Below are 53,654 nucleotides of genomic sequence, written 5' to 3'. Positions count from 1 at the left end.
GGTAGTCCAGCCCGAAGTCGGTAAAGGCCGGGCGCAGCGCTTCCGGCCCCTGCTGGCCCAGCTGGGTCAACGCCTCCGGCAGCGACATCCCTGCCCGGATCGCCGAGCGCAGGTGGTCGACGACGTCTGGCCACTGCTCGCGCAGGTTCGCCGCGCGCTTGGTGGCCTGGTGCGCCACGAGCACCCACGGAGCACCTGTCCCGAACCCGGCGAAGGTCAGCGCAATCAACGGCGCGCCTGTAAGGATTAGGACGATCAGCCCGACGATGACACCGGCGGTGATCGAGGCGGAAATGAATCCTCCCCGGGTGACCTTGTCCAGGCCCGCACGCAGCAACAGGATTTCGATCCGCCCGTTGGCGGCCCGGTTTCCCGCCCCCGCCACCGCGGTGAAGGAACGGTAGACCAGCAACAGACCGAAGCCGAGGGTCAGACCCAGGAAAATGCTCATGCCACCAGCCGCCCCAGCTCCGCGACGTCGATGCCGGCGTCGAGCAACTTTGGGTGCGCCAGGTCGGCGGCGGGCTGAAGTTCAAGCACTCCTTCGACGTGTTCAAACAGCGTCGTGGTCTCGATCGCACCGTTTTCCACGCGGCGCCCCAGCGCCATGATCTCCCCGACGAAGCGCCTACCCGCGGCATCGCGCCGGCAATGGACCACCAGGTCGATGCACGCGGCGACGGTTGGAACCACGAAGGCCGAGGAAATGTTTTCCCCGGCCAGCAGCGGCAGCGTGCAGATCTTCGTCAGCGCGTCGTGCGCCGAGTTGGCGTGGACCGTTGCCAGCCCGGGGATTCCGGCGTTCAGGGCGATCAGCATGTCCAGGGATTCGGCCTCCCGCACCTCTCCGATGATCAGGCGGTCCGGGCGCATGCGCAGTGCCTCCTTGACCAGCCGCCGCATGTTGATCTCGCCGTGCCCCTCCAGGTTCTGTTGCCGGGTCTGCAGGCCCACCACGTCGCGCAGGTTGATCTTGAGTTCGAAGATTTCCTCGATGGTGACCACGCGCTCGCGACTGCCGATCGAGGAGGCCAGGCAGTTGAGCATCGTCGTCTTCCCCGCCTGGGTGGCGCCTGAAACCAGCACGTTCAGCCCGGCGCCGACCGCGGTGTCCAGGTACAGCGCCGCCTGCCGGGACATCGAGCCGAGCTCCACCAAGTGGTCGAGCCGGGTGGCCCGCGCAATGAACTTGCGGATGTTCACGGCCCAGTGCCTGCGGGTGATGTCGGGGATGACCACGTGGAGTCGCGAGCCGTCGGGCAGCTGGCAGTCAACGAACGGCTGGGAAAGGTCAAGGCGCCGCCCGGACGACTTGAGCATGCGCTCGACAAGTGCCGGGATCTCGGCCTCGGGGAGCCTGATTGAGGTTAGTTCCGAGGTTCCTCCGCGGGCAGCAAAAACTTCGTTCGGGCCATTGATCCAGATTTCCTCGACGTCGGGGTCATCGATCAGCGGTTGAAGTGCGCCGAGTCCGGCTACTGCATCCATGACCCTGCGTCGGGCGATGCCCAATTCCCCCAGTGCCGGCAGAACCCCGAGCAGGGATCGTTCATCGTAGTCGCGGACGACCTCGTCAACCAGCCGCCGGACCTCGCCCACCTGCGTGGTCGGGTCAAGCCCGTGCCTGCGGATGAGTTCGCGTACCTCATCCTCGACTATCGCCAGTCCGTCAGCCATCGTGCTTCCCTACCGTGAACCGCGCCCGGTGGTCACCGGGTGAGGCGCCGTTCGCCAAGGCATGCGGGGAGGCGATGCTGGGGGTGGCCTTGCGGCGCGCCCCCGGATGGCTCGTGAGCGGCGATATCCAGTTAGTTGCTTGACGCAATACCGCGACCATACCCGCGCGCCGGGCATGCTTCAAGGTTCCTGCCAAATATGTGGATAAACGGCCAGGGCCCGCACCCGTTCCGTCCACAGCCGGGCACGGAACCGGCGCCGGTGCGCCGCCGGAAACCCTAGATTGGGAGCGGATCCGGGGTACGCCGGGGACCCCGGCAGCCGGTGATGGCCGGAGCGCTCCGGCACAGGCGCAACTACCAACGTCGGCAGTAATAAGGCGGTGCACGTGGCAGGGAAACTCTTCATCCGGCTGTCCTCCCCGGCCCTTGCCCAACCGGTGCTCCTGGAGCTGTCAGGCGCCGAGGAGATCGGAGGGGCACGGCTGGCCACTGCACTGGCCCACCATTGGCCGGGTATTGTCTGGCATCTGGCCGGGCGGGCTCTCGAGGACGTGGCCCGGCTGCCTGCCAAGGGCAGGCTATTGCTTTGCGATTCACCGGTGGATCCGGACCCGCACGACCGCCGGGTCGGCGGCAACGATCCCGCCATGCTCGTGGTGATGCGCGGTCCGGATCCCGGCGGGATGCTGTCGCTGCGCCGCGGCGTCTACGCGCTGGGTCGCGGCGACGTCGATTTGTCCGTCGGTGATCTGGGGCTCTCTCGCCGACACGCCCTGCTGCGGGTGACCGACACCTCCATCGTGCTCAGTGACGAGGGATCGGCCAACGGGGTGTGGTTCGCCCAGACGCCGATCCTCGAACGGCGCCTGCTCATCGGGGATACCTTCAGCGCAGGGGAAAGCTGCTTTGCGGTGCTTCCGGCACGCGGGCTGGTTCCGGGCCCGGCACGGTGGCCATTGGATCCGGTCCCGATTGCCGAGGAGGAACCGGGAAGCCGGCTGGCGATGTTGCTGGTCGGGGCCCTTGCGCCGCTGGGCTTGGGCCTGGGACTGTTCCTGATGACGCGCAGCGTGTTCTTCCTGGCCTTCTCCGCGATTTCGCTTCTCACCGGCGGGTTGCCCGCCCTGCTGGTCCTTCGGGCCAAATCCCGTTTCCGACGTGCCTGGGCCCGTGCCACGGCGGAAGATGCGAAACGGCGCGAGGACCTCGCCCCGCCCCTGGGCGCGGTGTCGGCCGGGCTGGCCGACGGTGTTGCAGTGAATGGGGAGGGATTCCCTGCGCTGGTCATCGGGCATGCCCGCCTTGCGGCATGGCTACGCACCGGTCCGGGCGCCGATCCGCCAGTCCCAAGGCCCGTGGGCCGAACCAACCACGAGGCCGCCGAACGTCGCATCGGCAGGCGGCGCAATGGGAAGCCATCAAGTGCCCGCGGCACCGGTTCCGACGGGCGGCCCACGGAGCCCGTGGACCTGGGGATCTTGCCCGACTCCCCGGTTCAGGTGCTCCTGCACGCCGGGGCCAACGTGTGGTTCCAGGGGCAGGAGTCCAGTTGGGGCCCGGTGCTGCGTGGCGTCCTGGTTCGATGGCTGCCGCTGCTGGGTGCGGGCTCGCTGCAGGTCGTGGTGCTGGGGCAGGCCGGATTCCTGCCGGCCGAATTCGCGATGCTTCCGGGAGTCGCGGTGCAGCCAGGTGACGCGCCGCTGGACTCCTTCACGCGCCCGACGGTCGTACTGTGCACCGAGCCGGGTGCGAGACGGCAGGCCCACCCGGCGCCGCAGGGATCCGCTGACGCAGGCTTGGCCGTGTGGTTCCACTGCGGCGGCCCGGCCCCGGCCGGCGATGGAACCGAGGTGCACATCGACTGCCAATCCCGCCGTCTGGTCCTGCAGCCTTCGGGCCGGGAGCAAAATCCATGGCTGCAGCCTGCACCACCTGCCCGCGACAATCCGCGGCGTGGCGCCACGCGCGCGGCGGGCAGGACTTCAACGCGGGGAGGCGCGTCGACGGAGTACCCGGTGCCGGCGGGCCGCCCCGGGCGGGGCGGATCCCCGGGAAACGGGGGCCGCGACCATGACCTTCCCGTGGCCCTGGAAGGGATCGGATTCGAGACCTTGGCGCGCGCTGTCCGGCGGCTGTTGCCGATGGAAACCGCAGCGGCGGATCCCGGCCGGGATCCGCTCCTCTCAGGCACGCCGCGCACAGTCCCCCGCACCGATGCCGTCATTGGCGACACAGCCGAGGGACGGCTGCGCCTGGATCTCGATGCGGACGGGCCGCACCTGCTGGTCGCCGGAACCACCGGCTCGGGAAAATCCGAGTTGCTCCGTTCCCTGGTGCTGGGATTGGCCGCGGGAACCGGACCGGATGCGCTGGCGTTCATGCTCGTCGACTTCAAGGGCGGTGCGACGCTGGCCCCGCTGTGCGGGCTGCCCCACGTCCAGAATTTCGTTTCCGACCTCGATGCCGCCGCCGGGGAACGGATCCTGGACCTGCTGGGGCACGAACTGCATCGGCGCGAGGCCTTCCTGTCGGACCATTCGGCCACCGACCACCGCGACTACCTGCGCTCACGCACCGCCACCGATCCGCCGCTGCCCAGGCTCGTGGTGCTGATCGATGAATTCCGCGTCTTTGCCACCGAGCTTCCCGAGGCGCTGGAGAAGGTGGTCCGCATCGCCACCGTTGGCCGTTCGCTGGGGATCCATCTGGTACTCAGCACGCAGCGGCCGGCCGGGACGATCAGCGCGCCGCTGCGTGCCAACATCGGATCGGTCATCGCGCTGCGCACCATCGGCGAATCGGAGTCCAACGACCTGATCGGCTCGGCCGCGGCGGCCCGGCTGGACGCGTCGACGCCGGGCATGGCGTATTTTCGGCGCGGCGGCGAAACCCCGGTGAAGTTCCGCGCCCGCGTCAACGCCCGCCCCAGCATCCCTGCCCGCCTGCGGGGATTCGGTGCAAGCCTGGGCGGTGTGCTGTTCGGCGAGGATTTGCCGGCCGATGGACATTCCGCGGCAGCCCCAGACGCTGCGTCAGGAGAAGACGCCGGGCAGGCCGGGATCGATGGGGAATTGGCCGCGCAGGTGGACTGCATCCGCGACCGGCAGCGCGACATCGAACCCGCCCCGAACCCGTTTTCCGCGGCGCTCCCGCAACGCCTTCCCGCCATCCCGCGTTCGGTGCTCCGGCAGGTGCCGGGGGAACAGGGCGTGGTCGGGATGCTGGATCGCCCGCACCTGCCGCAGGCCTGCCCCCTGGTCTTCGACCCCCAGGCCACGGCCCGGCTCATGGTCTGCGGGCTGCCGGGCTCCGGCATCGAGCAGGTGCCCGAGCTGCTGGTCCACGCCGTGAACCGCGGGGCATTCCGGATGCCGGCCCTGGTGCTGGACGGCAACGGGACCTTGGGAGCGCTGCGCGGCAATCCGGCGGTGTCCGGCTACTTCGGTCCCGGTGACCCATGGCGCATCACCGAGCTGATGCTACAGCTCGGGGACCCCGGGTGCGTCCAGCCGCTGCTCCTGGTGGTGTGCGGGCTCGGCGGGTGGGCCCAGGCGCTGGACGGCAACGCGTTTCTGGGCCTCGAGGCGTTGCTTGCAGGTTTTGCCCGCACGGCACCTGGGCTGGGACGCGCCTTGGTGGTGTGCGGGGACCGGGACCTGACAAGTTCGCGGGCGGCTTCGCTGTGCGAGACCCGATGGTTTTTTCCGCGCGGAGCCGGCCCGGAGGTGCTCATGGGGTGGCCACAGCTGCGCAAGGTCTCCTCCCACGTGGGCAGGGGCGTTCTGCTGGCACCCGACGGCCCCTCGCGCGGCACCGAATTCCAGTTGCTCGACGGTGCAGAGTCCATGCCGCTGCCTCCCGGGCCTGTGGCCGAGAACTGGTTGCGCTCGCTGCCGCTGCCCAAGGTCTTGTCTTCGGAGGACCTGGCAACCGGTGACTCAGTGCCGGTGGAGGGGCACCGTGGTGCCCCGGGGATGCCGCCAGCATTGGCAGTCGGGGTCTGTGGCCCGGACAACCGGACCTTCCTGTGGTCCCCCGGCCCCTGCGGGTTGGTCATTGGGCACGAAGGGGCAGGCAAGAGGACGCTCTTGGAGCACCTCGCCGCGCTGGAAGGTCCGGGGACGGGGCACACTGTGCTTCTGGGTCTGGACGACGAGTTGCCGACACAGGCCGAGGAATTCCTCGTACGGCACCCGCTGGCGGCGCGCGTGCTGGTGGACCGAGCCGACCTGCGCGCCGCCCAGGCCACACGGGCCGCCGAGGTACTACTGGGCGCCCGTCTCCAGGTGATCCTCAGCGCCGAACCGGCCGCCCGCCTGCTTTTTGAACTGGGACTCTCGGCTGTGCTGCGGGACCAGCGCTCGTTCCTGGTGCTCGACCCGCAATTCGGTGCGGATGCCGATCCCAGCGGGTTCAGGCTCCCTGCCTCCGCCACGAGCGTGCGCGGACGTGCCGTGGCCATGGATCGCGGAACGATCCGACAGATCCAGTGCGTGAACATCACACGCTAATCCAACCGTGTTGGGCCGTTCCGTCCCTGGATTGCGTCGCGGGTCAGCTCTCGGGCGGTGCGTCCGGTGCCGGGCGATCGCCCAGGAACGCGGTGGTGCGGGGGTCGAAGAGCAGCACGACGACGAGCGCCGCGGGAACCAGCCACAGCCACGCCATCAGCGCATCGCCACTTTGGAAGTAGGGAATGGCCAGGATGATCTGGAAGACCTGCCACATCAGGGCGGCCGCCCGCGTCCAGGCCCGTGCCCTGAAGAAGTGGTGCGCCACCAACAGTTGCCAGGCACCTGCGGCGGCGATCAACACGAGCATGAAGATGCGCGCCCCCATGCCCAAGGCGCCGGCCTGGCCCAGCGCCATGGCATAGGTCAGTGCGTAGAAGAGGACGGCGAGTCCTTCAAGGACCAGAAGCCCCGAAATGAGCAGCACCGAGATTGGTCGGCGTTGGACCGCGGGGCGGACGGGCTTTGACGCTGGCTGGTTCATCACGACACAAATCTAGTACGGGCACCATCCCTGAGGCGAAAGCGGAGGCATGGTCCGGTGTGACAAATGACCATACAACGAGCCAAAAAATACCCTTGTCACGGCCGGGGAAACCTGTTAGCCGGAGTCAAAATTCGGGCGCTTGTGACCAAGCACTCAAGGATGCGGAGGTATTTGCAACACAGGACTCTTGTTTACGTGAACGTAACATGAAAACCTTGTTAGGCAGTCGTTCGGGTATGGCAATTTTCCCGCCGGACTGCTTTTGCCCCGGCTTTTATGCTGGGCGATCCCCCTCACTTTTCCTACACCCAAGGAGCATCAACAAGCATGGATTGGCGTAGCCGCGCGGCCTGTCTGGACAAGGACCCGGAACTTTTCTTCCCGGTAGGAAACACCGGACCGGCCCTGCTCCAGATTGAAGAAGCCAAGAGTGTCTGCCGGCGGTGCCCCGTCGTGGACACCTGCTTGGCCTGGGCCATCGAATCCGGCCAGGATGCAGGTGTTTGGGGCGGCATGAGCGAAGACGAGCGCCGGGCGCTCAAGCGCCGGGCAGCACGGGCTCGTCGAGCCTCCTAGGTAGATCGGTGCCTTACCGCACCTCGAGGTGAGGGGTCGGTTCCACGGGAACCGGCCCCTCACCTGTATTTTGGCTTCAAGCCGGGCAACACGGGCAGCGCAAGAACCTCACGGTCCCCGTGTTGCGGACTCCACCCATCCCCCAACCACTGGTTACGATCGATAAGTGACAGAGCCACACACCGACCCCCGCATAGGCACGACGCTTGATGAACGCTATCGGCTCGATGCCCGCATCGCCGACGGCGGCATGTCCACCGTGTACCGCGCCATGGACGTGAGGCTGCACCGCACCGTCGCCGTGAAGATCCTGCATGCGCACCTGGCCTCGGACCCGGTCGTCCTGGAGCGATTCGCCTCCGAGGCGATCATCGCTGCCGGGCTCACCCACGACAACATCGTGGGGATCCGCGACCACCATGTCTCGGGCACCACCGCCTATCTGGTGATGGAATTCGTGCGCGGGCTGAACCTGCGCGAGTCCCTCGCGGAGCGCGGCCGCTACACCCCGCGCCAGGCGCTGGTGGTGCTGCAGGCCATTTGCACCGGGCTATCGGTGGCGCACGAGGAAGGCATCGTGCACCGCGACATGAAGCCGGCCAACGTGCTGATTTCCGACGAGGGCCGTATCAAGGTCGCCGACTTCGGGCTGGCCCGGGCAGCTTCGGCTCACACCAATGCCACCAACTTCTTCGGCACCGCCGCGTACATCTCCCCCGAGCTGGCCAAGGGCGAACCGTCCGATGAGCGCAGTGACATCTACGCCGTCGGGATCATCGCCTACGAACTGCTCACCGGGCGCCAGCCCTTCACCGCCGAGAGCGCCTACGGGCTGGCCTTCAAGCACATCAACGACGATGTCCCGCCACCGTCCGCGCTCGTGCCCGGGCTCTCCCCGGAGCTCGACGAGCTGGTGTCATATTGCACCAACAAGGATCCGGAGGATCGGCCGCAGAACGCATCGTTCCTGCTCAGCGACCTGAAGCAGATCCACGATTCGCTCTCCAAGGACCAGCTCGATCTGGGCTCCGAAACCCTGGGTGGGCTCAAGGACCTGATTCCGCCGGCAACCACCGCCCACACCACCGTGCACGACCGTCTGGCCCTCGCGCAGGAGTACCGTGATTCGGCCGCGGCCGGACGAGCCTCCGGCGACACCACGGTGGCACTGCCCCCAGGGTCCGGCGACGGGGACCTTCCCTCGACCGAGGATCCCACGCGGGCCCTGGGACTTGATGAGCAAAGCACCACCGTGCTGGGGGCCGGTCCGGACCACACCCAGGTTCTGTCGGGCGCCTCCGATGCCGCCGTGCAAGCGGACAGCGGCCACACCCAGGCACTGCAGGTGCAGCCCCAGCGGCCTGTCTCCGCAAGGCAGGCCAAGAAAACTGCCAAGGCGGCCGAGCTTGCCTGGCGCAGGGACGCGCAAATACCGACCCGGCAGTTGGCCCCCAAGTCCCCGGCCCGGCGCAAGTGGCTCATCGGGATCCTGCTGACCCTGTTGGCTGCACTCGTTGCGGCCGTCAGCATCTTCTTCGGCATGGGGCCCGGAGCCCCGTTCACCATCCCCACGCTGACCGGCGTCCATGGCAGCGAGGCGGTGCAGCGGCTGGCGGCCACCGGCGTGCAGGCCGGCACCCGCGAGGTATTCGACGAAAAACTTGAGCGCGGCCTCGTGGTTGGAAGTGAACCCGCCGCAGGGGAAACGATCCGCCGATTTCAAGGTCTCCAACTTCTTGTTTCCAAGGGTCCCGAACTCTTCTCCGTCCCGAACCTGACCGGCCGCACGCAGGCCGCGGCGGAAAAGGACCTGAAGGCCGCGAACCTGGCCACCGGCAAGGTCACGAAGAAGTACTCCGAGGAAGTCGACGAGGGCGTGGTGCTGGGCCATGACCCGGAGACCGGGAAAAAACTTCGGCGCGGCAGCAAGATCGCACTTGTCGTGTCCCGGGGGCCCGCTCCGGTGGATGTTCCCTCGCTGGCCGGGCTCACCGCCAAGCAGGCGGAGGACGAATTGAAGCAGGCCGGGCTGAAGGGCAAGTCCTCCGGCAAGGAATACAGCACCACGGTTCCCTCCGGGCAGGTCATGTCCCAGACGCCTGCCGGCGGGCAGGCCGAGCGCGGCACAACGGTTCAATACGTCGTCTCGCGCGGTCCACGGATGGTCAAGGTGCCCAACATGCAGGGCAAGCAGCTCGATGAGGCCCTCCGGGAACTGGACTCCCTGGGCTTCGAGGTAGAGGTCGAGGAGTTCCTCGGCGGCTTCTTCGGGACCGTGCGTTCGCAGAGCCCGGCCGGCGGCAGTGCGCCCGAGGGTTCGACGATCAGGCTGGTCGTGGTCTAGCACCGGGCCCGGCCGGCCGTGCTCCGGGAATCATGCCGGTCCATGGCAGGGGCAACGCCCGCAGAAAACGGCAACGGCCGGGTTCCATCCCCTGTGTCTCAGGGGAAGGAACCCGGCCGTTGCCTTGTGGCCGGTCGGCAGGCGTGGCTAGCCGCGGACCCCGCGCTTGGCCAGGGCGCCGGAGACCAGGAAGGCCATTTCCAGGGACTGCTTGTGGTTCAGGCGCGGGTCGCAGACCGATTCGTACAGGTCGTCGAACTGTTCCTGGCGGATCGGGTCGGCGCCTCCCAGGCACTCGGCCACGTCGTCGCCGGTCATTTCCACATGCAGGCCGCCCGGGAAGGTGCCCAGCGAGTCGTGGACCTCGAAGAAGCCGCGGACCTCGTCCATGACGTCGTCGAACTTGCGGGTCTTGTAGCCGTTTTCGCTGGTCACGGTGTTGCCGTGCATCGGGTCGGTGACCCAGAGGACCTGGGCTCCGGAGGCGGTGACCTTTTCGACCAGGTTCGGCAGCTTCTCACGGATGTTCTTCGCGCCCATGCGGGTGATGAAGGTCAGGCGGCCCGGCTCGCGGTTCGGGTCAAGCTTCTCGATGAGCGCCAGGGCGTCCTCCGGCGAGGTGCTCGGGCCGAGCTTGACGCCGATCGGGTTGCGCACCCGGGAAAGGAAGTCGACGTGCGCGCCGTCGAGCTGGCGGGTGCGCTCACCGATCCACAGGAAGTGGCCGGAGGTGTCGTAGGGCAGCTCGGTGCGCGAGTCGGTGCGGGTCAGCGCACGCTCGTAGTCAAGCAGCAGGGCCTCGTGGGAGGCGAAGAACTCGGTGCGCTTGAGCGCCTCGAAGTCGGCGCCGCAGGCGGACATGAAGCGCACGGCGCGGTCGATCTCGCCGGCAAGCTGCTCGTAGGCGGTGTGCGCCGGGTTGGCCATGAAGCCGGCGTTCCAGGAGTGCACGGAGCGCAGGTCGGCAAAGCCGCCCTGGGTGAACGCGCGGATCAGGTTCAGCGTGGCCGAGGAGGTGTTGTAGGCCTCCACCATGCGGCGCGGGTCGTGGGCGCGGGATTCGGGGGTGAACTCGTAGCCGTTGACGATGTCGCCGCGGAATGCCGGCAGGGTCACCCCGTCGCGGGTCTCGTCGTTGGAGGAACGCGGCTTGGCGAACTGCCCGGCCATGCGCCCCATCTTGATGACCGGCATCGAGGCGCCGTAGGTCAGCACGACCGCCATCTGCAGGATGGTCTTCACGCGGGCGGAGATCTTGTCGGCGGTCGCCCCGTCGAAGGTCTCGGCGCAGTCGCCGCCCTGCAACAGGAAGGCCCGCCCCTGGGCCGCCTCGGCCAGCCGCTCGCGCAGCACATCGACCTCCCCGGCAAAGACCAGCGGGGGCCGGGAACCGAGCTCGGACACCGACTTGGCATAGTGCGGGTGCTCGCTCCACGTCGGCTGCTGGGCGATGGGCAGGGTGCGCCAAATGTCCAGTGCGGGGTCGGCGGCGGGACCGGCCGGTGAACGTCCGGGCATTGAGGAAGTCGAAGATAGCTGAGTCACCCTCTAAGGGTAAACCGCTGCGGGGCCCGCCGGGGATTCCCGACGTAATCCGCGGTCGCATCGGGTTCACAGTGCGCCGGGGCCCGGGGGCGGAACCGGCTACTTCGGGTGTTTCCCTGCCTCGCGGCGCTCGGCATCCAGCTGCGCCTTGACGGTGGCGGCGTAGGTGTCGGCGTATTCCTGCCCGGAGAGCCGCATGATCGCGTACATGATCTCGTCGACCACCGAGCGCTGCACGAAGCGGTCCTCGCTCATCCCCGCGTAGCGGGAGAAATCGAGCGGTTCGCCGATGATCATGCCCACGCGGCGGATGTTCGGGAGGCGCTTGCCGATGGGCTGGACCTTGTCGGTGCCGATCATGGCGATCGGGATGACCGGCACCCCGGCTTCCAGGGCCAGCTTGGCGACCCCGAGCTTGCCGCGGTACAGGCGCCCGTCCGGGCTGCGGGTGCCCTCGGGGTAGATGCCCAGCAAGCTTCCGTCCGCCAACGCCTGGGCGCCCGCCCCCAGGGAGTGCGCGCTGGCCGCCCCGCCGGAGCGGTCCATCGGGATCTGGTTGATCATGCGGAAGAACCAGGCGGTGATCCGTCCCTTGGGGCCCTTGCCGGTGAAGTAGTCCATCTTCGCCAGGAAGATCACCGGGCGGCTCACGGCCACCGGCAGGAAGATCGAGTCGGAGACCGAGAGGTGGTTGCTGGCCAGGATCGCGCCGCCCGATTCGGGAATGTTTTCCAGCCCCTTGACCCAGGGGCGGAACAACACGTTGACGAGCGGCCCGACGATGAACCTCTTCATGAATTGGTAGAACATGCTTGAAGTGCCTTCCGGGCCGAGGATGCTGCGGGCTTCCACCGAGTCCAGCGCGTGCGGTGCCCGGAACGTGCCCGGAGACCTGGTGTTGATCACCTGGTTCTCAGTTAGGCTCTAACTGTAGGCAAAACTACGCCATCGGTCATACTCGGCGCGACGCGGTGCAGGTGGGATCCGTCGCCCCGTTCCCCTCACGATCCACGCAGGAGCACGCACCCCCATGCCAGAGACACCCACGGCCACCGACCCCAACGCACCGTTCCACCACGCCGGGAGCAACGGCGCGGCGGTCCTGGTGCTCCACGGCTTCACCGCCGGCCCCGCCGGGCTGCTGCCCTGGGCCCGGGCCTTCGCCGGGGCCGGATACACCGTCAGCCTGCCGCTTTTGCCCGGACACGGCACGCGTTGGCAGGACCTGGCTGCCACGAAGCACACCGAGATCATCGATGCGGTGCGCCGCGAGCATGCGGCTCTGGCGGCCACCCACTCGCGCGTCTTCGTCGCCGGGCTCTCCATGGGCGGCGCGCTGGCCCTGCATCTGGCCTCGACGCACGCAGTGGCGGGGCTCGCGCTGGTCAACCCGGGGCTGACCCTGGCCTCGCCGCTGGCTCCGTTCACCGGGGTGCTGCGCCACCTGTCCCCGACCGTCGCGGCGATCGCCAACGACATCGCCAAGCCCGGGGGCGACGAGCACGCCTACGACCGCACGCCGGTGGCCGGGGTGCACGAGCTGCGCAAGCTCTTCCGGGACACCATCAGGCGGCTGCCGCAGGTCACGGCCCCGGTCGTGGTGTTCCGCTCGGACACCGACCACGTGGTGCCCGAATCGAGCCTCGAGGCGCTGCGCGCGGGACTCGATGCGGGTGTCCACCTTGAGGTGAACCGGTTGACGCGCAGCCTCCACGTGGCCACGCTTGACTATGAGGCGGAGAAGATTTTCGCCCGTTCCATCGAGTTCTTCCAGGAAGTGGACGGCAACAGGCCATGACCAACCCCATGCACGAGCCGGCCGAATCCGGCGACTCCGACGATTCCGTGTGGGAGGACCTGGTCCGCCGGCTGGAGGCGGCACCCGACACCCCCGCGGCCCAGGGTTCCCACGGCTCCCCCGCGCCCGCGGGGCCCGGCGCCAATGCCCCGCGGGGCGTGGACCCGGAACTCTTCCGGATGCACCCGGCGCTGGGCGGACCCCGCGACCACGAGCTGGCGGACGAGGACGAGGGCGCGTTCATCCCCGAGGATCCGCCGGCCCTGGGCTCGGGAAACCCGCTGCTGACCCTGGCCTGGTCGTGCGCCGCCGGTGCCCCGATCGCGCTGCTGCTGTTGGCCATTTTCTGGCGGCGGGCACCGATGCCGCTGTGGATCGGGCTGGTCGTGGTGGCCGTGGCCGCCGCGGTGTTCCTCTTCGCCCGGTTGCCGCGCCACCGGCATGAAGACGACGACGGCGCGCGCGTCTAGTTGCCCCCGAATTTGTTGCGAAGCGGGGAAAATCCCCGTAAGTTACTAACGAGTAAGCAATGTGTGACCCGAGACACTACTATGGGTGGCATGGGGGAAGAGGGGTTGGCGGGCACGCACAACACCGCCCCGGAACCGAAGGAGCTCCAAATGCAGGAATTGACAGTCCCTCCGCTGGTGGAGAACCCGCCGCAGACCAACATCACCGACCTTCTCCTGCGCCACGCCCGGTCCGCGGCCGACCCGGCGCTGCTGTCCAAGCCGGGACCCAACGGGACCTGGATCGACATCCCGGCTTCGGAGTTCGCCGCCGAGGCCTCGGCCCTGGCCAAGGGGTTCATCGCCTCCGGCATCGCACCCGGGGCACGCATCGGGCTGATGGCCCGCACCCGCTACGAGTGGACGCTGGTGGACTTCGCCATCTGGTTCGCCGGCTGCGTCACGGTTCCGGTCTACGAGACCTCCTCCCCCAGCCAGGTCGCCTGGATCCTGGGAGACTCCCACGCGGTTGCCGCGGTCGTCGAGGCACCGCGCCACGAGACCGTCGTGCGCCAGGCCGCCCACCAGGAGGGCCTGGACGCACTGGAACACGTGTGGCAGATGGACGGCAACGGACTCGACGCGCTGCGCGAGGCAGGCAGGAACGTCGAGGACGCGGTCCTGGAGGAGCGTCGCTCGGCCGCCGGCCTGGACTCGCTGGCCACCATCATCTACACCTCCGGCACCACCGGGCGGCCCAAGGGCTGCGAATTGACGCACTCGAACTTCGTCCAGCTCAGCGACAACGCCGCCGCCGCGCTTCCCTCGGTCGTCTATCCGGGCGCGGCAACGATCATGTTCCTGCCGCTGGCCCACGTCTTCGCCAGGTACATCTCGGTGCTCGCCGTGGCCGGCGGGGTCAAGGTGGCCCACACCGCCGACGTGAAAAACCTGCTGCCGGACCTGCAGTCCTTCCAGCCGAACTTCATCCTCGCGGTGCCGCGCGTCTTCGAGAAGGTCTACAACTCCTCGATGCTCAAGGCCGAGGACGCCGGCAAGGGCAAGATCTTCCACGCCGGCGCCGACACAGCCATCGCCTTCTCCCGCGCCGAGCAGGACGGCAAGGTCCCGCTGGGCCTCAAGCTCAAGCACAAGCTCTTCGACGTGCTGCTGTACGGCAAGATCCGCGCGGCCATGGGCGGGAAGGTCGTGCACGCGGTCTCCGGCGGAGCCCCGCTGGGCGAACGGCTGGGGCACTTCTTCCACGGCATCGGGCTCACGGTCCTGGAGGGCTACGGCCTGACCGAGACCACCGCGCCGATCACGGTGAACACCCCCACGCAGCTGAAGATCGGCACCGTGGGCCGCCCGCTGCCGGGCAACGCCGTACGGATCGCGGAGGACGGCGAGATCCTGGCCAAGGGCTTCTGCGTCATGCGCGGCTACTACAACCGCCCGGACCTGGAAGCGGAGACCTTCGCCGACGGCTGGTTCCGCACCGGGGACATCGGCGAGCTGGATGCCGATGGCTTCCTGCGAATCACCGGGCGCAAGAAGGAAATCATCGTCACCGCCAGCGGCAAGAACGTGATCCCGGCACTGCTGGAGGACCAGATCCGCGCCGACGCCCTGGTCTCCCAGTGCGTCGTCATCGGGGACGCCCGCCCGTTCATCGCCGCGCTGATCACCCTGGACGCGGATGCGCTTCCGGGCTGGCTGGCCCGCCACCAGCTGCCCGCCGGCACGACAGTCGCCCAGGCCGCGGAACTTCCGCAGGTCCGCGATGCCATCGCCGCACTGGTGGAGAAGGCCAACACCGCCGTGTCGCGCGCCGAGGCCATCAAGGAGTTCCGGATCGTGCCCACCGACTTCACCGAGGACTCCGGGCACCTGACCCCCTCGCTGAAGATCAAGCGGGCCCAGGTGCTCAAGGACTACGAGTCGGTGCTCGAGGACATCTACTCGGGGTCCAAGCCGCGCGCCTAGCGCAGGATCCCCTCTCACCAGGCGCGCGGGGCGGGCACCGAGTTGGTGCCCGCCCCACGCGTTCCTGCTTAATCCGGCACCGGGTGCCGGGGCGAAGGTCCTGCGCTACAGCGGGTCGCCCGCGCGGGCGGGCACCCCGAGGCCCAGCAGCGCGTTCTCCACGACCTCGCTCAGCGCCGGGTGGATCCAGAAGGGCCCGCGGGCCATGGCGTTCACGTCCAGTTCCGAGTACATGGCCTGGATCAGCGGCTGGATGAGCAGCGAGGCCTCGTGCCCCATGATGTGCGCGCCCAGCAGCAGGCCGGTGTCCCTGTGGGCCAGCAGCTTCACGATGCCCTCGGAGTCCTCCATGGCCCAGCCGTAGGCCGTGGACCCGTAGGGCTGGATGACCGAGAGCACCGCGTCGTCCCCGTGTTCGGCCCGGGCCTGGGCCTCGGTGGCGCCGACGTAGGCGATCTGCGGGTTGCTGAACACCGCCGCCGGCACGGCGCGCCGGTCCATGGGCCGCATATCCTCCGGGTTTTCCAGGTTGTGGATGAGAACCCGCGCCTCCCGGTTGGCCACGTGCTTGAGCTGCTCGGTGTTCGCCGCGTCGCCCAGCCCGAAGATGCCCTCCACCGGTTCGCCGGCGGCCAGGATGCGCTGGTATTCGTCCACCACGAGCGAGCCGTCCGCCCGCAGGTCGAAGCCGAGCTCAGTGACGCCGAGCTCGTCGGTGTTCGGGGTGCGCCCGGTGGCCACCAGCACCACGTCGGCCTCCAGCTCCAGGGGGGCTCCGTCGCGCTCGAGGCGGACCGTCAGGACGTCCCCCTCCTTGTCGATGCCCTGCAGCGCCGCGTTGAGCTCCACGCCCCAGCGCTTGGAGGCGGCCTGCGTGAAGGCGGCGGAAATGTCGGCGTCCTGCCGGCGCATCAGGGCGCCGGAGCGGTTGACCTGGGTGACCTCGCTGCCCAGCGCGGAGAAGACCGCGGCGAACTCGCTGGCGATGTAGCCGCCGCCCAGGATCACCAGGCGCTTGGGCAGCGCGTCGAGGCGCATGACGGTGTCGGAGGTGTGCACGCCGGGCAGGTCGATGCCCGGGACCTGCGGCAGCGCGGGGCGCGAGCCGGCGGCGATGACGATCCTGTCCGCGGTGATGCTCTGGCCGCTGGCGGTGAGCAGCTCGTTGCGCGAGGCAAACCGGACGTGCTCGGTGTAGAGCGTGACGTTCTCCAGCTCGTTGGCGCGGTAGTTCTTGCCGGCCTCGGAGATGGCGTCGATGCGCCCGAAGATCCGCTCCCGCATGGCTGCCCAGTCGGCCCCGTCGAACGTCATCGACACGCCTAGCGACTTGGCCTCGGCGGCGGATGCGGCCAGCTGCGCCGGGTAGACGAACATCTTGGTGGGGATGCAGCCGACGTTCAGGCAGGTGCCGCCGAAGGTGCCGGCATCGATGATCGCCACCTTGCGCCCGTCCCAGTGCTCGGTGATCAGCGAGTTGCCGGATCCGGATCCGATGATTGCCAGGTCGTAATGTGCCATGGGGTGCTTAGCTCTCCTGAAGGATGGTGGATAGTTCGTCGACAAGTTGGTCAATGGCCACCCGTGCCGCCCGCCGCGGGGCCCGCGCACCTGTCGCGGGGATGCTCAGGGCCGCGTCAAAGGGAAGCAGGGTCACCGGCCGGTCGAGGTCCGCCGGGAGCTGCAGCTCCCCGCCGTCCGCGGTGCCGAGGTTAACAACAATGAGAGTGCGTGCCTGCATTCCCTGTCGGTTGTTGGCCTCCAGCCAGCGCAGCTTCTCGCCCAGCGCCGCGGTGATGGCGGGGTCCGCCGGGCAGACGAGCACCAGGGCGTCGGTGTCGCCGAGCATCCCGGAGAACGCGGCGCGGGCCAGGCCGGGACCTGCGGTCCGAAATTTCCACCCCTTGCCCTCGGTCCGGCGCTCCAGTGCGGCGCCCAGGGTCTTGGCGCCCGCATGCTCCTCGAGGGAGAGAAGCGTGATGACCTTGTGGTCCCGGGCGACGGGAGCCGGTGCGGCTGGCGGGGAGGCGGCGTCGGCCGATGCCGGAGCGGAATCCTCCGGCGTGCCTTCTGCCGGTGTCGTGCCCGCGGTTTCGTGGGCGGCGGCGTCCGGAACGGCATCGGCATCGGGGCGGCCTGCTGCCGCATCGGCCGGGGCGTCGGATTCCTGCGCGGGGAGCTCCCCTGCTTCGCCTGCCGGAGTTTCGGCCGTCGGGGCGTCGCGCTCCGGCCCCTCGCCGTCGGCGGCAGCGGGCCGGGCGCCTGCCGTTTCCGGCTCCCCCGCCGGTTCCGGCACCGGTTTTTCGGTGGATTCCCGGGGTGCCGGGTTGGCTGCGGGGGTCGGGGCCGCGTTGCCGGCGGATCCGGGATCCTGCGTCGCCGTCCGTGCCAGCCGCGCGAGTAATCGTGCAATAAAGTCTGACCGATTGATGGCCATGGGACCTCACTCCTTCCAACGGCGGCCCGGTCTCGGTCCGCCGCATGCTCTTTGCCGCTGGTGCATCCACTGGCCATTGGCACCCTAACACGCAAGCGAGGATGGACCCGTCCCAGGCCCCGGCATCGGGGCGGGCGGGTCCATCCTCGCGCGCATTTCATGGTTGTTTGCGGTGTCGGCCCGCCGCGGCGGGCCGACACCCGGTGGCTATGCCGGGTCGATGACCACCAGCAGGTCCCCGCCCTGCACCTGGGCGGTGCCGGCGATCGCCAGGCGGGCCACGGTGCCGGCGACCGTGGAGGTGATCCCGGCCTCCATCTTCATGGCCTCGATGGTGGCAACGGTGCCGCCGAGCTCGATGCGGTCGCCCACCGCCACCTGCGCGGTGACGGCGCCGGCGAACGGGGCCGCGATGTGCCCGGGGTTGGCCGAGTCGGCCTTCTCCGCGGCAACCACCGTGGACTCCACCGACTCGTCACGCACCATCAGCTGGCGGGACTGGCCGTTGAGCGTGACCGTCACGGTGCGCAGGCCCTTCTCGTCGGGCTCGGAGATCGACTGCAGGATCACCAGCAGGCGCACCCCCTTGCCCAGGGACACCACGTGCTCGCGGCCCTTGACCAGGCCGTAGAGGTAGTCGCGGGTGTGCAGGACCGAGAGGTCTCCGTAGTTCTCCAGGCTCGCCGCGTAGTCACGCGTCGGACCGGCAAAGAGCAGGCGGTTCAGCGTGGCGCGGCGGGTCTCGGAGTCTGCCTCCAGCGCGGCGGAGTCCTCGGCCGAGAGCTCCTCGACGTGCGGGCGCACGACGCGGCCCTCGAGGGCCTTGGAGCGGAACGGCTCGGGCCAGCCTCCCGGAGGATCGCCCAGTTCCCCGGAGAGGAACTGGATGACCGAATCCGGGATGTCGAAGGACTTCGGGTCCTTCTCGAACTCGGCCGGGTCAACGCCCATGCCCACCAGCTGCAGGGCGAGGTCGCCGACCACCTTGGAGGACGGGGTGACCTTGACCAGGCGGCCCAGGATGGAGTTGGCCGCGGTGTACATGTCCTCGATCGCCTCGAAGCGCTCGCCCAGGCCCAGTGCGATGGCCTGCTGGCGCAGGTTGGAGAGCTGGCCACCGGGGATCTCGTGGCGGTAAACGCGTCCGGTCGGGGCGGCAAGCCCGGATTCGAACGGCGAGTACATGGCGCGCACCGATTCCCAGTAGGGTTCCAGCGACGCGGCGGCCTCCAGGGAGATCCCGGTGTCGCGCTCGGTGTTCTCCAGGGCGGCGACCAGCGCGGATGCCGATGGCTGGGAGGTGGTCCCGGACATCGATGCCGCAGCAACGTCCACCGCGTCGACCCCGGCGTTGATGGCAGCCATCAACGTGGCCGACTGGCCCCCGGCGGTGTCGTGGGTGTGCAGGTGCACCGGCAGGTCGAAGCGCTCGCGCAGGGCGGTGACCAGCTTCGCTGCCGCGGCGGGGCGCAGCAGCCCGGCCATGTCCTTGATCGCCAGGATGTGCGCCCCGGCGTCGACGATCTGCTGCGCCAGGTCCAGGTAGTAGTCCAGCGTGTAGAGGTCCTCGGCCGGGTCCAGCAGGTTGCCGGTGTAGCACAGGGCCACCTCGGCGACCGCGGTGCCGGTCTCCCGGACGGCCTTGATGGCCGGGGCCATCTGCGAGACGTCGTTCAGCGCATCGAAGATGCGGAAGATGTCGATGCCGGTGGCGGCAGCTTCCTTCACGAACGCGTCGGTGACCTCGGTCGGGTACGGGGTGTAGCCCACGGTGTTGCGTCCGCGCAGCAGCATCTGCAGCGGGATGTTCGGCAGCTCGGCACGCAGCAGCGCAAGGCGCTGCCACGGGTCCTCGCCCAGGAAGCGCAGCGACACGTCGTACGTCGCCCCGCCCCAGACCTCCATGGAGAACAGCTGCGGCATCACGTGGGCGTAGGCCGGGGCCGCGGCCAGCAGGTCGCGGGTGCGCACGCGGGTTGCCAGCAGCGACTGGTGGGCGTCGCGGAAGGTGGTGTCGGTGACCGCCACCGCCGTGGAGTCGCGCAGCGCCTTGGCGAAGCCCTCCGGGCCCAGTTCCAGCAGGCGCTGGCGCCAGCCGGCGGGCGGGGCCTGGTCAGAGGGGCCGTCAAACGGGCTACGCTCCGGCTCGGCGGACTTGTCTCCCGGGAAGGCCGGGAGCTTCTTGCGCGGGTCGATGCCCTCGACGCGTTCGCCGTTGGGCTGGTTGACCGTGACGTCGGCCAGGAAGGCCAGCGCCTTGGTGCCGCGGTCCTGGGACTTCTTCCCGGCCAGCAGTTCCGGGTGCTTGTCGATGAAGTCGGTGGCGGCCTCGCCGGCGAGGAACGCCGGGTCGTCGAGCACGTTCATCAGGAACGGGATGTTGGTGGTCACGCCGCGGACGCGGAACTCGGCCAGCGCACGGCGGGCACGGGCCACCGCGGTGGCGAAGTCGCGGCCGCGGCAGGTGAGCTTGACCAGCATCGAGTCGAAGTGCGGGGAAACCTCGGCGCCGGTGTAGATGGTGCCGCCGTCCAGGCGCACGCCGGAGCCGCCGGCGGAACGGTAGACGGTGATGGTCCCGACATCCGGGCGGAACCCGTTGGCCGGGTCCTCGGTGGTGATGCGCGACTGCAGGGCGACGCCGCGGATCTGCAGCTCGTCCTGGCGGATGCCCAGGTCTTCCAGGGTCTCTCCGGCGGCAATGCGCATCTGCGCCTGCACCAGGTCGACGTCGGTGATTTCCTCGGTGACCGTGTGCTCGACCTGGATGCGCGGGTTCATCTCGATGAACACGTGCTGTCCGGCGCGCTCGCCCACGGTGTCGACCAGGAACTCCACGGTTCCGGCGTTCTGGTAGTTCAGCGCCTTGGCGAACTTCACCGCATCCGCGTAGAGCGCCTGGCGGATGTTCTCGTCCAGGTTCGGGGCCGGGGCGATCTCGATGACCTTCTGGTGGCGGCGCTGCAGCGAGCAGTCGCGCTCAAAGAGGTGAACGATGTTGCCGTGCTCATCGGCCAGGATCTGGACTTCGATGTGGCGCGGGCGCAGCACGGCCTGCTCCAGGAACACCGTGGGGTCGCCGAAGGCGCTTCCGGCTTCGCGCATGGCTGCCGAGAGCGATTCGGCAAGCTGGTCGCGGGTGTCGACGCGGCGCATGCCACGGCCGCCGCCGCCGGCAACCGCCTTGACGAAGATCGGGAAGCCGATCTTGTCGGCCTCGGCGGTCAGGTATTCAAGGTCGTCGCTGGGGTCCGAGGACTGCAGCACCGGGATGCCGGCCTCCCGTGCGGCACGCAGCGCGGCAACCTTGTTGCCCGCCAGTTCCAGCACCTCCGCGGCCGGGCCAATGAACTTGATGCCCGCTTCTGCCGCGGCACGCGACAGGTCGGGGTTCTCCGACAGGAATCCGTAGCCCGGGTAGATGGCATCCGCGCCGGCTTCCTTGGCGACGCGGATCACCTCGTCCACGTCCAGGTAGGCGCGGACCGGGTGGCCCTCCTCGCCGATCCGGTAGGCCTCGTCGGACTTCTGGCGGTGGATCGAGTTGCGATCCTCGTAGGGGTAAACGGCGACAGTCTTCGCGCCCAGCTCATAGCCGGCACGGAAGGCGCGAATTGCGATCTCGCCGCGATTGGCTACCAAGATCTTCTTAAACATGGCGCTCCTGCGAAATGACATAGGGATGAATGACGCGCACGAATTTCAGGGTTTGAACTCGTGTTTTAGGTGCCGGACGTGTGTGGTGCGGCACCCAACGACACACACTACCGTGACCGGGCACACGCACCGCAAAAGATTGCGGCGGTCACGAAACACTGGTGTCAGGCGGTCGTAGGGACCGGTGGCGGCAAAGGATCCAGAAGCCGATTATGATGTTGAGGGAACCAATCGTTTAGTCGCGAGCAACTAACAGTAGAAAAGGGCGTGGTCCGTTCCGTGCAGGTAGTGAGCATTAGCAGCCTTAAAGGTGGCGTAGGGAAGACCTCCGTTACATTGGGGCTCGCTTCGGCCGCCCTCGCCGCTGGTATCCCCACACTCGTGATCGACCTGGACCCGCACGCCGATGCCAGCACCGGCCTGGGCGTGCGCGCCGACGGCAAGCTGACCATCGGGCGGATGCTGAAGGCCTCGCGCAAGGCGAACCTGTCCGACAACATCGTCTCCAGCTCCTGGCAGGCCAAGGCCGTCTCCAAGCGATCGCTGACCCGCGTTCCCGTGCTCGACGTGGCCGTCGGCGACGCCTACACCGGCGTCTACGACCGCCCCGACCTGCGCGCCCGCGATTTGCGCCGACTCACCCAGTTGCTCTCCAAGACCTCCGGTTACGCGCTGGTGCTCATCGACTGCCCGCCCTCGCTCAATGGACTGACCCGGATGGCCTGGAGCGCCAGCGACCGCATCCTGCTGGTTGCCGAACCCTCGCTGTTCTCCGTGGCCGGCACCGAGCGCACGCAGCGTGCCCTGGAAATGTTCCGCAAGGAGTACGCACCGGACCTCGGCCGCATCGACGTGGTCGCCAACCGGGTGCGCAAGGATTCGGACGAGCACCGCTTCCGCCTGACCGAAATGCGTTCCATGTTCGGCACCTCGGTGCTGAGCCCCGAGCTTCCCGAGTTCGCGGACTGGCAGCAAATCCAGGGCGCCGCATACTCCGTGCACCAGTGGCCGGGCCGGCCGGCGCAAAAGACGGCCGGGCTGTTCGACGAGTTGCTGCGCAACATCACCGACACCGCAGCGAAACCCGGACGCAGCTAGCAGGGGATCCCTCCCCGCTGCACCGGATCCAGGTCCCGAAACGCAAAACCGCTCCTTCAGTCGTTCCGGCAATGCCGGAGGACGAAGGGGGGCGGTTTTTTGGTTGGCCGGTCCCACCGCGGCGGCGCGGCCGTAGTGGCGGAGCAGAAAAAAGACGGGGCCGGACGCCACCTGCGCACGGGCGCATCGGTGGCATCCGGCCCCGTCCACAAAAGATCGGGAGCGGGCCGGTTCCTAGCTGGCGGAGCGCTTCGCGGCGCGACGCAGGGCCAATTCGTCCCCCGGGAAATCGGTGGCACGCTCGCTGGGAAGCTGCGACAGAGATCCCTCAACCTCACGCCACACGCGGCCAACGGCAATGCCGAAGACGCCCTGGCCACCTTGGACCAGGTCGATCACCTCGTCCGCGGAGGTGCACTCGTACACCGAGGCGCCGTCGCTCATCAACGTGATCTGGGCGAGGTCCTCCACCCCGCGTTCGCGCAGGTGACCGACAGCGGTCCGGATCTGCTGCAGGGACACCCCGGTGTCCAGCAGCCGCTTGACGACCTTGAGCACCAGGATGTCGCGGAACCCGTAGAGTCGCTGGGATCCCGAGCCCTTGGCCCCTCGGACGGCAGGTTCGACCAGGCCGGTGCGTGCCCAGTAGTCGAGCTGGCGGTAGGTGATGCCTGCCGCCTTGCAGACGATGGGACCGCGGTATCCGGCGTCTTCATCGAGCACCGGCAGGTCCTCGGTGAACAGGAGTCCTTGGGTATTGCGAAGGGACGCGGCGTGCGTAGGCGAGGCCGCGTGTTGGTCGTCCGTGGGATTCATTGGAATCTCCTTGCTCAAGCATCCCCGTGAGGGAAAGAAGGCTGCCGGGCGTGGAACGACTCCGTTGCGAGTGAAACCGAAATCCGCGGATGGCAATCCTTGGGAAACTTATGCTTCGACGGTACGACTACATTGGGGCTGCGTCAAAGACCTTCAAGCTTAACTTGAGGCGTGTCGCGGACGGTCGTCTATTTATCGAAGTCTTCGGGCTCGACCTCGTTGAGGAATTCGCGGAACTCACGCACCTGGTCCTCCTCCCCCTCGGCGACCTCGGCGTCCTCCGAGACCATCACCGAGGCTTCGTCGAGCACGTGCTCGTCACACAGGATCGGACACTCCGCGCGGAGCGCCAGGGCGATGGCGTCGGAGGACCGCGCGTCGACCCGAACGTCGTCGGCAAAGACCAGCTCCGCGGTGAAGACGGCGTTGAGGACCGAGACGATCTCCACGCGCACCAGCGGCGCGTGGAGTGCCTGCAGGGTCGAAATCATCAGGTCGTGGGTCAGCGGACGCGGCGGGACGATGCCCTGCTGGAACATCGCGATGGCCGACGCCTCGGGGGCACCGATCCAAATCGGCAGGTGGCGTTGGGTGTTGGCTTCCTTGAGCAGGACTAGCGGCTGGTTGGAGGGAAGTTCGATGCGAACTCCGACAACTTCAAGTTCGTGCATGGTTCGCTCCTTAACTCGGGTCGCTGCAACCTGCAGAGACCGTGTTTCCGGCCTAGTGATCCAACTTGGCGATGGCGCCATTGACCAGGGCACCATGCAGTGCCATGCAGGCATCGCTGATTTCGCGGGCGGTTTCGGCAGCCCTGGCACGCGAGGCAACATCCCCGCGACTCATGTGGGGGGCCACGACGCGTTCCACCAGTCCCACTTCGCGGTCGGCCGCCGCGCGGAAGGCCCGCAGGTGGCGCGGCTCGATGCCGTGCGCCGCAAGCGCCGCGGAGGCGGCGGCAATTTTTTGTGCGTGCTCGTCGAAGCGATCGTTTTCCGGCGCGATCATGCCGAAGGCCAGCAGGTCGTTGACCAGCTCAGGGCTGGCACCGCATAGGCCCTGCAGTTCCGCCTTGGTCACCGGGCGGGTGCGGGCAACCAGGTCCTGGGTCATCTGCTCGCTGATGCTTCGCGGGGCCAGGGTGTGTCCGCCGGGCAGCTGGTCGGGCCGGTCTCCCCGGTCGACCGCGTCAAGGTAGTCCTTGATGACCTTCAGCGGCAGGTACTGGTCCCGTTGCAGGCCCAGGATGAAACGCAAGCGACCGACGTCGTCGGGCAGGTACTTGCGGTACCCCGCCGAAGTGCGTTGCGGGGTCAGCAGCCCTTTTTCCTCGAGGAAGCGGATTTTCGACGCTGTGACCTGCGGGAATTCATCATGAAGCTCCGAAAGGACCTCGCCGATATTGAGCGCCACGGCGCGCTGGGTATCGCCGGCAACTACTGCCAGTCGCGGGTTTCGGGCTGCCTGATTCACTACGTTGTCCTGCTTAGTCGCGGGTGTTGGCCGGGTTGTTGGGCAACGCGTTGTAGAAGGTCAGCCGGAACTTGCCGATCTGGACTTCCGAGCCGTTGGCCAGGCGCACCGAGTCGACCCGGTCGTTGTTGACGTAGGTTCCGTTCAGCGAACCGCTGTCGACAACGCTGAAGCCGTCGGCGTCGCGAATGAACTTGGCGTGCTTGCGTGAAACCGTGACGTCGTCGAGGAAGACGGCAGCGTCCGGGTGGCGTCCTGCCTGGGTCACGTCCTGATCCAGCAGGAAGCGCGCGCCCTGGTTCGGCCCTGAGTGTGCAATCAACAATGCGGAACCGTGTGGCAGGGCGGAGACGGCCGCGCGTTCTTCAACGCTCAGGCCATAGAAGACAACAGGTTCACGCGTCACCGGTGGCAATGCAATTCCCGTTGTTTCGGTAGACGACTCGTGCTGCTGGTTAGGCACCTGAGCTTCAGCCATTTCCGGTCCTCCAAAAATATTTCTCATAATTCCCTTTGGACGTTGTCCAACCCCAAATTGAGGCAATCGTCCTATCACCAGATTAGCCTACTAGCCACCACTAAGTTTTCGTGAATATCCAACCAGTTAATCTCCACTGTTGAGCTGTCAGCGTGGGAGGATGCAAACATGCCTGATTTCGAAAACACAGACCAGTCACCCACGGACGCGTCCCGCCGGTCCGATTCGAAGCCCCGCTGGGGCCTGCGCATTGGGCTGGGTGTGGCCGCGCTCATCCTGCTGGCAATTGTCTACCTAGTCATCCGTCTGTTCCTGCCCGTTTGGTGGGCCACCAATATCGCGAACCAGACCCAGGGTTCAATTACCAGCGGGATCATCCTTGGCCTCGTATACGGCTTCATCTTCACCTTCGTCCCGCTGCTCGTGGTCTGGCAGGCCCGGTACAAGAAGGTGTCGTGGCCGTGGAAGGCCGTCATCGTCGTGGTTGCCGTCCTGCTGGCGATCCCGAACCTGTTGACGCTGAGCATCTACGCAAATTCGTCCAGCTCGGCCGCCAAGGCCAGGTCCATGATCGACATCAGCGCCACATGGTTCCCGTCCTGGTCCATCGGTGGCGCGGCCGCCGCCTTGGTGCTTTTCCTGGGCATTGCGGCGTTCTGGCAGCTGTGGCATGCGCGGGGCAAGAAGATGAAGGCCATGAAATCAGAAGCAAAGGTCCAGGCGGAGCTGCGGGAAACCCGGGCCATGGAATCGGGCCAGGCCGGCACTCAGGCCCCGGCCTGGTCGCCGCGGGAGGACACCGAGGACCCGAAGCCCACCAACTGACCGCCGGCGCCGCCAGCCACCATCCAGGGGCGCCCCACCAAGCCGTCCCCGCCCATCCGGCGGGTACCGCCTGGAGGGGCGCCCTTGGCGTTTGCCGGCCGATGGGTCGATGACCGAGGCAAGGCGTCCCCGGCCGGGCACGCCGGTCCACTCGCGGCCGGGCGAAATCCATCCGGTGGCTGGGTGCTGGCCCTGAGCGGCGGGCAACGGCGATCTGCAGTCATACGCGGAAACCAGTGCCTGGCCCCGGAACATGGAAAAACCCCGGCAGATCAACGCTACTTCGTTGATCTGCCGGGGTTTTAACCGGTCGGGCTAGCGGGATTCGAACCCGATTAAATCAATCACACCAAACTCGCCTACATCCCTTTATTGGCGCGGAAGTTGGGTGGAATATTGCCACATTAGTCCATCGGTTTGTTTTTCAAGAACTGCCGGAATCTTCATGGTGTTTTCAACCCTGTTCCCACTGGGAACACCCCCGACAAACCCCCCCCGCCCATCCTCGGGAGCCCTCTCAGGACAATTGGGATTTTCCCAATTAACCGCTGACGTGTGCCTTTTAAAGCAACCGCTGAGTAGGTCTGATTTGTTACAAACTCGAACGCCCGTTCGACCCAATCCGTCACCCTACTGGGCTAACATTTTGTTCAGCATCGCATTCAGAAAACGGGGAGAAAATGAACATGCACGCCGGCCTGACACTGGACCAAATCGAAGACCTGTCCGCCATCACCGGAAGGTCAATTGTTGACCTTGCGCGCGAAGCGCTGCGAAACCCCAGTCATGACTTCGAGGGCATCCAGGCCGAGCACATCGCAGATCGCCTCCAGCTCGGCTAGCTTCATCGAGCTGGTGCCCTTGAAATAGCGGATCACCTGCGAGCGGGATATCCCCGTAGCTTCAACGAGCGAGTCGTAGGTGATCCGCTTTATGGCCTTCTCTGCTGTTAGTACCTCTGCCACGCCTTGAGTTAGACCCTGCTTTGTGTTCATAGCAGAAACTTTAGTGCCCACAGTGGCGATGCGCAAGTGAGTAATTCCGCGAGTTCTTGCGGGTAAAAACAGGTGTGAAGTGAGTGTTGCATAATTTTCAGATCGGTGTAAGATAAATAGTGTCCACATGGGTTGCATAGTGTCTGTGTGGGCACTATGGTTGAGTCATGAGCAAATACGACAGCATTGCTTCCCGGAACATCCGCCAGGCAATCGCAGACAAGCAGACCAACCCACACGCACTATCCCGCCGCACAGGCATCGGCTACCAGACTCTCAACCGCAAGCTTGACGGTGGAAGCCTAACCCTCGACCAGCTCGAGAAAATCGCAGACGCACTCGACGTTGCCGTTCCCGAACTTCTAAAGGTGGCGGCATGAGCGACTACCTGACCCCCGCGCAGATCGCGGACAAGTTCAGCGTCTCCCCCGCATTCGTCTACCGCAAGATCCATTCCGGCGAATGGGAATGCACGAAACTCGGCAACAGGATCTACCGATTCAGTGAAGCCCAGGTTTCCGCAATCGAGGCCGGGACCAACACCCCCCAGCGCAGGACCAACAAGACCCGTCTCCGCGCCGCACTCAAGGCAATCGCGTAAACGCACCACCGTTTGTATCAGCCGTGAAGTAGCCGGCAAGCCCGAGTTAGGCACCCCGCCCCCAGTCTGGGCACCAATCACACTGCACCATCTTCCCTGCGTGTTCTTTGCGCAGAGTAGGGATCTACAGCCATGCCCAAATCCAGCCCCGATTTCCTCACCCTCCTAGCCAAGTACAACGCAGTACATAACATCACGCTCACCTTTAGTGAAGCGAAGAAGACCGCTCGCCGCATTGAGCGCGCATTCAGCGAGCGCCCCGACGAAACGGTTACCGCCGAAGATTACTTCCTCGACTACTCCGACATCACCGGGGAGACAGCTGTTGCTCACGTGCTCAACCCGACCGAATGCGAACACCACGCATCAGTCCAGCGCCGCCTCTCACCCGTCGCAGCGTAACCCCCCGCTACTATCCAGGAGCCCACAATGAACCCCACTACCCCTAAGTTCCGTGAGGTTGGCTACCACCTTCCTCGCGAGTATGACGATTCGCCGGTTCGTCCTGATCCGACGTATGCGCCCTTGCTCCCTAAGCGGGTGAAGAAGTGACCACCCCGCCACTTGACATACCCGCGATGCGTGAGCGGATCACTGCCGGCGAGATGATCCCGCAGGAGGATATGAGCGCCTTCCTTGAGCGCGTGGACCGTGCCTGCCAGACGTTGGGCCGCATCATCGAACGCGACGGCAAAGATCTTGTTGAAATCACCGGATCGCAAGACCTGATCGATGATGACGGCGATGGCTATTGGGAGGTTGTCTGGGAACGCGCCCGAGAGCTGGGCGACAAGGCACGTGAAGCCAACGCCCGCGCCGAAGCCGCCGAAGCGAAACTGCGGACCATCCACGATTGGATCGCGCGGGGTCCGAAGTCATGAACGCGCTTCGTGGCACTTGCAACGCTACGGGGAAGCGTTCGTATGCGGATCGTAAGAGTGCGAAGGCTGTACTTGCGGCGCGTCATTATCACAATGTGAGCGTTTTCAAGTGCTTGGAGTGTGGCTGGTTTCATCTAGGTGGCTGGCATGGTGAGAAGGATCGTGCGTCACACCGTCAGATGCATGGCGAGCAGCCGACCCGCCAGGATATGCCGATCAGTCATGCAGCCTCGTTCTTGCGTGTATCGGAAGCCATCGTCTATCGGATGATCGAGTCCGGCAAAATCCGCGGCACCACTACTCACGCAAACACCACCGACATCCACCGCATCCATTCAATGATCTTGAGGACACCATGAGCGAAGTCGTGTACACCTCGGAGTCCGGCGCAACCCCGCCAGCCGATGAGCGGGAGGTTCGCTGGATCATCTGCCCGAGCTGCTTCTATGAGCGGGAGGCGGGGATTGGCTGCGGCCTACCCTGCGTCTAGCGCCACCCACTTCAAGCCCCGCCGTCTGGTTGGGGCTTTTTTCATGCAGTCAACCACTAAGGAACCATGTCATGTTTTCGAATCAGAGCACCGCCACCCCACTAACTCTGATGCATCACGCATCCGAAGCAATGATCGCGGGCAGATGGGCTGAGGTTACGGGCCTGTTTGTTCGGGCCGCTGAGAAGATCCTCGTTGAAGAAGCGCCGGATCAGCGGTTGTTGTTGCTGGTGACGGTCGCGGATTGGGAGGCGTCCGGCAAGTCGTTCGGGCAGATGCACGCCGCACTCGAATTGGAGCTGGGGACTGTTGACCCGTACTTGTTGGGCGAGCTTTGGGCGCACGTAACGACCCTTGCCGCTTGTGCCGGCGACCTTGAACTTGCCGCCTGGATGGACCACGAAATCGACACCACCCTCACCGAACTACTCACCACAAAGGACAACCACCATGTGTGACTTCATCCTCACGGATAGCATCCCGGTCGATTCGGCATCGGTCAGCTTGCATCCTCGAATGATTCGACTGGCCCTTGGGATGACGAACAGGGAAGGCCAGTTCTCCATCGCGCATTTCAATATGACCCCAGCCGAAGCGCTCACCCTCACCTACCAGCTCAACGAAACCCGAACCGCAGCCCTACAACCCGTGGAGGAACCATCATGAGCGCCGCAAAAGAACGCTTCAAAGAACACCTCGCTAAATCACTCGCCGGACGCGGACTCAACATCACCAGCGAATGGCAGCACGGTCAGGTCGGAAAGCGCATGTACGTGAATGACCGGATCGAGGTAGGTGACCTTGCGGAAGTTCTCATGGCCTACGAAAACGAAGCGGCAGCCGAGCAGCGCCAACTCGAAGAGGACGCCTACACGCTCTACAGCGCCGACAGCAAGGCACGACGCATGACGCATGCCGAAAGCTGGGAGCAGCTACAGCACGTATTCCCCGACGACAGTTCCAAGTTCCTACTGCTCGCGAAGACCGCCCGAGAAATCTGGAAGGACCGAAAGTGACCAACCCCAAATTTCGCATCGCGGCGGGGCGGTCCCGAATCCAGGTGGAATGCGAGTCATGCGCAGACAGCGTGGACACCGCCAACAATGACTTCGGCCAAGTTCTTGCCGCCGAGTTCACGAAGCAGCATCGATGTGAGTAGTCGAAGCGCGCTCATCACGGAGGCCCTGATTGCCATCGAAGAGTTGGTATATGGGGCAACTACCGAACGCCCGTTTTTCGGGTGGGGAGGTGGTGGGATGACGGACGTAGGGCGCGCCGCTTTCTGCCACCTCGAAGTCCTCATGTCCAATCCGATCCCCAGAACCCCGGAGCAAACAAAATGACCATTCAGCCGAACAAGATCATCGCGGACGCACTTATTGAGTCGTTGCGTGTTGTGAATCAGCAGATCGATGTTGCCGACACCGCATACAACACTTTGTTGACGGCGCGGGATAAGTTGCGGGCCGACCTCGAAGCAAACGACACGGTACGCCTCGCGCTCGCTGAGAAACGAGACGCAATCACCGAACACATCACGCTACTGTCCCCGCCACTCTCTGATGATGAGATCGCGGCCTTGGAGAACACACCGGGGGTGATCGAGTAATGCGCCCGAACAAGTGGAAGATCTACAACCGCAACTACGTCCGCAGATGCGGCACTACTTGGGTGTTGTGGCCTCCGAGCAAAAAGCCGTGGGCGCTGGTCGATCCGCATGGGCGCGTCAAGTTCTACCGTACCCACGCCGATGCTGTGTTCATGTTCAGCTTCCACACCGAATGCGGAGTGCTGTGATGGCGGGGTATGTGTATCGCGGTAACAAGCCGTTGATCCGTGATGGGTTTGAGTGTGGGACGCGCGCAGGCTTATTGGTGCATGCGCGGCTCGGCACACCATTGTGCGGGCCTTGCGCATCAATCAAAGCCCCAGTAGTCAAAGCATCCCGACCAGCACACCCAGCAGGCTCACAATGCCACCGCGGACACGACACCACCGGGCAAACCAGTCGGGAATGTGCTGAGTGTCGCCGCCAACGCAAACGCCAGCGAGTCGAATGCGGTAACTGTGGCGACAACATTTCGAACGGTAGCGCGCACAGTCACCGTAAGCGCCACCCAGGATGCGAATACGCGCACATGGTTGTGGTCGCAGCATGAATGAGATATACGCGACTATCAACGGGCTGGCTATACCGGGCGGGATCATCGCGATCACCGCCCTTTTCTATGCCCTCCTACCCGCCGAGACAGTGAATGTCCTGCGCGGGATCACAGAACTACTCGGCATCACGAAAGAGGAAACAAAATGAGCATCAAATTCAAGAGCGCAAACGGTGGCAGCAACACTCTCACCGTGAAGCAAAACCTAGGCGACCAGGTGCACTTCTTGGCGGTGAGCAATTCGGGTGAGCGCGGCGGTTGCGCGATCTCTCGATCAGAAATCCCGGCACTTGTGCTCGCCATCCTCGAAGCATCCGGCATCACCCCGGCGCACTCTGACTCGTGGACGGTCGGTGAACCTGACAACCTCGCACGTATCGCCGCCGACCTCCAACACCACATCGAACGCCACGACGCACGCACCAAGGAAGCCGCCGACCGGGAAGTGCTCGGGAAGCGCCGCGATGACTTGGCGGCGGGTCTGGAAAACGAAGCATACGGACTTTCCGATTCCCGGTGCACATACATCGGGTCCGGCAAGTCCCTGCGCGCCGCCATTGACCGCATCATCGAGCTCGAAGACAAGGCCACCAAGTGAGCAACCTTGAAGCGCGGATCGCGGAAGTGCTCGCGGGGCACCAGAAGGAGAGCACCGGAATGACCCTTGGCACGCCAGACCGATGCTACTGCGGGCAGGAAGTGCACACTCCCAAAGGCGATGCCGACGTGATGGACCGGAAGATTGGAGCCTTCGCCGCCCACCAAGCCGCGATGCTGGCCCCGGTGATCTGGGAAGCGCAGCGGGAAGCGTTCGACCTTGCCGCCGATTGCGCCCCGGAGTACATGCCACCCAACCCCTACAGGAGCGCACCATGACCACCCCGCACCCGTCCTACACGGCCATGGAAGCCGCGTGGGACCCCGAACGCCGCGAGCAAGCACGCCTAACACTCGCCCGCAGCATCGACAAACACACCCGACCCACAATCATCCGAGACATCTCAAAACAGAAACGACCCAAACGATGAGGCCCGACGACGGATACGCCGCATGCCGACAAGGGTGCGGATGTTGTGTTGACGCGCTCACCGACAACGAACAGGAAAACGACGATGACACTGACAGTATTTGATCAGCTCGAGCAGGGAAGTCCGGAATGGCTAGCCGCACGCTGTGGCATCTTGACCGCCTCAGTCGTTGGCCAGATGATCACGCCGAAGACGATCAAGCTTGCCGCCAATGACACTGCCCGGTCGCTTGCCAACACGTTGATCGCGGAACGCATCACCGGCCATGTCGAACCCATCCAGCCATCGCGAGCCATGGAACGCGGGACATTGGATGAGCCGTTCGCCCGTGCCCACTACAGCGACAACTTCGCGCCGGCCACTGAGGTTGGGTTCATGGTGCGGACAATCGACGGCCATAAGCTCGGCTACAGCCCAGATGGGCTGGTCGGTTCGGATGGGTTGATTGAAATCAAGTCCAGGAATCAGCGCATCCAGCTACAGACCGTACTAGAAGACGAAGCGCCCCTTTACAACATGGCGCAGATGCAGGCAGGAATGCTCGTGTCGGGTCGCCAATGGTGCGATTACGTTTCCTTCTGCTCAGGGATGCCGCTCTACGTGAAGCGCGTCCACCCCGACGAGCGATGGTTCGCCGCAATCACCGACGCACTCAAGGCATTCGAGGCAACCGCCGAAGACATTATCAGCCGCTACCTCACCGCAACCGCCAACATGCCGCCAACCGAACGGCTAGACCACTTCCTAGATGACGAAATGGAGCTCTGACCATGAGCCTAGACATGACCGAAAGCATCGCCCCCAAGTCCGACCAGCTCAACGCGGACGATCTAATGGCTGGCCCGGTTACCGTGACCATCCGTGAGGTATCCAAGGGTAGCCCAGAGCAGCCGGTGGACGTTCACCTCGTGGAGTTCCCCGGTCGCGCTTACCGGCCATCGAAGTCCATGCGCCGGATCATGGTCGCAGCATGGGGCAAGGACGCATCAGCCTACGCGGGCCATCGCCTCACGCTCTACAGGAACCCCGATATCACGTTCGGCAGGGACAAGGTCGGCGGCATCGAGATAAGCCATGCCAGCCACCTTGATAAGCCGCTGACCGTGGCACTCACCGCGACGCGAGGCAAGCGAAAGCAGTTCAAGGTGGAGCCGTTGCGAGAGGCTGCACCTGACCTCAGCATCCCCGCGGACGTAACGGCAACCATCGCCAAGGCGTCCGAGGCAGGCACCCTAGCCGACTACCTCGAATACGCGAGCACGAACAATGCGCCCGCACACATCATCGACCACATCAAAGCAGCACTAAAGGAGCAGCAAGCATGAGCAACGTTTCATTCAAGGGCAACATTGGCAAGGTCCGCGGACTCCAGTTCAGCAATGATGGTAAGCCGCGGTTTAGCTTCTCTGTTGCGGAGGGTCATTCGAAGCCGGACGGCAACGGTGGCTGGACGGAACTCGGCACAACTTGGTGGTCGGTGACCGTGTTCGGGCGTGAGGCGGAAGCGCTTGCGGAGACTATTCAGGAGGGCGCTAAGCAGCGTGTTGTTGTCATGGGCCGTGCGATGACTCGTGAGTATGAGGCGAACGGTGAGAAGCGCACGAGCCTTGATGTCATCGCGGATTCGGTTGGCATCATTCCGAAGGCTCAGCAGGCGAACGGCAACCAGCCCCCCGCCCAGCAGCAGTCTCAGGGTGGTTGGAATGCTCCTGCTGCTGATCCGTGGGCGGCTCCTGCTGGCGGTGGCAGTGGTGGTGGTTGGGGTTCGCCGTCGAGTGAGCCCAGCTTCTAACGTTTCTATCCGCGCACACTAAGCCACATAGTGCTCCTTGTTGCGGACGTTATCCAGCCGTGGCTTTGTAGTAGTCAAGTTGTATTCGGGGTCGCACAAGTCGTGTGGCCCTTTTTCGTGGGCGCGATCCAAACCGGGTCGCGCCCTTGTTGTTGAAAGGACTTTCCCATGCACAAGCATGATGTTGGCATCCGCGAGTTGGCGGACGATTTGCAGGTATCACCACCCCGGGGTCGTACGCATCCGGATCAGCCGTATTCGGTGCACCTGTACTTCGATTCGGTGGAGTCGTGGAGGGTGGCAACCGATCAGTATAACGCGCTCATTGATCATGAGAACACGGATGGTGACGGTCACTATTCCGCGGTGAAACATTTTGGGCGTGTCTGGATGGAACAATTCGCGGGTGCAGAACTTCACCTTGTGCACCTCGCGGACACCGAATGAGCCGCCTGATCACGGTCTATAGCAAGCCGTCTGGTTGTCCTCAGTGTGTCGCTACGAAGCGGTCCCTGGACTCTCGCGGCATCGAGTATGACGCCGTTTCGTTGGCTGACATCGAACCTGATCTTATGTCCCAATTCCGGGCATGGGGCCACGCAGAAGCACCAGTCGTCACGGTTCATGACGGAGACGAACTGCTCACCAACTGGTCAGGTTTCCGGCCAGACCTACTCGCCAAATATTGCACGGAGGAACCATGAGCAAGGAATGGAGCGTTGCTGATTTGCGCGCGAACTTTGAGTGGGGCGGTCGGGTTCATCTTGACCCTGCCATCTTCGACCGCGCGATTGCCAAGATCAAAGCCGACGCATGGGACGAAGGGTTCGCCGAGTTTGAGCGCGGACACCATGCGAGCAACTACGAACCTTGGGAATACACCGAAGATAACCCCTATCGCGCCGACGCCTTGGACCCGTCATGAGTTGTCATCGGCGTGGGAAGCATCAGTTTGATATTGCGGGGATTGTTGAGCAGTTGCGGCGGGTTGTTGGGCGGATTAGTAGCAACCCGAACAGCCCAAGGTTGCGTGCGCAGGCTGTCGAGTTGAAAGAACGGTTGACAGCCCAACGCGCAATGTACGCCAACCACCAAGCCACGCATGACGGTGCGACGTGAGTTGCTGCCGTGCCTGCCGAACGTTCCTCGAAGTGTGCAGGCAGAAGGCGTGTGCGTGTCATCAGCGTGAGAAGAACCTCGACCACGATACGCAAACTCACCGCGACCCAACCGCGGCACAAGCGATCCGCAACCTCACCAACAACCGAAAGAAGAAACGACCATGAGCGATGGACTAGACCTCACCGTGATGCGGGAAAACCTGGCTTGGATGGAAGAGCGGGGCATCCTCCGGTATCACGTCGAGATCCCCGTACCCGCATTCAATGCCCTGTTCGCCCGCGTGGAAGCCGCCGAAGCTGCTGTTGCCCGGGTCGAAGCACTATGCAAGACCACGGACGGCGAATGGCTCGACCCCGAGGACGAGTGCAGCAACGTTGGCAGCATCCTCCAAGCAGTACGCGGCGTCGGGGCATGAGCATGTGCAAATTCAAGACTGGTGATCGCGTGCGTGTCATCGAACCCGACGACCCACGCAACGACCACGTAGGCACCATCACCCATATCGACACCGACTTCTACTACACCTACGAAGTCACCTTTGATCAAGGGCAACGACACTACGCCGCCCACCACCTCGTACTCGGAGAAGACGAATGAACACGCTCGAAATCCTGGCGACAGTGTACACATGCGGTGTCGGGCTGTCCCTCATGTGCGGCATCGCGTTCTCGGCTGATGACACCGCGCAGTGGGCAAGCCAGAGAACGGGTGCACGCCTCGCCTTGCTTTCCCCGCTCTGGCCTTTGCTCCTGATCCGCCAAGTGATCCGGGGCTTCTTTTATCTCAACCGCAAAGCAGATTGGAAGAACCGATGAGCGACTTCAAAAAGGGCGACCGAGTGCGCAAGGTTGACTCAAGTCGACCCATGGGCACGGTCATCGAATTGACAAGGATCGGCACCGCGTGTGTGCGCTGGGACGGCTCGGGCCACAAGTCGGGCCTCTGGTACGAACCAAGCGAACTTACCCACGCCGCTCCTGCCCCGTTCAAGCGTGGCGACCGGGTGTGGATAGTCAACTCATCAGCGCCGACCGGAACCGTGGATTCAGTCTCCGAGGACGGGCGGATCGTGCATGTGCAGTGGCGCGAACGTTCAACCGCGCACAAGGTCGATGACCTCACGCACGCACCCACCCCCTTCCGCAAGGGCGACCGGGTTGAGCACGTCGATAACGCGCCGGGGTTCATCATGACTGTTGCCGCCGACCAGTTCACGAGCGGTGCTGTCGAAGTCACGCACCCCGATGGTTCGCGCCACGACTACCAATCCAAGTTCCTCAAACACGCCGATCCGGTGCCGACCATCCACGAAGCGACCATGAGCGCGCTTCACAAGAAATGGGACACAGGCCGCAACAAGGGCGAGACGAAGACCCGCGCCAAGACGCTACGTGAAGCCGGGAACCTCATCGGCGGTGACCGAGCCAACGACTACGACACCAAAGACGAAGCGGCCGGCAACTTCAACCGCATCGCCCAACTCTGGTCACCCATCCTCGGAACCACCGTCACCGCCACGCAAGTTGCACTCTGCCTCACCCAACTAAAAGTCGCCCGCATCATCGTCAACCCCACCAAACAAGACTCCTGGATCGACGCAGCAGGATACATCGCGCTCGGCTCCGAAATCGCAGAACAGGAAAGCAAATGAAACCCCAGATCATCCGAGCCGAAGACCTCTTGCCCGAAGACACCGGAATTGTCCTGCGGTGGATGGAAGCCAATGGGCTGCGCCATTACGTGCCCTACGATTCCGAGATCAAAGTCCACGGCAATCGATTCACTGTCGAAACTATTGACATCCAACGGACGAACGCAGCGCTCAACGGAACGACCAAGACCCACGGCCGCGCATGGTCCGAGAGTAGCAACGAAATGCCCATCAAAACCCGCACCTACCGCATCCGTCACGAACTAAAGGACATCCGGTGACCCCGTGCGCCAGCTGATTCAGAACACGGCAGTCATCACCCACGCGGCGGTTGACCTCGGACTAATCCTCATCCTCGGAACAACCGCCGCCGCACTCAACAAATGGGACGACATCAAAGGAAGGAGAAACAAATGGGAATCAGCAAGACCACTCGATACGAAGTGCTGCGCCGAGACAACCACGCATGCCGATACTGCGGAGCAAAAGCCCCGCTCGCTGAGCTAGAAGTCGACCACGTCATCCCAAGACATCACGGCGGAACTGACGACCCCTGGAACCTAACCGCAGCGTGCGTAGCCTGCAACCGAAGCAAAGGCTCAGGCATACCCAACGAACACGTTATCCAGGAGGTCCGAATGGATGAAGTGACATACGAGCAGAGCAAGGGGTTCCCCGCCAGCCCGTGCATGCACTGCTCCAAGCCTGTCCAGCACTTCCCGGACGATGAGAGCGACGACTGCCCGCAATGCACCCCATGTAACCTCGCCGTTTCAGACGCATACAGCGCGGGGGTGCGTAGTGGCACGCGATAGGGCAAACATCCGAACCGACATGCTCGGTGACGACAACTACCGCGACCTAACAATTATCGAACAATGGTTGTACAAGGTACTGCTGATCCACCCCACACTCAGCTATGCGGGCGTCGCAGAATGGAGGCCGGCACGATTAGCCGCAATGGCAGCGGGAGCCACCGTGGAGATCGTGAAGGGTGCGGCGGAGAGGTTGCAGGCCAAGCACTTCATCTACGTCGACGAGGCCACTGAGGAAGTCCTCGTGCGCTCATTCGTGAAGCACGACGGACTACTCAAGCAGTACCGGCTACCCGTGTCCATGGCGAACGACTATGCCGGGATTGCGTCACGGGAGATCCGCGAGTTCTTCGTCTACGAATTACAGCGACTCCACGAAGCAGATCCAACCATGAAGTGTTGGGAAGTTGACCGGGTGAAAGCACTGCTAAAGGGTCGTGCGGTCAACATGAAGCAGATAGCCCATGGCGACACCTTACCCATCACCTTTGCCGAGGGTTATGGCAACGGCTATGCCATAGACCCAGATCGGGGTTATGGGTTAGCTACAGCTACAGCTACTACTACAGCTACTAAAGAGTGTGTGCCCCCTTCTCGACGCAAGCCCGAAACACCACTGCCCGAAGCATGGGCACCAAACGAAGCACACACACAATATGCAAATGCTGAGGGAATCAACATCACCTTCCAGGCCGACCGGTTTACCAACTGGGCAAAAGCAAAAGATGCTCGATACCGAGACTGGGACGCAGCCTTCCGCAACTGGCTACTCAAGGCTGAGAAGTCTAAGCCAGCCGGATCGTCCCCATGGGACAAGAAAGGAATTCACTAGATGATCGACCTTGACACCGCCGAACTATCCGTACTCGGCTCACTACTACTCACGTCCGGGCGCATCCTCGAAGAACTCGACTTCGCACCGACCGACTACCGGCAACCGGCATACGAGTTCATTCACCGCACTGTCCAGGAAATGAAGAATGCGGGCAAGGCTATCGACCAGCTCACCGTCATGGATGCAGTGATGAAGACCGGCGAACGAATTGACCCGCTGATTCTGCACAAGGCTATGGAGGTCACGCCGACTGCATCGAACGCGCAACTGTATGCGGGCATCGTGACAGACGCGGCAACCATGCGCAGGCTCGGCGTTGCTGCCGAGCGGGTCAAGCAGATGATCGACGGTGGGGGCGATGCCGATGAAATCATGGAAGCATCCCGCAAAGAGATCGACGGCGCACAATCCTCCACGAAGTCGCAACCGGTGCAGTTCGTTGCCGACACCATGGAGGCGACCGTGAACTATCTTGAGTCGCCCATCGCATTCACGCCGACTCCCTGGCAGTCGTTGAACCAGATCATCGACGGACTCAAGCCCGGCGCGCTGTACGTCATTGGTGCTAGGCCGTCTGTGGGCAAGTCAGTCGTCGGGCTACAGCTCGCACGCGGACTTGCCGAGCACGGGTCAGTCGCGTTCATGTCCCTCGAAATGAGTGTCCACGACGTGAACGTGCGACTCATGGCCGCAGACCTCAAGATCGACATGCGCCGGCTCATGCGCAACGAACTCAACCCTGGCGATTGGAACAAGATCGGGCCTTGGATGCAAGGCCGCGGGGACATTCCTCTCGCTGTCAATGACAACACGGGGGCGAGCATCACGGACATCAAGCGGTTCGTGCGCAACGTCCACCGCCGCAAACCACTCGCCGGCGTCGTCGTGGACTATTTGCAGCTCATGGCCCAGCAGCCGGGAGATAAGAGCCCGCGACACGAGTTCGTTGCGGACATGTCAAGGCAGCTAAAGATCATGGCGATGGAGTTACGCGTTCCCGTGATCGCGCTTTCGCAGCTCAACCGAGGCAGTACGTCGCGGGAGGACCAGCGGCCCAAGATCAGCGACCTACGAGAATCCGGGGCCGTCGAACAGGACGCAGACGCAGTGATCCTTCTCCACCGCGAAATCGACACCGACAAGAAAGGCGAAATCGACATGCTCGTCGGCAAGAACCGCAACGGGCCAACCGGATCAACGTCCATGCAGTTCAGTGGACACTACGCAAGCATCCAAGACTACTAAGCCGCTCACATGGGCGGCATTTTTATTGGAAGGACATCATGAGCAACATGAATGGCAATACGCATTTTGACGCCGCGGCAATGGAACGCCCGCAGCTAGTCACCGAAGAAACCGCGAACGAAGGCTATGTCGCGGAAGAGGGAATCACTGACGAGACGATGCAGTTCAGCGCTCTCAACCGCATCGCCGAGGCCACCCTAGCACTCGCCTATGAGCAGCGGACGGCGAACCTGATCGCCGCCGCCGAAACCCTCGGCATCAGCCGCTCGCAACTCGCCGAACGCCTTGGCCGCACAGCTGAGGTGCCGAAGTGATCCCCGCCCGCGACCTAACCCGACAACACCTGATGCAGCACATCCAAGTCACAGAAGGAAAGACGTATGCAGGCATTCTCCGGCACTTCACGCACGCTCAAGACGGTGTGCACGTATTCATCACCAGCAGCGATAACGCCGTCATCGTCGGATCGTTCCGCCTTAACCCTGACCATGAAATCACACTAACCAGTGAGGCAGTCGGCGCAACCATCCCGGATTAACCCGCCACGTGCCCACCAGCGCGCGAACACGCCCACCCCGACACAAGCACACACCCAAACCAAACAAGGCCGCCCAGCACACGCAGGCGGCCTTCGCTATGACCAAAAGGAGCGACATGAAAACCATCATCAGCCTGTGCGACCTCACTGGCAACATGGTCCAACCGTGGATAGACGCCGGCTACCGGGCGTTCCTCGTGGACCCGCAGCACGGCACGACCAGAACCGAGGGCGCCGTGACCAAGTTTGCCGGCACTATCGAGGATGCCATGCCGGTCATCAGTGAACTCATCCGCGCCGGCAACGTCGCCGCGGTCTTCGGGTTCCCGCCCTGCACTCACCTCGCAGTGTCAGGAGCCAGGCATTTCCAGCGCAAGATGACCGACAAGTCTTGGGAGCACTACCAAGGCCCGAACATGTGGATTGACGCAATGCGGATCGTTCAAGAGTGCGCCAACATCGGGCAGCTTTCAGGGGCCCCGTGGTTCGTAGAGAACCCCACATCGCGAATTGCGACCCTATGGCGCAAGCCGGACCACTACTTCCACCCATCCGATTACACCGCGTACGAGCCTGACGATCACTACACCAAGAAGACCAGCCTTTGGACTGGCGGCGGCTTCGTCATGCCGCCCGCACTCCGGGCCTACTCGAAGCTTTGGGGTGACCCTGACGACCGCATCCACAAAGCGCCACCCGGTGCTGAGCGCGCCAACTTCCGCAGCGCAACCCCGATGGGATTTGCCAGGGCAGTCTTTGCCGCCAACGCCGCGGTGCCCAACCATGTATGACTTTCACGTATCCGGCATCCCGGCACCTCAGGGTTCGAAGCGGCATGTTGGCAACGGTCGGATGATCGAGTCGTCGAAGAAGGTGAAGCCGTGGCGTGCGGCGGTTCAGCTTGCATCGGCTCTTGCGCGCGGGTTTCTTGATCCGCTTGATGGGCCACTGGTGTTGTCGGTGGACTTTTATTTGCCAGCGCCGGCTAAGAGCAAGTTCGGCAATCATCCTGCTGGTCCGCCCGATCTCGACAAGCTCCTGCGCTCAACGTGTGACGGGCTTACGTCGTCCGGGATCATCGCGGATGACGCCCGCATTGTGTCCATCCACGCACGCAAACACTGGGCCGCAGACACTCCCGGTGCGCACATCCGAATCACCCCACTAGAACCAGGAGAACGACCATGAGCGACACCCCGATCTATGACGCGTTGAAAGCGGAGGCCGACTGGGCGTGGATGTCCCGGCCTTTCGAGCCGGTGACTGGTTCGGCATGGGTTGAGATCCTGCCTGACACGTCACGGTTCCAAGACATGTTGCGTGTTGGTGGTCGGCGTGCTGGCCGGTCGGCTGAGTGGGATCGGGTGGTGCAGCAGGTTGTCTACGGATCGACCCCGATCTATGACGACCTCAAGCGCGAACAGTTCAACGATACGGTTCGCCGGTCGTGGGATCGCGTGCGTGCGGCGGTCAAGAACAGTGAGTGGGCAATGCACCAGCTCGCCATCACGATGCATCATCCGGCGCTTGTTCCGGCCCGCGAGTATTCGGCTGAGACTCATGCGCTGTCACGGAGCACGGGTTGGTCGCTTGAGGACTGCGAAGACGTCATCACGCGGCTTGACAGGACCCCGATGCGCCCATTCCCGACACGTGGACTGGAAGCGCATATGGCGGTGCTGGATGAACTCACCGACCCCCGAACCCGCGCACTACCTAGCACCCGGAAACACTACCCGACGAGTAGCCCGTCTTGGGCGCGAAAGAGGTCACGGTGACCCCGTTAGAGGCCCGCACTGCTCAACGTGAGGCATCCGACAAGTCTCGCAGGTATTCGGAGGCAGCAACCCGACTGGCCGCGCAGTGGGAGGTAGCACAGGCCAACGCGACGACTCCCACGCAGAAGAAGCACGCGAACCAGATTCGCCGGCTACTCGAACAGAACCAGGATCGGGCTCGAGTCTGGGCCGCACGAGAGAAAGAACTAAACCAATGAGGTACTACTACGACACCGAGTTCCTGGATGACGGGTACAGCGTCGAACTTATCAGCATCGGAATTGTTGCTGAGGATGGCCGCGAGTACCACGCCGTGAATTTGAGTGCCCCATGGATTGCGATCACCACGAACGACTGGCTGATGGATAACGTCATGCCGCATCTGCCGGACGCTGAGGAGTGGAAGCCGAAGTCGCAGATCCGGGATGAGGTCAAGGCGTTCCTGCTGGATGGGTCGCCGCCCGAGTTGTGGGCATGGTTCGCGGCTTATGACCATGTTGTTCTCTCGCAGCTCTTCGGTCGGATGTTGGACATGCCCGCGGGTATCCCACAGTTTACGAATGATGTTCGGTCGCTCGTGGACTGGGCAAACGTGCGCCGACTACCCGCACAGGCTGGGACCGCGCATAACGCACTCGAAGACGCACGACACGTCAAGAAAATGCACGACTGGATCACCGAGAACAGGAATCGATCATGAGCTATGTCAAGGGTGACCGTGTGCGTATGCGGTCGAACCCAACACAGGTGGGCACGGTGACCGGTGAACGCGACCAAATGTTTCTGAGCTTCGTGGGGGTTCAGTGGCAGTCGGGCGACTTCGGATTCGTCGCACCATCGAACCTTGAATGGGCCGGGTCGAATATGACCCCGGAACACATCGAAGCCATAGAAGCAATCGCCGGAATGAGTAAGGCTGACCGGGCATCACTTGCCGCAGCTCACCGGATGGCAATGGAAGCTGTTGCGAACCTGACCGACCAAAACCGTACCGAACGCGGTACGGGAGTGGCGTCAAAACCTTCACCCGATGGCAAGGAATTGACCGAGCACTGCCGCGAGTGCCGGGATGAGCTGCCATACCGAGCGCCTGCCGTTCCAGCCGAGTTCATCCTCTGGGGCAAGTTCTTCCCGCCCGAAGCACTAGGCCCACGATGCTATGACCACGCCGAGTCGCATCTTGGGCACGCGGCCATGTCACGAATCGACCAGTACGCGGTGTTCGACCTGCGCATTCACGGGACACGCCGTGCTTGAAATCACCGCCGCCGAATTGTCCAGTGAGCATCTGGACAAACTCGCATCTGCTGCCTGGGATCACGTTTGGATGCAGCCCGTCCGGCTACTCACGTTCGAATCCGTCACTGACGCGCACGGGCGACTCATCCAACGAACCATCGTGTTCGCCAACGGAACCATCACCACCCGCCACCCCGACAAACTGAAAGTGAGAGTCTACCCATGACGCCAATAGTGTTCGTAACCATCTATGGAGCCACTGCGGGTTTGATCGCGGTGGTTTCCTTGTTTGCCGCGGTATTCACGCAGCGGTTCGCGTCCGTCCTGTCGGTCATTGCGGCCATCGCGGGATCACTCGCTGTATCCGCACTAGTCGCCGTCACTGTCATGCACCACGCGGGGCTGGCATGAGCGACGGCCTGCGCGCGCCCCGCACCTGCCTCCATGAATGGCAACCAGCGGGCATGGTATTTGAAACGCAACTGCTCGACCCCGAAGGCCGAGTGCGCATTCGGCAACCTGACATGCAGGCCGGACGCGTCTACATGGTCTGCCAGCGATGCGCTTGCCATACCTACATGACAACGCAATGGGTCGGATTCCAGATGTACGGGTCAGAACAAGCAATCAGAGACTCGGAAAAGCGCGGTCATTCATGCGCTGACAATGCATTCTCACGGCCTGCATGGGAATCGGAATGGGGCGACGAATGATCGGCCACTGGTCGACCTACGCGCCTGGCACTGGCTGGACATCCCGATACCGACACTGCACCACCTGCCATGTCGTCTGGCGCAACAAGAACGAGAAGCCCCTCATTCACAAAGGACGGAAGCCATGAACCTGCCCGGCCACCCCATCGAAGCCAAGAAGCCCGAACCACGCAAGAAGCGCGTGTACGTCGTGGAGCTAGACGCCGCAGACCGAAACGCCACCATCCACGCGAACTACATGCGGTCTGATGATGGCTTGGTGAGCTTCTGGCAAGACGTTGAGAACGCACCTGACACCCTCGAAGTCGCCTACCCACTCCACCGCATCCAATCCATCACGGAGGAACTGTGAGCGACCAAACGAAAGCCGCACTCGACCAAGCCATCCGCGACCACTTCAAAAGCTTCGAAGGCGGCGAAGAATACTTCGTCTCCGAATGGGTGCCAGTTGCGGCAGGAGTCGTGCCCGATGGTGAAGCCAACTCGCGCACCTACTGCTGGGACGATTCTGACATCGCACTACACCACCACATCGGACTTGTACGCAGGCACCTTGTCCGCTTCGAGGAAAGAGACACCGACGATGACTGACCACCGGCCAGATATTCCCGACCTCCCGCGTGGGTTCTTCTGGTTTGAGGATCGCCTGCCATCAGTCTGGAACAAGCGCGGGGTGCCAGCAATGACGATCCGGAAACGCACGATCTTCGGGTCAAGGCTCATTGCCCGTCAAGACATGACCATGCTCGACTACACGAGCGACTCACACGACCGCGACCTCATCCGCGAAAACGCACAACACGCACTAGGGAAGGTGATGGGGCTTTGAAGCGCGTCAACGTCTGGTGGCTCATCTGGCTCGTCGTATTGATCGGACTCAACACGGATGGGTACACGTGGTGGGGCGAATTTATCGTCGAACTGCTGCGAGGAATCTTCGCATTCATGTTCGTCAACTCCATCCAAAACGCCATCGACCATAGCGGAGGGAAGCCTGAATGATTTGCAGTCTTGTTGAGTGCGGGCAAGAGTCCAGCACCCTCCACCTTTGCGAGCAACACCGCTTCGAACTAGCCGACCTGCTCGATAACGTGGACTTCCTCATCGTCAACCTTGACCCGAACATCCAAGCGGGGAAGGTCACGAAGAAGGCAGGCGGCCAAGAGGGCGGCAACGGAACCAAATCAGCCGGCAGTCGACCGCCCGTGCAAATTGACACCAACCAGATCCGATACTGGCTCTGGGAAATCAAGGACATGAACGCCTACATCGAAGCCAGGGACAACGAGAACGCTGGCCGGACGCTCCACATGGCAAGAGAGTGGGTAGGCAAGGCGCGAACGGCTGTCTACGGCCCCGAAGATGAACACGTCGACCACGAAACCATAAGAGCCAAGCTAAGTGAAGACTTCCCTGAACCAGCCCCCCGCCAGGAAGCCTGCAACTACATAGCCGAGCACATGGGCATCAACATCCGAAAGTTCGACTTCGAGAACTGGGTCAAACGCCGAAAGCTCCGCTATGTGCTAGACCACATATCGAATCCGCGCTTCGAAAAACGACTCTACTTTCCCGTAGACATTCTTCGAACACACCAAAAGACAAGGCAATGATGCATTTGAACGAAAAATGGTGTACAGTCATTTGAGGCGCACATCTGTAACTAGTGCCAGAAGCCCAAGCCCCAATCCTCATCGGTTGGGGCTTTTTTAGTGCCCGAAAACAGGCACCCAAGAACCCGTTCGGCGGAGGTAGAGCCCGGCTCCCTCCCCGCACGCGGTAACAAGGTAGTTGATCAGCCGAAAGGTTAGGTGAACGTATCTGCCCGCGTCAGGCTCAAGACGCAACGCCGCTGGATGAGACATCGAACCGGCAACCAACACCCACCACGAAAGGCAACAACCATGGCCGTAGCAGTGACCACCAACTCCCTCGACATCGACACCTACCCCGATGCGACCGGATGGTTCGTGGATGACAACCGCATCCTGCACATTCTGAAAAAGAATTCCGGAAACATCGGCGTCTACCCGGACGGCGAATGGCTGAGGGCGTGGGAAGTCGAACCCGTCACACGCCCCGATGGACCCTTCGCCACCTAAAAGCTGGTCTTGGCTGCCGACCGATACTTGCAGCCCGCTAGCACCGTAATGCTAACCCGCGGACCTATTGCACGTCCGCACCAGCCAAACCCGACATGATCAAGTCGAGTCACTGGCAGCATCGGCAGATATGTTCTCGACGGTTCACGACCGACCGATGCACGCACCCTAAGGCCTCTGTTGCGACTCACTGCAATCAAGTCGAGGGGACGGTCACCTATGACCGCACGTACGGACGCGTGCGAAATAGGACAAGGCATCACGCGCATTAGCCCAGCAAACACTGGACCGCCTCTGATGCCACTGGGTCGGTAGCTCAACTGGTCGAGCAGCGGTCTCCAAAACCGCAAGATGCGGGTTCGAATCCTGTCCGGCACCGCCAAGCAACCGGCACGATCTAGCCGATCCGCCACAAACAACATCACGCAGCACCCAATTACAACCGAATAGGCAACATCCCGCCGATCCCCGGCATCCAACCAACCAGTGGATGCCATGGGCATTTCACGCGCCCAGGAGGAATCATGACCACCAAGCCATGCTATGCAGCAAGCAACCCCGCAGAAGCCTCCCCACGCACCCAACGCCGCCACACCGCCCAACAGTGCTTGTGCTATGGCGTCACCCGCGGGAATGGTGCACAGGCCAAGCCGGCCGCCACTGTGAACACACCAGCCGGCGAATCCGAAGCAGGCGACCACAACGGCACCGACGCCTACACGCTCACCAGCGACACCGCATGGGGCTACGAAGACTTCCGCCAGTTCATCGCATCAAAGGGCCAAGACCCGGACGCCGTAACATTCAACTGGGGCGTCACAAGCAACCCGGCAGGCGGCTACTGGAACAAGCTGAACGCTGTTCGACCCAAGACCGCGAAGGACGGCGGCGAACCAGCGTGGCCTGTCATTCAGCCCGCGCAGCCGGTCAACGTCCTCATCGGCAGGCTCCCCACGGCACCCCCGAGAGACATGAAACTCGCCATCAAGGGCGCAGACACGCAGATCGGGTTCCGACGCCTCCCAGACGGCACCATGGACCCCTTCCACGACGACAAAGCAATGGCCGTCTTCGTCGAAACCTGCGCACGCTTCCAACCAGATGTCATCCAGATCCTAGGCGACTTTCTCGACCTCGCATCCCAAGGCCGATTCGCCCAAGAAGCAGCATTCGCGCTCACCACACAAGCATCCCTTGACCGTGGGCACGAATTCCTGGCAACCCTGCGCGCCGCAGCACCCTCCGCGCGCATTGTCATCATCGAAGGAAACCACGACAAGCGCATGCAGAACTTCGTGGAAACCAACGCACTCGCCGCCTTCGGGCTCAAACGCGCAGGACTCCCCGCATCGTGGCCTGTCATGTCCATCCCCTACCTGCTCAGGCTCGACGACCTCAACATTGAGTACGTCGACGCCTACCCCGCAGCAACCGACTGGGACAACGACCTGACCCGAAACATTCACGGGACAAAAGCCAACAGCAAGGGCTCAACAACCGCACAGTACGTGTCCGACCTGCCCCACATCAACACATGGGCAGGTCACACACACCGCGCCGAAGTCACCTACAAAAGCGTCCTAGGCGCACGCGGCGAACCCATCGAATCCTACTCAGCTAACCCCGGATGCCTATGCCGCACAGACGGCGCAGTACCCTCCGTACACGGCTCAATAGGCGCAAACGGGACACCAGCACGCATCGTAGAAGACTGGCAGCAAGGGCTCGGTATGGCCTACTACAACGACACCGAATCATGGCCCTTCGTCTACCGCATCCGCAACGGACGCACCATCATCGAAGGCCAAACCATCACCGCATAGGAGGCGTCATGGCTGAGGTCATCAAGGCTAACTGGTGGGCAACTGATACTTGCGACCGATGCCCCACTGCTCGCCCAAAGGTCACCTACATACTCAAGAGTGGCGGCATCCTCATGATGTGCGGACACTGCTCACGCACGCACAGGGCGGCCCTAGAGGACTACCTAGAAGAAGAGATACACGCCCCGGTGGACGCATGATCGTCATCGGCATTGATGGCATCACCCTAGAGTGTCCAGACGCAACGGGCTGGACACTCACCGAGGGGCGCGTGCACGTCACCAGTGATGATGGTGCCGAGCATGGTGTATTCGCGCGCTGGGACTATGTCATAGACCCTGACGATTTCAGGGGTGCCCCAGCAGATGATGCGGGGGGAGTGCAAGACGTACCCCCTTGCGCAACACAGGGGCCCCCATGCGGTCATGCAGGCCACCCCGCCACATAAGCCCACCCCCTATGCACATGCCCACCCCCACACAATGGGGGCCAGGGCGTGCGCATAGGGGGTATAGGCGCGCGTGTAGGGGCAGGGCTAAATGATAGGGCACAGGGCGCAGGGCGCACATCGAGGGCTTGGACGCTAGGCATAGGCATGCACGCATTGACGCATGAGTACGCGCATAACGCATACGCATGAGCACGAGGTGATGACATGGCAACATCACGCACAGGCACAAGCGCATGGAAGAAGGTTCGCCTTCAAGCCTTGCGCCTTGCGCAACGTGAAGGGCTTGAACGCTGTCCATACTGTCGAGTAGAGATGAACTACACCAAAGGCTTGACGCCATCAAGCGCCGAGGTGGACCACATCGTGCCGCACAGCCGCGGAGGTAAGGATGTCATCGAAAACTGCAGAGTGTGTTGCAGGCGATGCAACCAATCCAAAGGCGACCGAGACAGCCCAACTCCCCACAGGGCAACAGTTCCGAACGTGAAGCCACTCAAGACGAGCAGGCAATGGTGACTGTCGCGGGCATTGTGTCAACACGAAACGGCGAGCGACGGCATGGCGGTACCCCCACCGGGTATGCCCCGCCCCCACCCCGCGGGTCGCCCCTCCAGGTGATAGCGAATTTTCACTCATGGCCCATTTTTTCCACACGGGCGCATGGTTCCCTTTTGATACTGATCGTTGACGTGGGCGTTTGTGCTTCCATCCAGTCGGGCTCCCGGTGCTCAGGTTTGCGCATCGCGCAATCGCCCAACTTCCGCGTAATCACTGGGTTTAAGTGTGACATTCCGGTATAATTGAAGCATGGATAGAACGTGTGAAGGCTGCGGGTGCTCGATGAATCTTTATCGTGCGGGCGCGAAGACGTGTTCGGCTCGTTGTCGCAAGCGGGCGTCTCGCCGGAAGTTGCCGGTTGAGTTGACCTCGCGTGCGCGGTGGGTGCGATGGAAGCCCATTATGCGCGGTCGCAAGATGACGAAGATGCCGGTTGACCTTGCGGGGTTGCCGGCGTCGTCTACCGATCCGGCTACGTGGTCCTCGTATGAGGACGCGCGCGGGTCGGGTGAGGGCGCGGGCTTGGGCTTCGTCGTGAATGGCGACGGGCTTGCGTGCGTGGATCTCGATGGTGTGCTGGTTGATGGTGTGCTTGATCCCCGTGCGGCTCGGTTCTTGGCTTCCCTTGATGCTTTTTATCTCGAGGTGTCCCCGTCTGGTTCTGGTGTTCATGCCTGGTTGTTTGGTGGTTCGCCGGACGGTCGGAAGGTTTTCAGTCTTGAGGATGGACTCAAGGTTGAGTGGTATTCGGATGGTCGCTATCTGACGGTGACCGGTAAGCGGTTTTCTATGTAGGAGGTGCCGGTGGTTGCTAAGAAGCCTGTTTGGGTGGCCCCTGATGAGCCGCCCGCGATTCCAGATATTGCCACTGAGCCCGTGACTGGTCGTCCGGGCTCTTTGTCTGCCGCGGCGGGGCTGGGGCGTCGGGAGCAACTGATTGCTTTGCGTGATCGGCTCGCGACGATTATTGACAATCCCGAGTCACTGGCACGCGACGTTGCTTCCCTCAGCATTCGATACATGAAGGTCGTCACTGACATCGACGCGATGGATTCCGCTCGGGCGGCACGGGATGGTGATGAGCTTGATGAAGCAGCAGGCTCACCCGACGAAGGGTTCGACCCCTCGACTGTCTGACGCGGCCCGGCACGTTGTTATCCCTGAGGGCATTGTTTCGACCGGCTGGCCGGCTGTTCGCAATACGTTGGCTGAGCTTGGCATTGGGTTTGATCCGTGGCAGGTTGGCGCGGCTCAGTTGATTCTTTCGAAGGATGCTGAGGGGTATTACGCGACCACTGTTGGCGGCGTGACGATGAGTATCCCGCGCCAGGTGGGCAAGACATTTATGATCGGCTGGATCGTCTTCGCTCTTTGCATTATCTATCCGGGCTTGACGGTCACGTGGAGTGCGCATAAGAAGGATACTGCCGACGAGACGTTTGACGGCATGAAGTCGATGGCGTCGACGCCCAAGATGGCCCCGCACATTGATCGGACGCCAGATAACGGGTCTGAGCAGAAGATTGAATTCACTAACGGGTCGCGCGTGGTGTTCGGCGCTCGTGAGCGTGGATTTGGCCGCGGCTTCACGAAGGTTGACATTGTTGTTTTCGATGAGGCTCAGATCCTTACTGAGCGCGCCGTTGATGACATGATCCCCGCGCAGAGTGTGTCGCCTAATGCGCTGACGGTAATGATTGGGACGCCGCCGAAGCCGATTGACCCTTCGGAGATTTTCGAAGAGGCCCGGCGGGCAGCGTTGGAGGGCGACTCCACTGACGCCCTGTATATCGAGTTCAGCGCGGATGAGGACGCCGACCCTGACGACCGTAAGCAGTGGCGCAAAGCGAACCCGTCTTACCCGCACAGGACGCGGGAGAAGGCGATGCTTCGCTTGCGGCGCAAGCTTACGGCCGAGTCGTTCAAGCGTGAGGCCTTGGGCGTTTGGGACAAGGCGGGGATGAAGCGTCGGGCGGTTGACCATGCCACGTGGGATGGCTTGGCGATTGAGTCTCCTGACCCCGAGTGGCAGCTTGCCGCCTTCGGCATTGACATGAATCTTGAGCGCACGAAGGTGTCCATTGCTGCTGCCGTGTTTGCTGACGAGGGAAAGATCCATTTGGAACTTGCGGCGGATACTCCGTTTGCTGACGAGGGCACTGATGCTTTGGTGGCTTGGGTTTGGGAGCGCGCCAAGCGACGAATTCCTGTGGTCATTGATGCGTATTCGCCAGCTCGCGACATCTTGGAGGTGCCGCTGAAACGCAAGAACGTCCTGGTGATCATTACTGGAGCTAATGAGATGACTCAGGGGTGCGCGTTGCTGGCTCAGGCTGTGGATCGGGAGAAGTCAATTTCGCATTTCGGTCAGGAGCATTTGACGGATTCGGTCAAATCTACCGTTCGCGAGGATATCAAGAATCGTCCGGGTTCCTATAAGTGGAATCGGGAAACTTTGGACGACGACTTGTCTCCGATGATGGCGATTACTGGCGCTCATTTTGGTGCGCTAAAGAAAGCGCGTCGTCGTTCTGTTTCGTCTGCCCCGACCCAGCATGGGTTTCAAGTTTGAGAGTAGGTGCTTATGGTTCGGGATTTGACTACTGGTGAGGCGAAGGTTTTTTATCGTTTGTTGCAGACGGTGCGTACGAAGGCGTATAGGAATTCGATTCGGAATCAGTATTTTGAGGCGAAGCGCGCTTTGCACAATATTGGGCCTTCGATTCCGGAGGAGATGCGGGATTTTGCGACGATCCTTGGTTGGGCGAATAAGGCGGTGAAGGTTCCTGCGGCCCGTATTAGGCCGCATGGTTTTACTGCTGATTCTCCGTTGTCGTTGTTGGATGATTTGGATTTGATTGCTCGCGATTCGAAGCTTGACCTTTTTGAGGGAATGGCTATTGAGGACATGTTGCAGGCGTCGTGTAGTTTCATTTTCACGACTCCGGGCGGTCCTGGTGAGCAGGATGTTATTGTTTCGGTGCGGAATGCGCAGGAGGCTACGGCGGAGCGTGACCGTCGTACTGATCGCGTGAATGCAGCTTTGGAGGTGTTGTCTCGTAAGGAGACGATCTTGTATTTGCCGGGTGTTGCGTTGACGGTTGAGTCTGGGCGCAATGGTTGGCGGGTCACTGAGGAAGTCGTGGGCATTGAGGGTCATGTTCCTTGTGTGCCGTATGTGTGGGGTCGTTCGACGTCTCGCCCGTTTGGGTATTCGCGCATCTCTCGCCCCTTGATGGGCATGATTGACAATGGCATCCGCACGATGCTTCGTCAGGAGGCTAACGCGGAGTGGTATTCGGCCCCGCGTATGGCGATGTATGGCGCTAAGCGTGAGCACTTCACTGATGGTGAGGGTAACAGGGTTAAGCCGTGGTCGCGTGAGATTGGTGCGATGTTTGGTGTCCCGGATTTCTTCAATGAAGATACTGGGTTGATGGACCGGGCGAAGATTGAACAATTCGCGCAGGCGTCTTTTCAGCCTCACTCGGATCAGATGCGAACGATTGGGATGTTGGTGTCTGGCGAGACGTCGATCCCGGTCGGGTATCTCGGCATTATTCACGACAACCCTTCTAGTGCTGATGCTATGCGTGCGGCTGAGACGGACTTGATGGCTACGGTTATTGGTCCTGAGCTTCCGAAGTTGGAGGCGTCCCGGTGGGAATTGGCTAAGAATTTGTTGATTGCTCAGCATGGTGAGTGGTCGGATTCGATGGCGGTGGATGTCCGCAAGATTCATCCGCATGTGATTGATGGTGCGACTAACACGCCTTCGTCTCGTTCTGATTTCTCGCAGAAGTTCGCGGCGACGTATCCGGAGTTCGCGACTTCTAAGCCGGTTCTGGCTGGTTGGGGTTTTGCTGATTCTGATATTGCGGCGATGGAGTCTCATGCGATGCGTGCGCGTGCGGGTTCGGCTATTGATCAGATCCTTGGCAATGGCGCTGGCGAGGGCAATGAAGAGCTTGAGGCGGCGCAGGTGCTCAAGGCGAAGGCTGACGCGCTTGGCGTGTTGCGGCGTGCTGGTGTTGAGCGAAATGCTGCGGCACTGGCGGCTGGGCTTACTGACTTGACTTTCATTGAGGGTGAGCCGATCACGATCAAGACCAAGGATGAGTGATGGCGACTCGCGCTGAGGTCGACCGTTTGAGGCTTGCTAATGCGGAGTTGTCGAAGCGTGTTCAGGCTGAGCTGACCGGGTTCTTTCGGTCGCTGAACCTGAACCGCCCCGAGGCCGCGCGTGATGCCTTATTGGCGTTCATGCCCGCGTTGACTCAGAAGTACGGGGACGTGGCGGCTGTGATCGCTATGGACTGGTACGAGGATGTGCGGGAGTCTGCGGGCAAGCGTGCTGTGCAGGCTCTGGCGGCACCTACGGGCATCCCGGCTGCGGCTGTTGAAGCGAAGGTTCGCTACAGTGCTGGCGCGCTGTTTACGCCGCGTCCTGAGCTTGCGTTGCCGGGCTTGCTGGTGGCTGTTGACAAGTACGTGAAGCAGCCGGGACGTTCAACCATTGCCTATAACGCTGATCGCAATGGTCAGCGTTGGGCGCGGGTTCCTTCTGGCGCTATGACGTGCGCGTTCTGCCTCTTGTTGGCGGGGCGTGAGGGCGAGTGGCTTTACACGTCAAGCGAGTCGGCACTGTTCTCGAAGAACGGCAACAAGTATCACGG

72 protein-coding genes and 1 tRNA gene (2 of these 73 running past the window's edge) are annotated in these 53,654 nt (G+C 63.2%); 59 read left to right on the top strand and 14 right to left on the bottom strand.

The window, feature by feature from the left end; genetic code table 11:
• A protein-coding gene (locus AC6CHY_RS17370) for a type II secretion system F family protein (protein ID WP_217389936.1) crosses the window boundary here: on the bottom strand, positions 1–451 show its 5' portion. Its footprint begins 401 nt before the window's first position; only the first 451 of its 852 coding nucleotides appear in the window; the start codon lies at positions 449–451; its stop codon lies off the left edge, out of view.
• Positions 448–1,677 (bottom strand): TadA family conjugal transfer-associated ATPase, encoded by a 1,230-nt coding sequence (locus AC6CHY_RS17365; protein ID WP_217389937.1) that lies wholly within the window; start codon positions 1,675–1,677, stop codon positions 448–450. The genes AC6CHY_RS17370 and AC6CHY_RS17365 overlap by 4 nt, the downstream gene beginning before the upstream one ends.
• Before the next feature lie 388 nt (positions 1,678–2,065).
• On the opposite strand from AC6CHY_RS17365, the gene AC6CHY_RS17360 reads away from it, so the two are divergent.
• A complete protein-coding gene (locus AC6CHY_RS17360; protein ID WP_498227540.1) occupies positions 2,066–6,190 on the top strand; it encodes an FtsK/SpoIIIE domain-containing protein in 4,125 nt (1,374 codons plus the stop codon).
• Positions 6,191–6,233: 43 nt separating this feature from the next.
• Here AC6CHY_RS17360 and AC6CHY_RS17355 read toward each other — a convergent pair whose 3' ends face one another.
• Positions 6,234–6,677: a hypothetical protein gene (locus AC6CHY_RS17355; RefSeq protein WP_498227539.1), complete on the bottom strand. Its 444-nt coding sequence runs from the start codon at positions 6,675–6,677 to the stop codon at positions 6,234–6,236.
• A 327-nt stretch (positions 6,678–7,004) separates the two neighbouring features.
• Here AC6CHY_RS17355 and AC6CHY_RS17350 point away from each other — a divergent pair, with 327 nt between their 5' ends.
• Both AC6CHY_RS17350 and AC6CHY_RS17345 read left to right on the top strand, forming a co-directional pair.
• The gene (locus AC6CHY_RS17350; RefSeq protein WP_007271814.1) at positions 7,005–7,253 is read left to right on the top strand and encodes a WhiB family transcriptional regulator; all 249 of its coding nucleotides are present in this window, start codon (positions 7,005–7,007) and stop codon (positions 7,251–7,253) included.
• Between the two features lie 166 nt (positions 7,254–7,419).
• Complete coding sequence (locus AC6CHY_RS17345) at positions 7,420–9,597, top strand: Stk1 family PASTA domain-containing Ser/Thr kinase (protein ID WP_498227538.1); 2,178 nt, start codon at positions 7,420–7,422, stop codon at positions 9,595–9,597.
• A gap of 147 nt (positions 9,598–9,744) precedes the next feature.
• Here the strand turns inward: AC6CHY_RS17345 and AC6CHY_RS17340 are convergent, their stop codons facing one another.
• Positions 9,745–11,115 (bottom strand): class II 3-deoxy-7-phosphoheptulonate synthase, encoded by a 1,371-nt coding sequence (locus AC6CHY_RS17340; protein WP_217389941.1) that lies wholly within the window; start codon positions 11,113–11,115, stop codon positions 9,745–9,747.
• 126 nt (positions 11,116–11,241) lie between these two features.
• Positions 11,242–11,952 (bottom strand): lysophospholipid acyltransferase family protein, encoded by a 711-nt coding sequence (locus AC6CHY_RS17335; protein WP_217389991.1) that lies wholly within the window; start codon positions 11,950–11,952, stop codon positions 11,242–11,244.
• A gap of 220 nt (positions 11,953–12,172) precedes the next feature.
• On the opposite strand from AC6CHY_RS17335, the gene AC6CHY_RS17330 reads away from it, so the two are divergent.
• The 3 genes from AC6CHY_RS17330 (at position 12,173) to AC6CHY_RS17320 (ending at position 15,375) form a co-directional block, all read left to right on the top strand.
• Positions 12,173–12,940, top strand: a complete 768-nt coding sequence (locus AC6CHY_RS17330) for an alpha/beta hydrolase (RefSeq protein WP_217389942.1) — start codon at positions 12,173–12,175, stop codon at positions 12,938–12,940.
• Complete coding sequence (locus AC6CHY_RS17325; protein WP_498227537.1) at positions 12,937–13,410, top strand: hypothetical protein; 474 nt, start codon at positions 12,937–12,939, stop codon at positions 13,408–13,410. Before AC6CHY_RS17330 ends, AC6CHY_RS17325 begins: the two co-directional genes overlap by 4 nt.
• A 150-nt stretch (positions 13,411–13,560) precedes the next feature.
• The gene (locus AC6CHY_RS17320) at positions 13,561–15,375 is read left to right on the top strand and encodes an AMP-dependent synthetase/ligase (protein ID WP_498227536.1); all 1,815 of its coding nucleotides are present in this window, start codon (positions 13,561–13,563) and stop codon (positions 15,373–15,375) included.
• A 105-nt stretch (positions 15,376–15,480) separates the two neighbouring features.
• Here the strand turns inward: AC6CHY_RS17320 and AC6CHY_RS17315 are convergent, their stop codons facing one another.
• From AC6CHY_RS17315 to AC6CHY_RS17305, 3 genes are all read right to left on the bottom strand, one after another.
• The gene (locus AC6CHY_RS17315) at positions 15,481–16,896 is read right to left on the bottom strand and encodes a mycothione reductase (protein ID WP_498227535.1); all 1,416 of its coding nucleotides are present in this window, start codon (positions 16,894–16,896) and stop codon (positions 15,481–15,483) included.
• Positions 16,897–16,903: 7 nt separating this feature from the next.
• Positions 16,904–17,812: a hypothetical protein gene (locus tag AC6CHY_RS17310; RefSeq protein ID WP_498227534.1), complete on the bottom strand. Its 909-nt coding sequence runs from the start codon at positions 17,810–17,812 to the stop codon at positions 16,904–16,906.
• Between the two features lie 207 nt (positions 17,813–18,019).
• Positions 18,020–21,469 (bottom strand): pyruvate carboxylase, encoded by a 3,450-nt coding sequence (locus AC6CHY_RS17305; protein ID WP_217389947.1) that lies wholly within the window; start codon positions 21,467–21,469, stop codon positions 18,020–18,022.
• Between the two features lie 279 nt (positions 21,470–21,748).
• Between AC6CHY_RS17305 and AC6CHY_RS17300 the strand changes: the two genes are divergently transcribed.
• Positions 21,749–22,567 carry a ParA family protein gene (locus AC6CHY_RS17300; protein ID WP_336245136.1) on the top strand — a complete coding sequence of 273 codons (819 nt, stop codon included), beginning with the start codon at positions 21,749–21,751 and terminating at the stop codon, positions 22,565–22,567.
• Between the two features lie 234 nt (positions 22,568–22,801).
• Here AC6CHY_RS17300 and AC6CHY_RS17295 read toward each other — a convergent pair whose 3' ends face one another.
• From AC6CHY_RS17295 to AC6CHY_RS17280, 4 genes are all read right to left on the bottom strand, one after another.
• Positions 22,802–23,383: a MerR family transcriptional regulator gene (locus tag AC6CHY_RS17295; RefSeq protein ID WP_217389949.1), complete on the bottom strand. Its 582-nt coding sequence runs from the start codon at positions 23,381–23,383 to the stop codon at positions 22,802–22,804.
• A gap of 188 nt (positions 23,384–23,571) precedes the next feature.
• Positions 23,572–24,054: a bifunctional nuclease family protein gene (locus AC6CHY_RS17290; RefSeq protein WP_498227533.1), complete on the bottom strand. Its 483-nt coding sequence runs from the start codon at positions 24,052–24,054 to the stop codon at positions 23,572–23,574.
• Positions 24,055–24,106: 52 nt separating this feature from the next.
• On the bottom strand, positions 24,107–24,829 hold the full coding sequence (gene ftsR, locus AC6CHY_RS17285) for a transcriptional regulator FtsR (protein WP_217389992.1): 723 nt from the start codon (positions 24,827–24,829) through the stop codon (positions 24,107–24,109).
• Positions 24,830–24,869: 40 nt separating this feature from the next.
• Entirely contained in the window at positions 24,870–25,334 is a 465-nt protein-coding gene (locus AC6CHY_RS17280; protein ID WP_217389993.1) for an FHA domain-containing protein, read from the bottom strand.
• 168 nt (positions 25,335–25,502) lie between these two features.
• Here AC6CHY_RS17280 and AC6CHY_RS17275 point away from each other — a divergent pair, with 168 nt between their 5' ends.
• Positions 25,503–26,159, top strand: a complete 657-nt coding sequence (locus AC6CHY_RS17275; protein WP_217389951.1) for a hypothetical protein — start codon at positions 25,503–25,505, stop codon at positions 26,157–26,159.
• A gap of 743 nt (positions 26,160–26,902) precedes the next feature.
• Here the strand turns inward: AC6CHY_RS17275 and AC6CHY_RS17270 are convergent.
• Positions 26,903–27,154 (bottom strand): helix-turn-helix domain-containing protein, encoded by a 252-nt coding sequence (locus tag AC6CHY_RS17270; RefSeq protein WP_498227532.1) that lies wholly within the window; start codon positions 27,152–27,154, stop codon positions 26,903–26,905.
• A gap of 167 nt (positions 27,155–27,321) precedes the next feature.
• Between AC6CHY_RS17270 and AC6CHY_RS17265 the strand changes: the two genes are divergently transcribed.
• From AC6CHY_RS17265 to AC6CHY_RS17125, 29 genes are all read left to right on the top strand, one after another.
• Positions 27,322–27,534, top strand: a complete 213-nt coding sequence (locus AC6CHY_RS17265) for a helix-turn-helix domain-containing protein (RefSeq protein WP_498227531.1) — start codon at positions 27,322–27,324, stop codon at positions 27,532–27,534.
• Positions 27,531–27,755 carry a helix-turn-helix domain-containing protein gene (locus AC6CHY_RS17260; RefSeq protein ID WP_498227530.1) on the top strand — a complete coding sequence of 75 codons (225 nt, stop codon included), beginning with the start codon at positions 27,531–27,533 and terminating at the stop codon, positions 27,753–27,755. The genes AC6CHY_RS17265 and AC6CHY_RS17260 overlap by 4 nt, the downstream gene beginning before the upstream one ends.
• Positions 27,756–27,887: 132 nt before the next feature.
• Positions 27,888–28,157, top strand: coding sequence for a hypothetical protein (locus AC6CHY_RS17255; protein ID WP_498227529.1), 270 nt, complete (start codon positions 27,888–27,890; stop codon positions 28,155–28,157).
• A gap of 176 nt (positions 28,158–28,333) precedes the next feature.
• Complete coding sequence (locus tag AC6CHY_RS17250; protein ID WP_498227528.1) at positions 28,334–28,636, top strand: hypothetical protein; 303 nt, start codon at positions 28,334–28,336, stop codon at positions 28,634–28,636.
• 95 nt (positions 28,637–28,731) lie between these two features.
• The gene (locus AC6CHY_RS17245; RefSeq protein ID WP_498227527.1) at positions 28,732–28,995 is read left to right on the top strand and encodes a hypothetical protein; all 264 of its coding nucleotides are present in this window, start codon (positions 28,732–28,734) and stop codon (positions 28,993–28,995) included.
• Positions 28,996–29,197: 202 nt separating this feature from the next.
• The gene (locus AC6CHY_RS17240) at positions 29,198–29,584 is read left to right on the top strand and encodes a hypothetical protein (RefSeq protein ID WP_498227526.1); all 387 of its coding nucleotides are present in this window, start codon (positions 29,198–29,200) and stop codon (positions 29,582–29,584) included.
• Positions 29,577–29,792: a hypothetical protein gene (locus AC6CHY_RS17235; protein WP_498227525.1), complete on the top strand. Its 216-nt coding sequence runs from the start codon at positions 29,577–29,579 to the stop codon at positions 29,790–29,792. Before AC6CHY_RS17240 ends, AC6CHY_RS17235 begins: the two co-directional genes overlap by 8 nt.
• Positions 29,789–30,142 (top strand): hypothetical protein, encoded by a 354-nt coding sequence (locus AC6CHY_RS17230; RefSeq protein ID WP_498227524.1) that lies wholly within the window; start codon positions 29,789–29,791, stop codon positions 30,140–30,142. The genes AC6CHY_RS17235 and AC6CHY_RS17230 overlap by 4 nt, the downstream gene beginning before the upstream one ends.
• A gap of 323 nt (positions 30,143–30,465) precedes the next feature.
• A complete protein-coding gene (locus AC6CHY_RS17225; RefSeq protein ID WP_498227523.1) occupies positions 30,466–30,735 on the top strand; it encodes a hypothetical protein in 270 nt (89 codons plus the stop codon).
• Positions 30,735–30,923: a hypothetical protein gene (locus tag AC6CHY_RS17220; protein WP_498227522.1), complete on the top strand. Its 189-nt coding sequence runs from the start codon at positions 30,735–30,737 to the stop codon at positions 30,921–30,923. Before AC6CHY_RS17225 ends, AC6CHY_RS17220 begins: the two co-directional genes overlap by 1 nt.
• A 358-nt stretch (positions 30,924–31,281) precedes the next feature.
• Positions 31,282–31,437, top strand: coding sequence for a hypothetical protein (locus AC6CHY_RS17215; RefSeq protein ID WP_498227521.1), 156 nt, complete (start codon positions 31,282–31,284; stop codon positions 31,435–31,437).
• Positions 31,434–31,886: a hypothetical protein gene (locus AC6CHY_RS17210; protein ID WP_498227520.1), complete on the top strand. Its 453-nt coding sequence runs from the start codon at positions 31,434–31,436 to the stop codon at positions 31,884–31,886. The genes AC6CHY_RS17215 and AC6CHY_RS17210 overlap by 4 nt, the downstream gene beginning before the upstream one ends.
• Complete coding sequence (locus AC6CHY_RS17205; protein ID WP_498227519.1) at positions 31,883–32,164, top strand: hypothetical protein; 282 nt, start codon at positions 31,883–31,885, stop codon at positions 32,162–32,164. Before AC6CHY_RS17210 ends, AC6CHY_RS17205 begins: the two co-directional genes overlap by 4 nt.
• A gap of 236 nt (positions 32,165–32,400) precedes the next feature.
• Positions 32,401–33,084: a lambda exonuclease family protein gene (locus AC6CHY_RS17200; RefSeq protein ID WP_498227518.1), complete on the top strand. Its 684-nt coding sequence runs from the start codon at positions 32,401–32,403 to the stop codon at positions 33,082–33,084.
• A 2-nt stretch (positions 33,085–33,086) separates the two neighbouring features.
• The gene (locus AC6CHY_RS17195; protein ID WP_498227517.1) at positions 33,087–33,641 is read left to right on the top strand and encodes a hypothetical protein; all 555 of its coding nucleotides are present in this window, start codon (positions 33,087–33,089) and stop codon (positions 33,639–33,641) included.
• Positions 33,638–34,108, top strand: coding sequence for a single-stranded DNA-binding protein (locus AC6CHY_RS17190; RefSeq protein WP_498227516.1), 471 nt, complete (start codon positions 33,638–33,640; stop codon positions 34,106–34,108). The genes AC6CHY_RS17195 and AC6CHY_RS17190 overlap by 4 nt, the downstream gene beginning before the upstream one ends.
• Before the next feature lie 168 nt (positions 34,109–34,276).
• Positions 34,277–34,555 (top strand): hypothetical protein, encoded by a 279-nt coding sequence (locus tag AC6CHY_RS17185; RefSeq protein ID WP_498227515.1) that lies wholly within the window; start codon positions 34,277–34,279, stop codon positions 34,553–34,555.
• A complete protein-coding gene (locus tag AC6CHY_RS17180) occupies positions 34,552–34,812 on the top strand; it encodes a glutaredoxin domain-containing protein (protein ID WP_498227514.1) in 261 nt (86 codons plus the stop codon). Before AC6CHY_RS17185 ends, AC6CHY_RS17180 begins: the two co-directional genes overlap by 4 nt.
• Positions 34,809–35,033 carry a hypothetical protein gene (locus AC6CHY_RS17175; protein WP_498227513.1) on the top strand — a complete coding sequence of 75 codons (225 nt, stop codon included), beginning with the start codon at positions 34,809–34,811 and terminating at the stop codon, positions 35,031–35,033. Before AC6CHY_RS17180 ends, AC6CHY_RS17175 begins: the two co-directional genes overlap by 4 nt.
• A 357-nt stretch (positions 35,034–35,390) precedes the next feature.
• Entirely contained in the window at positions 35,391–35,645 is a 255-nt protein-coding gene (locus AC6CHY_RS17170; RefSeq protein WP_498227512.1) for a hypothetical protein, read from the top strand.
• A 29-nt stretch (positions 35,646–35,674) separates the two neighbouring features.
• Positions 35,675–35,827, top strand: coding sequence for a hypothetical protein (locus AC6CHY_RS17165; protein WP_498227511.1), 153 nt, complete (start codon positions 35,675–35,677; stop codon positions 35,825–35,827).
• Positions 35,824–36,045, top strand: coding sequence for a hypothetical protein (locus AC6CHY_RS17160; RefSeq protein WP_498227510.1), 222 nt, complete (start codon positions 35,824–35,826; stop codon positions 36,043–36,045). The genes AC6CHY_RS17165 and AC6CHY_RS17160 overlap by 4 nt, the downstream gene beginning before the upstream one ends.
• Complete coding sequence (locus AC6CHY_RS17155; RefSeq protein WP_498227509.1) at positions 36,042–36,881, top strand: DUF6378 domain-containing protein; 840 nt, start codon at positions 36,042–36,044, stop codon at positions 36,879–36,881. The genes AC6CHY_RS17160 and AC6CHY_RS17155 overlap by 4 nt, the downstream gene beginning before the upstream one ends.
• Positions 36,878–37,162 (top strand): hypothetical protein, encoded by a 285-nt coding sequence (locus AC6CHY_RS17150; protein WP_498227508.1) that lies wholly within the window; start codon positions 36,878–36,880, stop codon positions 37,160–37,162. Before AC6CHY_RS17155 ends, AC6CHY_RS17150 begins: the two co-directional genes overlap by 4 nt.
• 4 nt (positions 37,163–37,166) lie before the next feature.
• On the top strand, positions 37,167–37,388 hold the full coding sequence (locus tag AC6CHY_RS17145; RefSeq protein ID WP_498227546.1) for a hypothetical protein: 222 nt from the start codon (positions 37,167–37,169) through the stop codon (positions 37,386–37,388).
• Positions 37,295–37,696 (top strand): HNH endonuclease, encoded by a 402-nt coding sequence (locus AC6CHY_RS17140; protein ID WP_498227507.1) that lies wholly within the window; start codon positions 37,295–37,297, stop codon positions 37,694–37,696. The genes AC6CHY_RS17145 and AC6CHY_RS17140 overlap by 94 nt, the downstream gene beginning before the upstream one ends.
• Before the next feature lie 19 nt (positions 37,697–37,715).
• The gene (locus tag AC6CHY_RS17135) at positions 37,716–38,528 is read left to right on the top strand and encodes a hypothetical protein (protein WP_498227506.1); all 813 of its coding nucleotides are present in this window, start codon (positions 37,716–37,718) and stop codon (positions 38,526–38,528) included.
• Entirely contained in the window at positions 38,529–39,776 is a 1,248-nt protein-coding gene (locus tag AC6CHY_RS17130; RefSeq protein ID WP_498227505.1) for a replicative DNA helicase, read from the top strand. It abuts the gene before it with no gap.
• Between the two features lie 38 nt (positions 39,777–39,814).
• Positions 39,815–40,090: a hypothetical protein gene (locus tag AC6CHY_RS17125; protein ID WP_498227504.1), complete on the top strand. Its 276-nt coding sequence runs from the start codon at positions 39,815–39,817 to the stop codon at positions 40,088–40,090.
• 14 nt (positions 40,091–40,104) lie between these two features.
• Here the strand turns inward: AC6CHY_RS17125 and AC6CHY_RS17120 are convergent, their stop codons facing one another.
• A complete protein-coding gene (locus tag AC6CHY_RS17120) occupies positions 40,105–40,266 on the bottom strand; it encodes a hypothetical protein (protein ID WP_498227503.1) in 162 nt (53 codons plus the stop codon).
• A gap of 164 nt (positions 40,267–40,430) precedes the next feature.
• On the opposite strand from AC6CHY_RS17120, the gene AC6CHY_RS17115 reads away from it, so the two are divergent.
• From AC6CHY_RS17115 to AC6CHY_RS17010, 22 genes are all read left to right on the top strand, one after another.
• Complete coding sequence (locus AC6CHY_RS17115; RefSeq protein WP_498227502.1) at positions 40,431–41,105, top strand: hypothetical protein; 675 nt, start codon at positions 40,431–40,433, stop codon at positions 41,103–41,105.
• Entirely contained in the window at positions 41,098–41,502 is a 405-nt protein-coding gene (locus AC6CHY_RS17110) for a RusA family crossover junction endodeoxyribonuclease (protein ID WP_498227501.1), read from the top strand. Before AC6CHY_RS17115 ends, AC6CHY_RS17110 begins: the two co-directional genes overlap by 8 nt.
• On the top strand, positions 41,499–42,092 hold the full coding sequence (locus AC6CHY_RS17105) for a hypothetical protein (RefSeq protein ID WP_498227500.1): 594 nt from the start codon (positions 41,499–41,501) through the stop codon (positions 42,090–42,092). The genes AC6CHY_RS17110 and AC6CHY_RS17105 overlap by 4 nt, the downstream gene beginning before the upstream one ends.
• 214 nt (positions 42,093–42,306) lie before the next feature.
• Positions 42,307–42,792 (top strand): 3'-5' exoribonuclease domain-containing protein, encoded by a 486-nt coding sequence (locus tag AC6CHY_RS17100; protein ID WP_498227499.1) that lies wholly within the window; start codon positions 42,307–42,309, stop codon positions 42,790–42,792.
• On the top strand, positions 42,789–43,349 hold the full coding sequence (locus tag AC6CHY_RS17095; protein ID WP_498227498.1) for a hypothetical protein: 561 nt from the start codon (positions 42,789–42,791) through the stop codon (positions 43,347–43,349). The genes AC6CHY_RS17100 and AC6CHY_RS17095 overlap by 4 nt, the downstream gene beginning before the upstream one ends.
• Positions 43,342–43,557 carry a hypothetical protein gene (locus AC6CHY_RS17090; RefSeq protein ID WP_498227497.1) on the top strand — a complete coding sequence of 72 codons (216 nt, stop codon included), beginning with the start codon at positions 43,342–43,344 and terminating at the stop codon, positions 43,555–43,557. Before AC6CHY_RS17095 ends, AC6CHY_RS17090 begins: the two co-directional genes overlap by 8 nt.
• Positions 43,554–43,742, top strand: a complete 189-nt coding sequence (locus AC6CHY_RS17085; protein ID WP_498227496.1) for a hypothetical protein — start codon at positions 43,554–43,556, stop codon at positions 43,740–43,742. The genes AC6CHY_RS17090 and AC6CHY_RS17085 overlap by 4 nt, the downstream gene beginning before the upstream one ends.
• Before the next feature lie 426 nt (positions 43,743–44,168).
• Positions 44,169–44,396, top strand: a complete 228-nt coding sequence (locus AC6CHY_RS17080) for a hypothetical protein (protein ID WP_498227495.1) — start codon at positions 44,169–44,171, stop codon at positions 44,394–44,396.
• Positions 44,393–44,635 carry a hypothetical protein gene (locus tag AC6CHY_RS17075; protein WP_498227494.1) on the top strand — a complete coding sequence of 81 codons (243 nt, stop codon included), beginning with the start codon at positions 44,393–44,395 and terminating at the stop codon, positions 44,633–44,635. Before AC6CHY_RS17080 ends, AC6CHY_RS17075 begins: the two co-directional genes overlap by 4 nt.
• A complete protein-coding gene (locus tag AC6CHY_RS17070) occupies positions 44,628–44,873 on the top strand; it encodes a hypothetical protein (protein WP_498227493.1) in 246 nt (81 codons plus the stop codon). Before AC6CHY_RS17075 ends, AC6CHY_RS17070 begins: the two co-directional genes overlap by 8 nt.
• Positions 44,870–45,046, top strand: coding sequence for a hypothetical protein (locus tag AC6CHY_RS17065; RefSeq protein ID WP_498227492.1), 177 nt, complete (start codon positions 44,870–44,872; stop codon positions 45,044–45,046). The genes AC6CHY_RS17070 and AC6CHY_RS17065 overlap by 4 nt, the downstream gene beginning before the upstream one ends.
• 89 nt (positions 45,047–45,135) lie before the next feature.
• A complete protein-coding gene (locus AC6CHY_RS17060) occupies positions 45,136–45,657 on the top strand; it encodes a hypothetical protein (protein WP_498227491.1) in 522 nt (173 codons plus the stop codon).
• Between the two features lie 291 nt (positions 45,658–45,948).
• Positions 45,949–46,146 carry a hypothetical protein gene (locus tag AC6CHY_RS17055; protein ID WP_498227490.1) on the top strand — a complete coding sequence of 66 codons (198 nt, stop codon included), beginning with the start codon at positions 45,949–45,951 and terminating at the stop codon, positions 46,144–46,146.
• Between the two features lie 305 nt (positions 46,147–46,451).
• A tRNA-Trp gene (locus tag AC6CHY_RS17050) sits at positions 46,452–46,528 on the top strand.
• A gap of 142 nt (positions 46,529–46,670) precedes the next feature.
• The gene (locus tag AC6CHY_RS17045; RefSeq protein WP_498227489.1) at positions 46,671–47,969 is read left to right on the top strand and encodes a hypothetical protein; all 1,299 of its coding nucleotides are present in this window, start codon (positions 46,671–46,673) and stop codon (positions 47,967–47,969) included.
• Entirely contained in the window at positions 47,903–48,169 is a 267-nt protein-coding gene (locus AC6CHY_RS17040) for a DUF7455 domain-containing protein (protein ID WP_498227488.1), read from the top strand. Before AC6CHY_RS17045 ends, AC6CHY_RS17040 begins: the two co-directional genes overlap by 67 nt.
• Positions 48,170–48,624: 455 nt before the next feature.
• Positions 48,625–48,936: an HNH endonuclease gene (locus AC6CHY_RS17035; protein ID WP_498227487.1), complete on the top strand. Its 312-nt coding sequence runs from the start codon at positions 48,625–48,627 to the stop codon at positions 48,934–48,936.
• Between the two features lie 444 nt (positions 48,937–49,380).
• Positions 49,381–49,773: a hypothetical protein gene (locus AC6CHY_RS17030; RefSeq protein ID WP_498227486.1), complete on the top strand. Its 393-nt coding sequence runs from the start codon at positions 49,381–49,383 to the stop codon at positions 49,771–49,773.
• 9 nt (positions 49,774–49,782) lie between these two features.
• Positions 49,783–50,115, top strand: coding sequence for a hypothetical protein (locus tag AC6CHY_RS17025; protein WP_498227485.1), 333 nt, complete (start codon positions 49,783–49,785; stop codon positions 50,113–50,115).
• Entirely contained in the window at positions 50,066–51,550 is a 1,485-nt protein-coding gene (locus AC6CHY_RS17020; protein WP_498227545.1) for a terminase large subunit domain-containing protein, read from the top strand. Before AC6CHY_RS17025 ends, AC6CHY_RS17020 begins: the two co-directional genes overlap by 50 nt.
• Positions 51,551–51,574: 24 nt before the next feature.
• The gene (locus AC6CHY_RS17015; protein ID WP_498227484.1) at positions 51,575–53,101 is read left to right on the top strand and encodes a hypothetical protein; all 1,527 of its coding nucleotides are present in this window, start codon (positions 51,575–51,577) and stop codon (positions 53,099–53,101) included.
• Positions 53,101–53,654: the 5' portion of a VG15 protein gene (locus tag AC6CHY_RS17010; RefSeq protein WP_498227483.1), read on the top strand. Its footprint extends 190 nt past the window's final position; only the first 554 of its 744 coding nucleotides appear in the window; the start codon lies at positions 53,101–53,103; the stop codon falls past the right edge of the window. Before AC6CHY_RS17015 ends, AC6CHY_RS17010 begins: the two co-directional genes overlap by 1 nt.

The organism is Paeniglutamicibacter sp. GQ140 (assembly GCF_059759235.1).
This window is presented reverse-complemented; position numbering and strand designations above follow the sequence as displayed.

Coding starts and splice junctions, on each gene's coding strand:
- AC6CHY_RS17365 (WP_217389937.1), bottom strand. CDS start 1,677: ATGGCTGACGGACTGGCGATAGTCGAGGATGAGGTACGCGAACTCATC.
- AC6CHY_RS17350 (WP_007271814.1), top strand. CDS start 7,005: ATGGATTGGCGTAGCCGCGCGGCCTGTCTGGACAAGGACCCGGAACTT.
- AC6CHY_RS17340 (WP_217389941.1), bottom strand. CDS start 11,115: ATGCCCGGACGTTCACCGGCCGGTCCCGCCGCCGACCCCGCACTGGAC.
- AC6CHY_RS17335 (WP_217389991.1), bottom strand. CDS start 11,952: ATGTTCTACCAATTCATGAAGAGGTTCATCGTCGGGCCGCTCGTCAAC.
- AC6CHY_RS17330 (WP_217389942.1), top strand. CDS start 12,173: ATGCCAGAGACACCCACGGCCACCGACCCCAACGCACCGTTCCACCAC.
- AC6CHY_RS17325 (WP_498227537.1), top strand. CDS start 12,937: ATGACCAACCCCATGCACGAGCCGGCCGAATCCGGCGACTCCGACGAT.
- AC6CHY_RS17320 (WP_498227536.1), top strand. CDS start 13,561: ATGCAGGAATTGACAGTCCCTCCGCTGGTGGAGAACCCGCCGCAGACC.
- AC6CHY_RS17315 (WP_498227535.1), bottom strand. CDS start 16,896: ATGGCACATTACGACCTGGCAATCATCGGATCCGGATCCGGCAACTCG.
- AC6CHY_RS17310 (WP_498227534.1), bottom strand. CDS start 17,812: ATGGCCATCAATCGGTCAGACTTTATTGCACGATTACTCGCGCGGCTG.
- AC6CHY_RS17305 (WP_217389947.1), bottom strand. CDS start 21,469: ATGTTTAAGAAGATCTTGGTAGCCAATCGCGGCGAGATCGCAATTCGC.
- AC6CHY_RS17295 (WP_217389949.1), bottom strand. CDS start 23,383: ATGAATCCCACGGACGACCAACACGCGGCCTCGCCTACGCACGCCGCG.
- AC6CHY_RS17290 (WP_498227533.1), bottom strand. CDS start 24,054: ATGCACGAACTTGAAGTTGTCGGAGTTCGCATCGAACTTCCCTCCAAC.
- AC6CHY_RS17280 (WP_217389993.1), bottom strand. CDS start 25,334: ATGGCTGAAGCTCAGGTGCCTAACCAGCAGCACGAGTCGTCTACCGAA.
- AC6CHY_RS17275 (WP_217389951.1), top strand. CDS start 25,503: ATGCCTGATTTCGAAAACACAGACCAGTCACCCACGGACGCGTCCCGC.
- AC6CHY_RS17270 (WP_498227532.1), bottom strand. CDS start 27,154: ATGAACACAAAGCAGGGTCTAACTCAAGGCGTGGCAGAGGTACTAACA.
- AC6CHY_RS17265 (WP_498227531.1), top strand. CDS start 27,322: ATGAGCAAATACGACAGCATTGCTTCCCGGAACATCCGCCAGGCAATC.
- AC6CHY_RS17260 (WP_498227530.1), top strand. CDS start 27,531: ATGAGCGACTACCTGACCCCCGCGCAGATCGCGGACAAGTTCAGCGTC.
- AC6CHY_RS17255 (WP_498227529.1), top strand. CDS start 27,888: ATGCCCAAATCCAGCCCCGATTTCCTCACCCTCCTAGCCAAGTACAAC.
- AC6CHY_RS17250 (WP_498227528.1), top strand. CDS start 28,334: ATGCGTGAGCGGATCACTGCCGGCGAGATGATCCCGCAGGAGGATATG.
- AC6CHY_RS17240 (WP_498227526.1), top strand. CDS start 29,198: ATGTTTTCGAATCAGAGCACCGCCACCCCACTAACTCTGATGCATCAC.
- AC6CHY_RS17235 (WP_498227525.1), top strand. CDS start 29,577: ATGTGTGACTTCATCCTCACGGATAGCATCCCGGTCGATTCGGCATCG.
- AC6CHY_RS17230 (WP_498227524.1), top strand. CDS start 29,789: ATGAGCGCCGCAAAAGAACGCTTCAAAGAACACCTCGCTAAATCACTC.
- AC6CHY_RS17225 (WP_498227523.1), top strand. CDS start 30,466: ATGACCATTCAGCCGAACAAGATCATCGCGGACGCACTTATTGAGTCG.
- AC6CHY_RS17220 (WP_498227522.1), top strand. CDS start 30,735: ATGCGCCCGAACAAGTGGAAGATCTACAACCGCAACTACGTCCGCAGA.
- AC6CHY_RS17215 (WP_498227521.1), top strand. CDS start 31,282: ATGAATGAGATATACGCGACTATCAACGGGCTGGCTATACCGGGCGGG.
- AC6CHY_RS17210 (WP_498227520.1), top strand. CDS start 31,434: ATGAGCATCAAATTCAAGAGCGCAAACGGTGGCAGCAACACTCTCACC.
- AC6CHY_RS17200 (WP_498227518.1), top strand. CDS start 32,401: ATGACACTGACAGTATTTGATCAGCTCGAGCAGGGAAGTCCGGAATGG.
- AC6CHY_RS17195 (WP_498227517.1), top strand. CDS start 33,087: ATGAGCCTAGACATGACCGAAAGCATCGCCCCCAAGTCCGACCAGCTC.
- AC6CHY_RS17190 (WP_498227516.1), top strand. CDS start 33,638: ATGAGCAACGTTTCATTCAAGGGCAACATTGGCAAGGTCCGCGGACTC.
- AC6CHY_RS17185 (WP_498227515.1), top strand. CDS start 34,277: ATGCACAAGCATGATGTTGGCATCCGCGAGTTGGCGGACGATTTGCAG.
- AC6CHY_RS17180 (WP_498227514.1), top strand. CDS start 34,552: ATGAGCCGCCTGATCACGGTCTATAGCAAGCCGTCTGGTTGTCCTCAG.
- AC6CHY_RS17175 (WP_498227513.1), top strand. CDS start 34,809: ATGAGCAAGGAATGGAGCGTTGCTGATTTGCGCGCGAACTTTGAGTGG.
- AC6CHY_RS17170 (WP_498227512.1), top strand. CDS start 35,391: ATGAGCGATGGACTAGACCTCACCGTGATGCGGGAAAACCTGGCTTGG.
- AC6CHY_RS17160 (WP_498227510.1), top strand. CDS start 35,824: ATGAACACGCTCGAAATCCTGGCGACAGTGTACACATGCGGTGTCGGG.
- AC6CHY_RS17155 (WP_498227509.1), top strand. CDS start 36,042: ATGAGCGACTTCAAAAAGGGCGACCGAGTGCGCAAGGTTGACTCAAGT.
- AC6CHY_RS17150 (WP_498227508.1), top strand. CDS start 36,878: ATGAAACCCCAGATCATCCGAGCCGAAGACCTCTTGCCCGAAGACACC.
- AC6CHY_RS17140 (WP_498227507.1), top strand. CDS start 37,295: ATGGGAATCAGCAAGACCACTCGATACGAAGTGCTGCGCCGAGACAAC.
- AC6CHY_RS17135 (WP_498227506.1), top strand. CDS start 37,716: ATGCTCGGTGACGACAACTACCGCGACCTAACAATTATCGAACAATGG.
- AC6CHY_RS17130 (WP_498227505.1), top strand. CDS start 38,529: ATGATCGACCTTGACACCGCCGAACTATCCGTACTCGGCTCACTACTA.
- AC6CHY_RS17125 (WP_498227504.1), top strand. CDS start 39,815: ATGAGCAACATGAATGGCAATACGCATTTTGACGCCGCGGCAATGGAA.
- AC6CHY_RS17120 (WP_498227503.1), bottom strand. CDS start 40,266: ATGGTCAGGGTTAAGGCGGAACGATCCGACGATGACGGCGTTATCGCT.
- AC6CHY_RS17115 (WP_498227502.1), top strand. CDS start 40,431: ATGAAAACCATCATCAGCCTGTGCGACCTCACTGGCAACATGGTCCAA.
- AC6CHY_RS17110 (WP_498227501.1), top strand. CDS start 41,098: ATGTATGACTTTCACGTATCCGGCATCCCGGCACCTCAGGGTTCGAAG.
- AC6CHY_RS17105 (WP_498227500.1), top strand. CDS start 41,499: ATGAGCGACACCCCGATCTATGACGCGTTGAAAGCGGAGGCCGACTGG.
- AC6CHY_RS17100 (WP_498227499.1), top strand. CDS start 42,307: ATGAGGTACTACTACGACACCGAGTTCCTGGATGACGGGTACAGCGTC.
- AC6CHY_RS17095 (WP_498227498.1), top strand. CDS start 42,789: ATGAGCTATGTCAAGGGTGACCGTGTGCGTATGCGGTCGAACCCAACA.
- AC6CHY_RS17085 (WP_498227496.1), top strand. CDS start 43,554: ATGACGCCAATAGTGTTCGTAACCATCTATGGAGCCACTGCGGGTTTG.
- AC6CHY_RS17080 (WP_498227495.1), top strand. CDS start 44,169: ATGAACCTGCCCGGCCACCCCATCGAAGCCAAGAAGCCCGAACCACGC.
- AC6CHY_RS17070 (WP_498227493.1), top strand. CDS start 44,628: ATGACTGACCACCGGCCAGATATTCCCGACCTCCCGCGTGGGTTCTTC.
- AC6CHY_RS17055 (WP_498227490.1), top strand. CDS start 45,949: ATGGCCGTAGCAGTGACCACCAACTCCCTCGACATCGACACCTACCCC.
- AC6CHY_RS17045 (WP_498227489.1), top strand. CDS start 46,671: ATGACCACCAAGCCATGCTATGCAGCAAGCAACCCCGCAGAAGCCTCC.
- AC6CHY_RS17040 (WP_498227488.1), top strand. CDS start 47,903: ATGGCCCTTCGTCTACCGCATCCGCAACGGACGCACCATCATCGAAGG.
- AC6CHY_RS17035 (WP_498227487.1), top strand. CDS start 48,625: ATGGCAACATCACGCACAGGCACAAGCGCATGGAAGAAGGTTCGCCTT.
- AC6CHY_RS17030 (WP_498227486.1), top strand. CDS start 49,381: ATGCGCGGTCGCAAGATGACGAAGATGCCGGTTGACCTTGCGGGGTTG.
- AC6CHY_RS17020 (WP_498227545.1), top strand. CDS start 50,066: ATGAAGCAGCAGGCTCACCCGACGAAGGGTTCGACCCCTCGACTGTCT.